This is a genomic window from Virgisporangium ochraceum, assembly GCF_016863655.1.
GTDB lineage: Bacteria > Actinomycetota > Actinomycetes > Mycobacteriales > Micromonosporaceae > Virgisporangium > Virgisporangium ochraceum.
Window position 1 is genome coordinate 1 of record NZ_BOPH01000079.1, and the last position, 56953, is coordinate 56953.

The 56953-nt window shown below is 71.0% G+C and carries 54 protein-coding genes and 1 tRNA gene (1 of these 55 cut by a window edge); 26 read left to right on the forward strand and 29 right to left on the reverse strand.

Going from position 1 to position 56953, the window contains the following annotated elements:
* Nucleotides 1-101 precede the first annotated feature (101 nt).
* The 3 genes from Voc01_RS26440 to Voc01_RS26450 form a co-directional block, all read right to left on the reverse strand.
* Nucleotides 102-1082 (reverse strand): ribose-phosphate diphosphokinase, encoded by a 981-nt coding sequence (locus tag Voc01_RS26440; protein ID WP_203930258.1) that lies wholly within the window; start codon nt 1080-1082, stop codon nt 102-104.
* A gap of 64 nt (nt 1083-1146) precedes the next feature.
* Nucleotides 1147-2595, reverse strand: a complete 1449-nt coding sequence (gene glmU, locus Voc01_RS26445; RefSeq protein ID WP_203930259.1) for a bifunctional UDP-N-acetylglucosamine diphosphorylase/glucosamine-1-phosphate N-acetyltransferase GlmU — start codon at nt 2593-2595, stop codon at nt 1147-1149.
* A gap of 163 nt (nt 2596-2758) precedes the next feature.
* Nucleotides 2759-2830: transfer RNA gene (locus Voc01_RS26450), tRNA-Gln, on the reverse strand.
* Nucleotides 2831-3292: 462 nt separating this feature from the next.
* Between Voc01_RS26450 and Voc01_RS26455 the strand changes: the two genes are divergently transcribed.
* Nucleotides 3293-4273: an acyl-CoA desaturase gene (locus Voc01_RS26455; protein WP_445009831.1), complete on the forward strand. Its 981-nt coding sequence runs from the start codon at nt 3293-3295 to the stop codon at nt 4271-4273.
* A gap of 113 nt (nt 4274-4386) precedes the next feature.
* Entirely contained in the window at nt 4387-4992 is a 606-nt protein-coding gene (locus tag Voc01_RS26460) for a TetR/AcrR family transcriptional regulator (RefSeq protein WP_203930310.1), read from the forward strand.
* Between the two features lie 3 nt (nt 4993-4995).
* Here the strand turns inward: Voc01_RS26460 and Voc01_RS26465 are convergent, their stop codons facing one another.
* From Voc01_RS26465 to metG, 7 genes are read right to left on the reverse strand one after another with little or no spacing between them, the layout of a single operon-like run.
* The gene (locus Voc01_RS26465) at nt 4996-5481 is read right to left on the reverse strand and encodes a DUF4383 domain-containing protein (RefSeq protein WP_203930260.1); all 486 of its coding nucleotides are present in this window, start codon (nt 5479-5481) and stop codon (nt 4996-4998) included.
* Between the two features lie 50 nt (nt 5482-5531).
* Entirely contained in the window at nt 5532-7280 is a 1749-nt protein-coding gene (locus tag Voc01_RS26470) for an ABC-F family ATP-binding cassette domain-containing protein (protein WP_203930261.1), read from the reverse strand.
* A complete protein-coding gene (locus Voc01_RS26475; RefSeq protein ID WP_507772764.1) occupies nt 7280-8233 on the reverse strand; it encodes a 4-(cytidine 5'-diphospho)-2-C-methyl-D-erythritol kinase in 954 nt (317 codons plus the stop codon). Before Voc01_RS26475 ends, Voc01_RS26470 begins: the two co-directional genes overlap by 1 nt.
* Entirely contained in the window at nt 8230-9096 is an 867-nt protein-coding gene (gene rsmA, locus Voc01_RS26480) for a 16S rRNA (adenine(1518)-N(6)/adenine(1519)-N(6))-dimethyltransferase RsmA (RefSeq protein ID WP_203930262.1), read from the reverse strand. Before rsmA ends, Voc01_RS26475 begins: the two co-directional genes overlap by 4 nt.
* The gene (locus Voc01_RS26485; protein ID WP_203930263.1) at nt 9093-9950 is read right to left on the reverse strand and encodes a TatD family hydrolase; all 858 of its coding nucleotides are present in this window, start codon (nt 9948-9950) and stop codon (nt 9093-9095) included. Before Voc01_RS26485 ends, rsmA begins: the two co-directional genes overlap by 4 nt.
* 16 nt (nt 9951-9966) lie before the next feature.
* The gene (locus Voc01_RS26490; RefSeq protein ID WP_203930264.1) at nt 9967-10755 is read right to left on the reverse strand and encodes a spermidine synthase; all 789 of its coding nucleotides are present in this window, start codon (nt 10753-10755) and stop codon (nt 9967-9969) included.
* A gap of 10 nt (nt 10756-10765) precedes the next feature.
* Nucleotides 10766-12544, reverse strand: coding sequence for a methionine--tRNA ligase (gene metG / locus Voc01_RS26495; protein ID WP_203930265.1), 1779 nt, complete (start codon nt 12542-12544; stop codon nt 10766-10768).
* Nucleotides 12545-12628: 84 nt separating this feature from the next.
* Between metG and Voc01_RS26500 the strand changes: the two genes are divergently transcribed.
* Complete coding sequence (locus Voc01_RS26500; protein WP_203930266.1) at nt 12629-13543, forward strand: hypothetical protein; 915 nt, start codon at nt 12629-12631, stop codon at nt 13541-13543.
* A 170-nt stretch (nt 13544-13713) separates the two neighbouring features.
* On the opposite strand, the gene rsmI is transcribed toward Voc01_RS26500, so the two are convergent.
* The gene (gene rsmI / locus Voc01_RS26505; protein ID WP_203930312.1) at nt 13714-14538 is read right to left on the reverse strand and encodes a 16S rRNA (cytidine(1402)-2'-O)-methyltransferase; all 825 of its coding nucleotides are present in this window, start codon (nt 14536-14538) and stop codon (nt 13714-13716) included.
* A gap of 62 nt (nt 14539-14600) precedes the next feature.
* Between rsmI and Voc01_RS26510 the strand changes: the two genes are divergently transcribed.
* Together Voc01_RS26510 and Voc01_RS26515 are read left to right on the forward strand one after the other, a co-directional pair.
* On the forward strand, nt 14601-16184 hold the full coding sequence (locus Voc01_RS26510; protein ID WP_373873874.1) for a dolichyl-phosphate-mannose--protein mannosyltransferase: 1584 nt from the start codon (nt 14601-14603) through the stop codon (nt 16182-16184).
* A gap of 85 nt (nt 16185-16269) precedes the next feature.
* Entirely contained in the window at nt 16270-16770 is a 501-nt protein-coding gene (locus tag Voc01_RS26515; RefSeq protein WP_203930267.1) for a hypothetical protein, read from the forward strand.
* A gap of 127 nt (nt 16771-16897) precedes the next feature.
* Here the strand turns inward: Voc01_RS26515 and Voc01_RS26520 are convergent, their stop codons facing one another.
* Nucleotides 16898-17878 carry an aldo/keto reductase gene (locus Voc01_RS26520; RefSeq protein WP_203930268.1) on the reverse strand — a complete coding sequence of 327 codons (981 nt, stop codon included), beginning with the start codon at nt 17876-17878 and terminating at the stop codon, nt 16898-16900.
* Nucleotides 17879-17903: 25 nt separating this feature from the next.
* Here Voc01_RS26520 and Voc01_RS26525 point away from each other — a divergent pair, with 25 nt between their 5' ends.
* The 4 genes from Voc01_RS26525 to Voc01_RS26540 are packed head-to-tail and all read left to right on the forward strand — an operon-like array spanning nt 17904 to nt 19808.
* Nucleotides 17904-18158, forward strand: coding sequence for a Smr/MutS family protein (locus tag Voc01_RS26525; protein WP_203930269.1), 255 nt, complete (start codon nt 17904-17906; stop codon nt 18156-18158).
* A gap of 49 nt (nt 18159-18207) precedes the next feature.
* Nucleotides 18208-18882, forward strand: coding sequence for a Crp/Fnr family transcriptional regulator (locus Voc01_RS26530; RefSeq protein WP_203930270.1), 675 nt, complete (start codon nt 18208-18210; stop codon nt 18880-18882).
* A 9-nt stretch (nt 18883-18891) separates the two neighbouring features.
* Nucleotides 18892-19242, forward strand: a complete 351-nt coding sequence (locus Voc01_RS26535; RefSeq protein ID WP_203930271.1) for a hypothetical protein — start codon at nt 18892-18894, stop codon at nt 19240-19242.
* A gap of 53 nt (nt 19243-19295) precedes the next feature.
* Entirely contained in the window at nt 19296-19808 is a 513-nt protein-coding gene (locus Voc01_RS26540; RefSeq protein ID WP_203930272.1) for a hypothetical protein, read from the forward strand.
* A gap of 10 nt (nt 19809-19818) precedes the next feature.
* Here the strand turns inward: Voc01_RS26540 and Voc01_RS26545 are convergent, their stop codons facing one another.
* From Voc01_RS26545 to Voc01_RS26555, 3 genes are all read right to left on the reverse strand, one after another.
* Nucleotides 19819-20082, reverse strand: a complete 264-nt coding sequence (locus Voc01_RS26545) for a DUF3040 domain-containing protein (RefSeq protein ID WP_203930273.1) — start codon at nt 20080-20082, stop codon at nt 19819-19821.
* A 97-nt stretch (nt 20083-20179) separates the two neighbouring features.
* Nucleotides 20180-20899 carry an ABC transporter permease gene (locus Voc01_RS26550; protein ID WP_203930274.1) on the reverse strand — a complete coding sequence of 240 codons (720 nt, stop codon included), beginning with the start codon at nt 20897-20899 and terminating at the stop codon, nt 20180-20182.
* Nucleotides 20896-21789 (reverse strand): ABC transporter ATP-binding protein, encoded by an 894-nt coding sequence (locus Voc01_RS26555; RefSeq protein WP_203930275.1) that lies wholly within the window; start codon nt 21787-21789, stop codon nt 20896-20898. Before Voc01_RS26555 ends, Voc01_RS26550 begins: the two co-directional genes overlap by 4 nt.
* Before the next feature lie 131 nt (nt 21790-21920).
* Between Voc01_RS26555 and Voc01_RS26560 the strand changes: the two genes are divergently transcribed.
* On the forward strand, nt 21921-23102 hold the full coding sequence (locus Voc01_RS26560; protein WP_203930276.1) for a sensor histidine kinase: 1182 nt from the start codon (nt 21921-21923) through the stop codon (nt 23100-23102).
* The gene (locus tag Voc01_RS26565; protein WP_203930277.1) at nt 23099-23701 is read left to right on the forward strand and encodes a response regulator transcription factor; all 603 of its coding nucleotides are present in this window, start codon (nt 23099-23101) and stop codon (nt 23699-23701) included. Before Voc01_RS26560 ends, Voc01_RS26565 begins: the two co-directional genes overlap by 4 nt.
* A gap of 4 nt (nt 23702-23705) precedes the next feature.
* On the opposite strand, the gene Voc01_RS26570 is transcribed toward Voc01_RS26565, so the two are convergent.
* The 4 genes from Voc01_RS26570 to Voc01_RS26585 form a co-directional block, all read right to left on the reverse strand.
* Nucleotides 23706-24104 (reverse strand): VOC family protein, encoded by a 399-nt coding sequence (locus Voc01_RS26570; RefSeq protein ID WP_203930278.1) that lies wholly within the window; start codon nt 24102-24104, stop codon nt 23706-23708.
* On the reverse strand, nt 24101-24322 hold the full coding sequence (locus tag Voc01_RS26575; RefSeq protein ID WP_203930279.1) for a hypothetical protein: 222 nt from the start codon (nt 24320-24322) through the stop codon (nt 24101-24103). Before Voc01_RS26575 ends, Voc01_RS26570 begins: the two co-directional genes overlap by 4 nt.
* Nucleotides 24323-24395: 73 nt before the next feature.
* Entirely contained in the window at nt 24396-25925 is a 1530-nt protein-coding gene (locus Voc01_RS26580) for a DUF4419 domain-containing protein (protein ID WP_203930280.1), read from the reverse strand.
* Nucleotides 25926-25966: 41 nt separating this feature from the next.
* The gene (locus Voc01_RS26585; protein WP_203930281.1) at nt 25967-28801 is read right to left on the reverse strand and encodes a hypothetical protein; all 2835 of its coding nucleotides are present in this window, start codon (nt 28799-28801) and stop codon (nt 25967-25969) included.
* A 125-nt stretch (nt 28802-28926) separates the two neighbouring features.
* Between Voc01_RS26585 and Voc01_RS26590 the strand changes: the two genes are divergently transcribed.
* The 3 genes from Voc01_RS26590 to Voc01_RS26600 all read left to right on the forward strand — a co-directional run bounded on the left by Voc01_RS26590 (nt 28927) and on the right by Voc01_RS26600 (nt 32552).
* Nucleotides 28927-30336, forward strand: coding sequence for an MFS transporter (locus tag Voc01_RS26590; protein ID WP_203930282.1), 1410 nt, complete (start codon nt 28927-28929; stop codon nt 30334-30336).
* A gap of 71 nt (nt 30337-30407) precedes the next feature.
* Complete coding sequence (locus tag Voc01_RS26595; RefSeq protein WP_203930283.1) at nt 30408-30815, forward strand: hypothetical protein; 408 nt, start codon at nt 30408-30410, stop codon at nt 30813-30815.
* 237 nt (nt 30816-31052) lie between these two features.
* The gene (locus Voc01_RS26600) at nt 31053-32552 is read left to right on the forward strand and encodes a glycosyltransferase family 2 protein (protein WP_203930284.1); all 1500 of its coding nucleotides are present in this window, start codon (nt 31053-31055) and stop codon (nt 32550-32552) included.
* Nucleotides 32553-32598: 46 nt separating this feature from the next.
* Here Voc01_RS26600 and rpsD read toward each other — a convergent pair whose 3' ends face one another.
* Nucleotides 32599-33207, reverse strand: a complete 609-nt coding sequence (rpsD, locus tag Voc01_RS26605) for a 30S ribosomal protein S4 (protein WP_203930285.1) — start codon at nt 33205-33207, stop codon at nt 32599-32601.
* Nucleotides 33208-33279: 72 nt separating this feature from the next.
* Between rpsD and Voc01_RS26610 the strand changes: the two genes are divergently transcribed.
* Nucleotides 33280-33759 (forward strand): hypothetical protein, encoded by a 480-nt coding sequence (locus tag Voc01_RS26610; RefSeq protein WP_203930286.1) that lies wholly within the window; start codon nt 33280-33282, stop codon nt 33757-33759.
* Here the strand turns inward: Voc01_RS26610 and Voc01_RS26615 are convergent.
* Complete coding sequence (locus Voc01_RS26615) at nt 33730-36003, reverse strand: putative bifunctional diguanylate cyclase/phosphodiesterase (RefSeq protein WP_203930287.1); 2274 nt, start codon at nt 36001-36003, stop codon at nt 33730-33732. The genes Voc01_RS26610 and Voc01_RS26615 overlap by 30 nt on opposite strands.
* Nucleotides 36004-36092: 89 nt before the next feature.
* On the opposite strand from Voc01_RS26615, the gene Voc01_RS26620 reads away from it, so the two are divergent.
* On the forward strand, nt 36093-36431 hold the full coding sequence (locus Voc01_RS26620) for a hypothetical protein (RefSeq protein ID WP_203930288.1): 339 nt from the start codon (nt 36093-36095) through the stop codon (nt 36429-36431).
* Nucleotides 36432-36437: 6 nt separating this feature from the next.
* Here Voc01_RS26620 and Voc01_RS26625 read toward each other — a convergent pair whose 3' ends face one another.
* The 3 genes from Voc01_RS26625 to Voc01_RS26635 form a co-directional block, all read right to left on the reverse strand.
* Nucleotides 36438-37433, reverse strand: coding sequence for an aldo/keto reductase (locus Voc01_RS26625; protein WP_203930289.1), 996 nt, complete (start codon nt 37431-37433; stop codon nt 36438-36440).
* Nucleotides 37434-37510: 77 nt separating this feature from the next.
* Complete coding sequence (locus Voc01_RS26630) at nt 37511-38581, reverse strand: hypothetical protein (RefSeq protein WP_203930290.1); 1071 nt, start codon at nt 38579-38581, stop codon at nt 37511-37513.
* Complete coding sequence (locus Voc01_RS26635; protein WP_239160506.1) at nt 38578-39081, reverse strand: SigE family RNA polymerase sigma factor; 504 nt, start codon at nt 39079-39081, stop codon at nt 38578-38580. The genes Voc01_RS26630 and Voc01_RS26635 overlap by 4 nt, the downstream gene beginning before the upstream one ends.
* An 85-nt stretch (nt 39082-39166) precedes the next feature.
* On the opposite strand from Voc01_RS26635, the gene Voc01_RS26640 reads away from it, so the two are divergent.
* The gene (locus Voc01_RS26640; protein ID WP_203930292.1) at nt 39167-39772 is read left to right on the forward strand and encodes a DedA family protein; all 606 of its coding nucleotides are present in this window, start codon (nt 39167-39169) and stop codon (nt 39770-39772) included.
* A gap of 201 nt (nt 39773-39973) precedes the next feature.
* Here the strand turns inward: Voc01_RS26640 and Voc01_RS26645 are convergent, their stop codons facing one another.
* Nucleotides 39974-41224: an Hsp70 family protein gene (locus Voc01_RS26645; protein WP_239160507.1), complete on the reverse strand. Its 1251-nt coding sequence runs from the start codon at nt 41222-41224 to the stop codon at nt 39974-39976.
* A gap of 99 nt (nt 41225-41323) precedes the next feature.
* Here Voc01_RS26645 and Voc01_RS26650 point away from each other — a divergent pair, with 99 nt between their 5' ends.
* The 5 genes from Voc01_RS26650 to Voc01_RS26670 are packed head-to-tail and all read left to right on the forward strand — an operon-like array spanning nt 41324 to nt 44920.
* On the forward strand, nt 41324-41626 hold the full coding sequence (locus Voc01_RS26650) for a YbaB/EbfC family nucleoid-associated protein (RefSeq protein WP_203930293.1): 303 nt from the start codon (nt 41324-41326) through the stop codon (nt 41624-41626).
* Between the two features lies 1 nt (nt 41627).
* Nucleotides 41628-41975: a hypothetical protein gene (locus tag Voc01_RS26655; protein WP_203930294.1), complete on the forward strand. Its 348-nt coding sequence runs from the start codon at nt 41628-41630 to the stop codon at nt 41973-41975.
* Complete coding sequence (locus tag Voc01_RS26660) at nt 41975-43369, forward strand: polymorphic toxin type 4 domain-containing protein (protein ID WP_203930295.1); 1395 nt, start codon at nt 41975-41977, stop codon at nt 43367-43369. The genes Voc01_RS26655 and Voc01_RS26660 overlap by 1 nt, the downstream gene beginning before the upstream one ends.
* 28 nt (nt 43370-43397) lie before the next feature.
* Nucleotides 43398-44189, forward strand: a complete 792-nt coding sequence (locus Voc01_RS26665; RefSeq protein WP_203930296.1) for an SAM-dependent methyltransferase — start codon at nt 43398-43400, stop codon at nt 44187-44189.
* Nucleotides 44186-44920, forward strand: a complete 735-nt coding sequence (locus Voc01_RS26670; RefSeq protein WP_203930297.1) for a leucine-rich repeat domain-containing protein — start codon at nt 44186-44188, stop codon at nt 44918-44920. The genes Voc01_RS26665 and Voc01_RS26670 overlap by 4 nt, the downstream gene beginning before the upstream one ends.
* On the opposite strand, the gene Voc01_RS26675 is transcribed toward Voc01_RS26670, so the two are convergent.
* A complete protein-coding gene (locus Voc01_RS26675) occupies nt 44913-46655 on the reverse strand; it encodes a transglycosylase domain-containing protein (protein WP_203930298.1) in 1743 nt (580 codons plus the stop codon). The two genes, Voc01_RS26670 and Voc01_RS26675, sit on opposite strands and share 8 nt — an antisense overlap.
* A 71-nt stretch (nt 46656-46726) precedes the next feature.
* Nucleotides 46727-47359: a TetR/AcrR family transcriptional regulator gene (locus tag Voc01_RS26680; RefSeq protein ID WP_203930299.1), complete on the reverse strand. Its 633-nt coding sequence runs from the start codon at nt 47357-47359 to the stop codon at nt 46727-46729.
* Between the two features lie 140 nt (nt 47360-47499).
* Here Voc01_RS26680 and Voc01_RS26685 point away from each other — a divergent pair, with 140 nt between their 5' ends.
* Genes Voc01_RS26685 through Voc01_RS26695 form a run of 3 tightly spaced genes read left to right on the forward strand, consistent with a single transcriptional unit; the run spans nt 47500 to nt 50928 of the window.
* A complete protein-coding gene (locus tag Voc01_RS26685; protein WP_203930300.1) occupies nt 47500-48276 on the forward strand; it encodes an SDR family NAD(P)-dependent oxidoreductase in 777 nt (258 codons plus the stop codon).
* A 4-nt stretch (nt 48277-48280) separates the two neighbouring features.
* Nucleotides 48281-49408, forward strand: a complete 1128-nt coding sequence (locus tag Voc01_RS26690; RefSeq protein ID WP_203930301.1) for a DUF5938 domain-containing protein — start codon at nt 48281-48283, stop codon at nt 49406-49408.
* 5 nt (nt 49409-49413) lie between these two features.
* Complete coding sequence (locus tag Voc01_RS26695; protein ID WP_203930302.1) at nt 49414-50928, forward strand: AMP-binding protein; 1515 nt, start codon at nt 49414-49416, stop codon at nt 50926-50928.
* Here the strand turns inward: Voc01_RS26695 and Voc01_RS26700 are convergent.
* Together Voc01_RS26700 and Voc01_RS26705 are read right to left on the reverse strand one after the other, a co-directional pair.
* Nucleotides 50918-51319: a hypothetical protein gene (locus Voc01_RS26700; RefSeq protein WP_203930303.1), complete on the reverse strand. Its 402-nt coding sequence runs from the start codon at nt 51317-51319 to the stop codon at nt 50918-50920. The genes Voc01_RS26695 and Voc01_RS26700 overlap by 11 nt on opposite strands.
* Nucleotides 51320-52749: 1430 nt before the next feature.
* A complete protein-coding gene (locus Voc01_RS26705; protein WP_203930304.1) occupies nt 52750-55263 on the reverse strand; it encodes an MFS transporter in 2514 nt (837 codons plus the stop codon).
* A gap of 653 nt (nt 55264-55916) precedes the next feature.
* On the opposite strand from Voc01_RS26705, the gene Voc01_RS26710 reads away from it, so the two are divergent.
* Nucleotides 55917-56953 carry the 5' end (the start) of a fibronectin type III domain-containing protein gene (locus Voc01_RS26710; protein ID WP_203930305.1) on the forward strand. 1996 nt of this gene lie beyond the right edge of the window, so the window shows 1037 of its 3033 coding nt (coding positions 1-1037); it begins with the start codon at nt 55917-55919; the stop codon falls past the right edge of the window.

Consider the following 56953-nt stretch of genomic DNA (forward strand, 5'->3'; position numbering starts at 1 on the left):
CGACGATCAGGGCATGGCGGGCAGTGGCGGCGGGGTCCCTCCGAGCTGAAATGCCGGCTTTGCCCAGTCCACGACTGCGCGCGAACCTGCGATTCAGGACGCTAGGAGAGCCCACCGAAGAGCGTGGTGACCGAGCCGTCGTCGAAGACCTCGCGGATGGCACGGGCGATCAGCGGCGCGATCGACAGCACGGTGATCTTGTCGAGGACCTTCTGCGCGGGCAGCGGCAGCGTGTTGGTGACCACGACCTCGCTGATCTTGCTGTTGTGCAGCCGCTCGGTGGCCGGGTCGCTGAGGATCGCGTGGGTGGCGGCGACCACGACGTCGGCCGCGCCCTCGTCGAACAGGATCTCGGCGGCCCGCACGATCGTGCCGCCGGTGTCGATCATGTCGTCGACGATGATGCAGACCCGGCCCTCGACGTCGCCGACCACCCGGTTGGCGACGATCTGGTTCGGCTTCATCGGGTCGCGCGTCTTGTGGATGAACGCCAGCGGGCAACCGCCCAGCCGGTCGGTCCAGCGCTCGGCGACCCGCACCCGCCCGGAGTCGGGCGCGACGACCGTGATCGGCCGGTCACCCCACTTCTCCTCGACGTACTCGGCCAGCAGGTTCATCGCGAACAAGTGGTCGACCGGGCCGTCGAAGAAGCCCTGCACCTGCGCGGTGTGCAGGTCGACGGTGAGGATGCGGTCGGCGCCGGCCGTCTTGTACAGGTCGGCCATCAGCCGCGCCGAGATCGGCTCGCGGCCCTTGTGCTTCTTGTCCTGCCGCGCGTACGGGTAGAACGGCAGCACGACGGTGATCCGCTTGGCCGACCCGCGCTTGAGCGCGTCGACCATGATCAGCGACTCCATCATCCACTTGTTCACCGGCGACGACATCGACTCGACGACGAACGCGTCGCAGCCGCGCACCGACTCCCGGTAACGGACGAAGATCTCACCGTTGGCGAAGTCGTACGCGTCCATCGGCGTCGGCCTGACGCCGAGCACCCCGCCGATCTCCTCGGCCAACTCGGGGAAGGCCCGCCCGCTGAACAGCATCAGCGACTTGCGGTTCTCGGCCTGGATGCTGCTCATCGATCGGCTCGCTCCCCGACTCACGCCCGTGTCCTGCCGGGGCACGTCCGTCACCGTCATGTGGTCAGCCCGTCTGTTGCTCGTCTGGTCCGATCGCGTCTGATGACGCCGCCGCCTCGGCGGCCCGCGCGGCCGCCGTTCCCGGCCGCCGGAGGGCCACCCAGCCCTCGACGTTGCGCTGGGTACCCCGCGCGATGCCGAGCGCGCCCGGCGGCACATCGTTCACGATCACGCTGCCGGCCGCGGTGTAGGCGCCGTCGCCGACCTCGACCGGTGCAACGAACATGTTGTCAGCACCGGTCCGGGCATGTGCACCGATCACGGTGTGATGTTTCCGTACCCCGTCATAGTTGACGGTAACCGTTGCGGCGCCGACGTTCGAATGCTCACCGACGGTCGCGTCACCGATGTACGACAGGTGCGGAACCTTCGCTCCCTCGCCCAGCTTCGCGTTCTTGGTCTCCACGAACGTGCCAACCTTCGCGGTGGCGGCGAGGACGGTGCCGGGGCGCAGGTACGCGTACGGACCGACGTTCGCGCCGGCGCCGATCTCGGCCTGCACGGCGTGCGCACGCACCACGCTGGCGCCCTCACCCACGGTGGTGTCGATCAGGCTCGTGTCGGGCCCGACGGTGGCGCTCCGCGCGACCACCGTGGCGCCACGCAGGTGCGTGTTCGGCTCGATGACCGCGTCGGGCTCGACCCGCGCGGTGACGTCAATCCAGGTGCTGGTCGGGTCGACGATGCCGGCACCGGCGCGCATCCACCCGGCGTTCACCCGGTCGCGCATCACCGCACGGAGCGTGGCCAGCTCCACCCGGTCGTTGGCGCCCATCGTCTCGTCGGGGTCGTCGGTGCGGTGCGCCCGCACCAGCAGACCGCCGTCGACCATGAGCCCCGCGACGTCGGTGAGATACTCCTCACCCTGGTCGTTGTCGGTGGAGATCTTGCCGAGCATCTCGCGCAGGGCCACGCCGTCGAACGCGTACGCGCCCGCGTTGATCTCGTCGATCGCCCGTTCTTCGGGGGACGCGTCGCGCTGCTCGACGATGCGGGTCACCGACCCGTCGGCACCACGGACGATCCGGCCCGCGCCGCCCGGGTCGGCCACCCTCGCGGTGAGCAGCGTGACACCGGCCTTCGCCGCCTCGTGCCCCTCGACCAGCCCCCGGAGCGTCTCCGGCGTGATCATCGGCAGGTCGCCGTTGAGAACCACGATGGGACCGGCGTCGTCGGGCACGTCCTCGAGCGCGACCCGCACCGCGTGACCGGTGCCCTTCTGCTCGGTCTGGAGCACCGTGCCGGCGTGCGGGGCGACCTCGGCCACGTGTTCGGCGACGCGCTCCGCGCCCCGACCGATCACCACCAGCACCCGGGACCCGGGTAACGCGCTGTCGACCGCGGTGAGCACGTGCCCGACGAGGGTACGGCCGAGAACGGGGTGCAGGACCTTGGGGAGATCGGACTTCATCCGCTTCCCCACGCCCGCGGCAAGGACGATCACGGTGCGCATTTGCGCTCCCTCGACATGAGCCAGCAGGAACCTCGGCCATGGTAGCCAGCGGGCGTCGGCCGGCCGGGGCGCGGGTGAGGGTGGACGACCGGATCGGCGGACCGGCCGAACCCGATCGGGTGGCCCGATCGGGTGGACGGCCCGCGCGGCACAGGACGTAAAGCTCGGCGGCCAGGACTCGAACCCGGAACATTTGGACCAAAACCAAAGGTGTTGCCGATTACACCACCGCCGAAAGCCTGCCCAGCGTATCGAATCGAACCCCACCAGGCGACGCCGTTACCGCCGCGTCGGCACGGTTGGCGCGCCGCAGCCGTTTCGCTCCACCGGGTGCGGGTACGCCGGTGTCCATCGCGCTACACCGCGCGACATTCGAACACCCGTACGTCAAAACGTGGCATGCGGACCGCTTGGAAGCTACGGTTCCGTAGGTTACGGTGACGTAGGCGTAGCCGAAGTGACAGAGGGCGCGGCAGAGGGCGTGGAGCCCCTGTCCGGCACCCGGTCACGCGGGGACGGCCGCCGCGACATGCAGGCCCACAGACCCACGAACACAGCAGCACATCGGGCCCACAAGCACGGCAGGCAGACCGCCGCCACACATCCGGCCAATCTCCGATCTCAGGTCAGCCTCGGAACCACAATCAGGCTGACCGGCCCACACGTACCCAGCCCCCAGTCATCCAGCGAGGTGCCAGTGACCGCCGTACTCGAACCGACCCCGACGCCCGCCGATCAGGAGGCGGGTCCCAAGCCGCTGACCACCGGCAAGCAGTCGATGGGGATCCTCATCGGGCTGTGGGTGATCGTGGTCCTCCCCTTCGTGGCGCTGATCGCCGCCGTCCCGGTCGCCTGGGGCTGGGGGATGAGCTGGATCGACGTCGTGATGTTCGTGTTCTTCTACTGCGTCGCGGGCATCGGGATCGGCACCGGTTTCCACCGGTACCTGACGCACGGCTCGTTCAAGGCGAAGCGTCCGCTGCGGATCGCGCTGGCGCTGGCCGGATCGTTCGCCATCGAGGGCCAGCCCACCCAGTGGGTCGCCGACCACCGCCGTCACCACGCGTTCTCCGACCGCGAGGGCGACCCGCACTCCCCGTGGCGGTTCGGCGAGAGCTTCTGGGGCCTCACCAAGGGCCTGTTCTACGCGCACATGGGCTGGCTCTTCCATCGCGACCTGTCGAACCCGGGGCGGTTCGCGCCGGACCTCGTGGCCGACAAGGACATCCAGCGCGTCGACAAGGCGTTCCTGTGGATCGTGGCGGCGTCGGTCGGGTTGCCGGGCGTCATCGGTGGCCTGGTGACGTGGTCGTGGCAGGGCGCGCTGGCCGGGCTCTTCTGGGCCGGGCTGGTGCGGATCGCGCTGCTGCACCACGTCACGTGGTCGATCAACTCGGTGTGCCACGTCTACGGCGAGCGTCCGTTCGAGACCCGCGAGGGCGACAAGGCGTCGAACTTCTGGCCGCTGGCGATCCTGTCGTTCGGTGAGAGCTGGCACAACCTGCACCACGCCGACCCCACCTGTGCCCGGCACGGCGTCGACAAGGGACAGATCGACATCAACGCCCGGGTGATCTGGCTGTTCGAGAAGCTGGGCTGGGTTTCCAACGTGCGCTGGCCCAAGGCCGACCGGTTGGATGCGAAACGGCTCGCGGGCACTGGCACGATGGGTAAGTGACCGACGGGTATCTCAGCGAGTCCAGCGAACCCGCACCACCGCCTCCGAACAGCATCCCGCCCCCGAAGGCGGTGCCGCCCACGGTGGCACCGCCGAAGAACAGCCGGGTCCGGATGTCTTCGGCGCAGCGCCGCGAGCAGCTCATCCTGATCGGCCGGCAGCTGTTCGCGGAGAAGGGATTCGACGCCACCTCCGTCGAGGAGGTGGCGGCTCGCGCGAAAGTGTCCAAACCGGTGGTGTACGAGCACTTCGGTGGCAAGGAGGGCCTGTACGCGGTCGTCGTCGACCGGGAGGTGCGGGCCCTGCTGCACCAGATCGCCACGGCACTCACCGCGGGCCACCCGCACGAGCTGCTCGAGCAGGCGGCGCTGGCGCTGCTGGACTACATCGAGGGCGAGACCGACGGGTTCCGCGTGCTGGTCCGCGAGTCTCCGGTGATGTCGGCGACGGGCAACTTCTCCAGCGTCCTCAACGACATCGCCCACCAGGTGGAGCACATTCTCGGCGCCGAGTTCAAGACGCGCGGCTACGACCCGAAGCTGGCCGAGCTGTACGCGCAGGCGCTGGTGGGGATGGTCGCCCTGACCGGCCGCTGGTGGCTGGAGGTGCGCAAGCCCCGCAAGGAGACGGTCGCCGCGCACCTGGTGAACCTGGCCTGGAACGGCCTGTCGCACCTGGAGGCGAAGCCGCGCCTGGTCACCAGGCGCGGCAGCCGCTGACTCTCAGGCGTTCACGCGCGGGTTCGGGTGCTGCACGTCGCTGACGTCGTGGCGCTCCGAGTGGTCGGAGCGGCCGATCTTGGCGTACAGGCTGCTCGCGAGGATCAGCGTGCCCACGCTCATGACCACGACGACCGAGGTCATGTTGAAGCCGAGGATGTTGGCGTCGGTGCGCAGCACGGCCATCGCCAGCAGGGTGACGATCACCAGGATCTGCCCGATCCAGAAGTTGCCGAAGTGGTCGAGGTTGCGCCCGACGATGGTCACGAGGACCACGATGCCGCCCAGCACCAGCAGCATGCCTGAGCTCGCCGGGTTGAGCTGCTGGCCGAACACCTCGGGCAGGTCGTCCTGGGCGAACAGCTCCAGGCCGCTGGTCTCGACGATGCCGTAGACCCCCAGCGCCACCAGGTACAGCCCGCTCAGCGCGGCGACCGCCCGCCACAGGCCCCGCAGGTGGTGGTTGATCGGGATGTGTGCCAGGTACATGGTTCAGATTCTCGCCTACCCGGCGAAGCCGCGCGGCGCGGGGGCCGAAACTACTCAGCGGCGAGGAGCCAGGCCTCCTCGGCCGCCTCGCGCTCGGCCCGCACGTCGCGCAGTTCCTGGTCGAGTGCCGCCACCTTCTCGTAGTCGGTGGCGTGCTCGGCCAGCTGCGCGTGCAGCTTCTCCTCGCGCCTGGTGAGGCGGTCGACCACTTTCTCCAGCCGGGCCATCTCCTTCTGGGCCGCGCGGGAGTCGCTCTTCGTCGGGCGCGCGGCCGCGTTCGAAGTCGAGGTGACCGGCGTGAGCAGCGACAGGTACTCGTCGACCCCGCCGGGCAGGTCGCGCAGGTGGCCGTCGCCGAACATGCCGATCATCCGGTCGCAGACCCGTTCCAGCAGGTACCGGTCGTGCGAGGCGACCACGAGGGTGCCCGGCCAGGAGTCGAGCAGGTCCTCCAGCGCGGCCAGCGTGTCGATGTCCAGGTCGTTGGTGGGCTCGTCGAGCAGGAGCACGTTCGGCTCGGCGGCCAGCAGCCGCAGCAGCTGCAGCCGGCGCCGCTCGCCACCGGAGAGGTCACCGACGACCGTCCACAGGCGACGGTCGGTGAACCCGAACTCCTCGGCCAGCTGCGCGGCGGAGATCTCGCGCTTGCCGAGCACCACCCGTCGGGCGATCTCCTCGACCGCCTCCAGCACCCGGGCACCGAGCGGCAGCTCGCCGAGCTCCTGCGACAGGAACGCCGGCCGCACCGTCGAGCCGACCCGCACCGTCCCACGATCGGGCTTGACCGTGCCCGCGAGCACGCGCAGGAGCGTCGACTTCCCGCTGCCGTTCGCACCGAGCAGCCCGATCCGGTCGCCCGGCCCGACCAGCCAGTCCACAGTGGACAGGATCGGCTTGCCGTAGGAGAGCGACACGTCCGACAGCTCGTACACCTGCTTGCCCAGGCGGGCCGTCGCCAGCTTGTGCAGCGTCACGGTGTCGCGGGCCGGCGGAACGTCGGCGATCAGCGCGTTGGCCGCGTCGATGCGGAACTTCGGCTTCGACGTGCGCGCCGGCGGCCCGCGCCGCAACCACGCGATCTCCTTGCGCAGCAGGTTCTGCCGGCGGGCCTCGGTGGCGGCGGCGACCCGCTCGCGTTCGGCCCGGGCCAGCACCCACGCCGCGTAGCCGCCCTCGTACGCGCGCACCGTGCCGCCGCCGACCTCCCACGTCGAGGTGCAGACCGCGTCGAGGAACCAGCGGTCGTGGGTCACGACGACCAGCGCACCGCGGTGGCGCACCAGGTGGTCGGCGAGCCAGCGCACGCCGGCGAGGTCGAGGTGGTTGGTCGGCTCGTCCAGAACCAGGACATCGGACGCGCGGACCAGCAGTGCCGCGAGCGCGACCCGCCGCCGCTCCCCGCCCGACATCGGTCCGACGGTCGAGTCGAGGCCGAGCCGGTCGAGGCCGAGGCCGTCGAGCACGGTGCGGACGGCGGCGTCGCCGGCCCACTCGTGCTCGGCGTCGAACCCGGCCGGCAGCCACGCGGCGCCGATCACGACGTCGCGAACGGTGGCGTTGGGCGGCAGGTCCAACTGCTGCGGCAGGGTGGCCACGCGCAGGTCGCGGCGGTGCGTCACGCGTCCCGAATCGGGTTCGTCGGCAGCGGCGAGCAGGCGCAGGAGCGTGGTCTTGCCCGCCCCGTTGAGCCCGACCACGCCGACCCGGTCTGCCTCGTCGAGCCCCAGCGACACCGACTCGAGGAGGGCCGAGTCGGGGTAGGCCTTGGACACGCGGTCCAGGTTGATCACGTTGGCCATCAGACGACCCGGGCTCCCGGAACCGGTCCGGTCACCGCGCACGCGGTGCGACACAGGCCCGACCGCTCCAGCACGGCCACGATCTCGGCCGCGTGCCGGGCGTCGGCGGCGAGGAACACGCAGGTCGGGCCCGACCCGGACACGATGCCGCCGAGCGCCTCGACCTCGTCGGGTGCCATCAGCGTCCGCATCAGCTCCGGCCGCAGCGCGATCGCCGGACCCTGCAGGTCGTTGACGAGCGTGGCCGCGAGGATCTCCGGGTCGCGCTGCCGCAGCGCGGCGAGCAGCGTGTCGGGCTCACCGGCCACGGTGTCGGCGATGCCGTTCGCGCGGCGATGGTCGAGCTCGGCGTAGACCGCCGGGGTGCTCAGGCCCTCTTCGGCGAACGCCAGCACCCAGTGCCAGGTGTGGTGCGGGGCCAGCACGGGCGAGACCCGCTCGCCCCGGCCGGTGCCCAACGCGGTGCCGCCGAGCACCAGGAACGGCACGTCGGAGCCGATGTCGGCGGCGAGGTCGGCGAGCCGGTCGCGGCTCAGCCCGGTGTTCCACAACGCGTCGCAGGCCACCAGCGCGGCCGCGGCGTCGGCGCTGCCGCCGGCCAGCCCGCCGGCGATCGGGATGTTCTTGCGCAGGTGCAGCCGGGCGTGTGGCGGGCGGCCGGTGTGCTCGGCCAGCAGGCGCGCCGCCCGGACGACGAGGTTCGACTCGTCGAGCGGCAGGTGCCCGGCACCCTCGCCCTCCATGGTCAGCGCCAGCGTGTCGCCGGGCCGCGCGGTGAGCTCGTCGTAGAGGCTCACCGCGTGGTAGACGGTGTTCAGCTCGTGGTAGCCGTCGGCCCGCAGGTCACCGACCCGCAGGTGCAGGTTGATCTTCGCCGGCACACGCACCCGGACCGGCCCGAGCCGCCCCAGCCGCGGGCGCTCGACCTCGGCCTCGTCCAGGGGCTCAGTCACGAGTGCCGACCATACCCGCTCGCCGTCGACGCGGCGGAAGCGATGGCGGCGAACTGGGTGATCGTGAGCGCCTCGCCGCGCAGGCCGGGGTCGATCCCGGCCGCCACGAGTGCCTTCTCGGCCCGCACGGCGCCGCCGGCCCAGCCCGACAGCGCCGAGCGCAGGGTCTTGCGGCGCTGCGCGAACGCGGCGTCGACCACGGCGAACGTGCGCTCGCGGTCGCCCGGCGGCGGGTCGTGCCGGACGAACCGGACCAGCCCGCTGTCGACGTTGGGCACCGGCCAGAAGACGGCCGGCGGCACCCGGCCCGCGGGGCGGGCGGCCGCGTACCAGGCCAGCTTGGCCGTCGGTATCCCGTAAACGCGCGACCCGGGCTCGGCGGTGAGCCGGTCGGCCACCTCCTTCTGCACCATCACCAGGCCCGAGGCCAGCGTGGGCAGCTCGGCCAGCAGGTGCAGCACCACCGGCACGGCGACGTTGTACGGCAGGTTCGCCACCAGCGCGGTCGGTGCCGGCGCGAGGTCGGCGGCGACGACCCGCTTGGCGTCTCCACTGTGGACGGTCAGCCGGCCGGCGAGGTCGGGCGCCCGCTCGGCGACCGTCGACGGGAGGGCCGTCGCGAGCACCGGGTCGAGCTCGACCGCGTGCACGTGTGCCGCGTCGGGCAGCAGGGCCAGCGTCAGGGAACCCAGGCCCGGACCCACCTCCAGCACCACGTCGTCGGGCGACAGCTCCGCGGCGCGCACGATCCGCCGCACCGTGTTGGGGTCGTGGACGAAGTTCTGGCCGAGCGTCTTCGTGGGCCGCACGCCCAGCCGGGCGGCCAGGGTCCGGATGTCCGCCGGTCCCAGCAACGGGCTCACCACGGCCCGAAGACCCGCTCGCCGTTCGCGGAGATGGCCTCGCACAACGGCTCCACCGCGGTGCCGGTCGCGGCGGCCAGCGCCCGCACGGTGAGCGGGATGAGGTACGGCGCGTTCGGCCGCCCGCGGTGCGGCATCGGCGTCAGGTACGGCGCGTCGGTCTCCACCAGGATGTGGTCGAGCGGCGTCGCGGCCGCCGCGACCCGCAGCGCCGACGCACTGCCGAACGAGACCACCCCCGCGTAGCTGAGGACGAACCCGCGGCGCACGCACTCGCGGGCGAAGTCGACGTCGCCGGAGAAGCAGTGCATCACCACGGTGTCGGGCGCACCGGTCTCGTCGAGCACCCGCAGGATGTCGGCGTGCGCGTCGCGGTCGTGGATCACCAGCGGCTTGCCGTGCCTTTTGGCGATCTCGATGTGACCGCGGAAGCTCTCCTCCTGCGCCTTGCGCCCGTCGTCGCCGGTGCGGAACGTGTCGAGCCCGGTCTCGCCGATGCCCCGCACCCGCGGGTCGGCGGCCAGGGCGTCGATCCCGCGCAGTGCTTCGTCCACATCGGACAGTCGCGGCGCGGCGTTCGGGTGCACGGCCACCGTCGCCACGATCGACGGGTGCTCATGCGCGGCCGCCACGCCCCAGCGCGACGTCTCCACGTCCACACCGACCTGAACGAGGCGATCGACACCGACCGACCGCGCGGCCTCGACCGAGGCGGCGACCGTGCCCTCGACGCCCGTGACGTCGGGGTCGGTCACCATGTCGAGGTGGGTGTGGCTGTCGACCACGGGCACCGGAAGCGGGTCCGGCACCGGTGGGAAGCCGCCCTCACGACGGCCGCTGCGTCTGTTGCTCATCGTCGTCCAGGATCCCTTACCGGATCGCGCCGTCCACCAGCGGCTTGGCGCCCTGCGCGAACTCGTCGAGAAGCGCGCCGTGCGAGATGGCGCCGCCGGAGGTGCGCATCAGCTGGGTCAGCCGGGCCACCGGCAGCTTCCCGGGTGGCTTCCGACCGACGATCACCGTGTTGCCGTGGCGCTTGCCGTTCACCAGCGAGAGTTCGGTGAGCAGGCACACGTCGGCGAACGCCGTGCGCACGGTGGCGACCTGGCGACGCGAGAACGCCAGCGGCGGCAGGTCGGTGACGTTGACGAGGTACGTGCCGCCCGGTGCGAGCACCTCGTACGCCGCCGCCACGAACTCGGTGGTCGCCGTGCTGCTCTCGATGACACCCGCCTGGTAGGCGTCGGCCATCACGAGGTCGAACGTGCCCGGCGGGGTCTCCTCGACCACGGCGCGGGCGTCGTCGATGCGGATCTCGATGCCGGAGTCGTCGGGCAGCGGCAGCAGCTCGTCGATGAGCGCCACGAGCTTGGCGTCGCGCTCCACCACCGTCTGCTCCGAGCCCGGCCGGGTCGCCGCAAGGTAGCGCGGCAGCGTGTAGGCGCCGCCGCCGAGGTGGAGAACCCTCAGGGGACGCCCGGCCGGCGCGACGGTGTCGAACACCGCCGCGACCCGCCGCATGTACGGGAACTCCAGATGGGTCGGGTCGACCAGGTCCACGTAGGACTGGGCGACCCCGTCGATCCACAGCACCCACCCGCCGGGCCGTCCCAGCGGGCACGCCGCCACATTGGCGACGCCGAACTCGATCTCGCGCACGTCTCAGCCTTCAGCCGGCCAGGCGGGCCAGCTCCTCCTCGACAATCGACTCGTCGAGCTTCCTGAACACCGGCTTCGGCGCCGCCAGCTCGCGGCCGACCTCCACCGGCACCGACCGCCACTTCGCGCCGCCGGCGTAGTCGCCGCTGAGGATCGGGTAGCCCGGGCCGCCGTCGAGGTCGTCCACCTCCCGGATCTCCGGCATCGGCGTGTGCAGGTCCTTGTTGCCGAGCAGCTCGTGCACCTTCTGCGCGGAGTGCGGCAGGAACGGGGAGAGCAGCGTGTTGCAGTCGCTCACCGCCTGCAGCGTGACGTGCAGCACCGTGCCCTGGCGGTCGCGGTCGTCCTTCAGCTTCCACGGCGCCTGGTCGGACACGTACTTGTTCACCTCGCCGACGATCCGCATCGCCTCGGTGATCGCCGCCTTCTGCCGGTGCCGCTCGATGAGCTTCCCGACGCTCTCGAACCCCGCCCGCACCGCCGCGAGCAGGTTCTGATCATCTTCGGTGAGCTCGCCCGCGGGCGGCACCGCGCCGAAGTTCTTGTGCGCCATCGAGACCGACCGGTTGACCAGGTTGCCCCAGCCGGCCACGAGCTCGTCGTTGTTGCGGCGGCGGAACTCGGCCCAGGTGAAGTCGGTGTCGTTGGACTCCGGGCCGGCCACCGCGATGAAGTACCGCAGCGCGTCGGCGTCGTACCGCGCCAGGAAGTCGCGGACGTAGATCACCACGGACCGGCTGCTGGAGAACTTCTTCCCCTCCATGGTGAGGAACTCGCTCGACACCACCTCGGTGGGCAGCGCCAGCTTCCCCATCTTCCCGGGCTCGCCGCCCTTGGCACCCTCGCCGTTGTAGGCGAGCAGCTCGGCCGGCCAGATCTGGGAGTGGAACGTGATGTTGTCCTTGCCCATGAAGTAGAAGGCCCGGCTGACCTCGGGCGTCCACCACTTCCGCCAGGCGTCCGGGTCGCCGGTGCGGCGGGCCCACTCGACCGACGCCGACAGGTACCCGATGACCGCGTCGAACCAGACGTAGAGGCGCTTGCCGGGGTTGTCCTCCCAGCCCTCGAGCGGCACCGGGATGCCCCAGTCGATGTCGCGGGTCATCGCGCGCGGCTTGAGGTCCTCGAGCAGGTTCAGCGAGAACCGCAGCACGTTGGGCCGCCAGTCGGTGCGGGTGCGCAGCCACTCCCCCAGCGCGTCGGCCAGCGCCGGCAGGTCGAGGAAGAAGTGCTCGGTCTCGATGAACATCGGGGTCTCGCCGTTGATGCGGCTGCGCGGGTTGATCAGGTCGATCGGGTCGAGCTGGTTGCCGCAGTTGTCGCACTGGTCGCCGCGGGCGCTGTCGTAGCCGCAGATCGGGCAGGTGCCCTCGATGTAGCGGTCGGGCAGCGTGCGGCCGGTGGACGGCGAGATCGCGCCCTGCGTGACCTTCGCGATCATGTACCCGTTGCGGTGGCAGACCTTGAACAGCTCCTGCGCCACGGCGTAGTGGTTCCGGGTGGTGGTGCGGGTGAACAGGTCGTACGACAGGCCCAGCGCGTGCAGGTCCTCGACGATCATGCGGTTGTACCGGTCGGCCAGCTCGCGCGGGGTGACGCCCTCCTTCTCGGCCTGGACGAGGATCGGCGTGCCGTGCTCGTCGGTGCCCGAGACCATGAGCACGTCGTGACCGGCCATGCGCATGTACCGGCTGAACACGTCGGAGGGCACCCCGAAGCCGGACACATGACCGATGTGGCGCGGGCCGTTGGCGTAGGGCCAGGCGACCGCGGCGAGAACGTGACTCATGGACACCAAGCCTAAGAGGCCGCTTTGCCGACACGCAGCCGGGATCTAACTGCGCATAAGGGATATTTGTAGTGCAATGGGTTCATGAACAGGGATCACTCCACCACGGCCTGGACCCCCGACTGGTTGGGTGAGACCCCCGGGCCCCCCGCAGCCGGACCCGCGCACGCGGCACCCGACGAGTCCGACTCCTCCGACGAGACCCGTGAACTGATCGACCTCGAGGCGGTGGAGTTCGGTCCGCTCCCCTTCGCCGACGAACCGATTCCGGCGCTCGCCGCCGAGCCGGCCCCGGTCTTCGTCGACGAGCCCATCCCCGCCCTCGCCGACGACCGCCCCCTGCTGTTCGGCGACGATCCGATCCCCGACCAGCCGCGCGCGAAGCGGGCGCGTCCCGTCGTCAGCGAGGGCTGGGCGGAGGAGCGGGCCCGCCCGCTGGCCGACCCGTCCGTGGGGTCGCTGCGCTCCCTCGGTGCGGTGGCGGTCACCGGACGCCGGCCGACGCGTCCGCCGTCGTCACCGCGGAAGGGCCGCACCGCCGCGGCCGGATCGGCGCGCGGCCTCGTGGCCCTGGTACTGCTGGCGCTGCTGTCGGCGTTCTTCGCCTGGGTGACCGCCGAGCCGCTGTGGCTGGCCGTCGGTCACGCCGAGCGCGGCACGGTGACGGTCACGACCTGCTCCGGCGACCGCTGCCTCGGCACGTTCACCAGCGCCGGCTTCGCCCGCGACGCCCTGCCCGTCATGGGCGACGCGCCCGACCCGGGCGTGCCCACGCCGGCCCGGATGACCTCGGAGCGGGGCGCCCGCGTGTACGTGGAGGCCGACACGGTGAGCCGGGCGGCCCTCGGCGTGGCCCTGATCCTGCTGTGCGGGCTGGGCGTCGTCTGGGGGACGGGCGTCCGGCGCCTCCCGGAGCGACCCGCCCGCCGGACGGCCACCCTCCTGGGCCTCGCCGGCCCACTGACCCTGCTGGCGGCGATGCTCGCGGTCACGTACTAGCGCGTCCCGAGTCGCGGGTTCGCCCGCAGCCGCCACTGTCCGTCGTCGTGATCTGCTCGATAGGTCGGTGTCTGCCGCCGTGATCGCCGTTTGAGGAACGAACGCGAAGTCACGCTGCAGGTTCGTTCCTCGAACGCCGATCAAGAAACCCGCGGGGATTGACCAGCGTCTCAGCGCGTCGCGACCACCGCGGCGTAGACCTGGCGTTTCGGGAGTCCGTGTGCCTTCGCCACCGCCAGGATCGCCGCTTTGCGCGTGGTCCCGGTGGCTTCGAGCGCGGCGACCGCGGCCGCGAGGTCGGCCGCGGCCGCGACCACGACGGCGCCCACCCCCACCGCGCCGCCGACGACCAGGGTGATCTCGCCGCGCGGCGGGTCGGCGCCGACCGAGGCCACGAGCTCACCGAGCGGCGCCCGCCGGACCTCCTCGTGGGTCTTGGTCAGCTCGCGGGCCAGCGCGGCCGGCCGGTCGGGGCCGAACGCGGCGGCGAGGTCGGCGAGCGTGCCGGCGATGCGGTGCGGCGCCTCGAAGAACACCAGCGTCCGCGGCTCGTCGGCCAGGTCGTCGAAGTAGGCGCGGCGCTCGCCGGGCCGGCGCGGCGGGAAGCCCTCGAAGCAGAACCGGTCGCACGGTAGTCCCGACAGTGCCAGCGCCGTCGTCACGGCGCTCGGCCCGGGGACCGACGTGAGCGCGATTCCCGCCGCCAGCGCGGCCCGCACCAGGCGGAACCCGGGGTCGGACACGGAGGGCATGCCGCCGTCGGTGATCACCGCGACGGTCTCGCCCCGCTGGAGGGCCTCGACCAGGTCCGGCGTGCGGCGCTCCTCGTTGCCCTCGAAATACGAGACCGTCTTCGCCGTGATGGAGATGCCGAGGTCGGCGGCCAGCCGCGCCAGCCGGCGGGTGTCCTCGGCGGCGATGACGTCGGCGGTCTCCAGCGCCTCGCGCAGCCGGGCCGACGCGTCGCCGGGGTTGCCGAGCGGCGCGCCGAGCATGATCAGCGGCACCCGGTCACTCCTTTACCCGCGCTTTGATGTGAGCAGCCTACGATCGGCGGGTGACCACCGACACCACGGCCACCGCGATCGAACCTCTTGACGAGGAGCCGGTGACCCTCGACGACGCGCCCGAGCCGCCACCGGCCGACGTCGTCGAGCTGCCGTCGACGGTGCGTGACAGGCTGACGACGATCGGCCGCGACCCCATGTCGTGGCTGGCCACGGCGTTCGTGGTGCTGGTCGGTGGCGTGCTGCGGCTCGCCAACCTCGGCCACCCCGACACCAAGATCTTCGACGAGATCTACTACGCCACCGAGGCACACGAGCTGCTCAACTACGGCGTCGAGTGGAAGCCGGAGAACAACGCCGGCGACTACGTGGTCCATCCGCCGCTGGGCAAATGGTGCATCGCGCTCGGCGAGTGGATCTTCGGCTACAACTCCTTCGGGTGGCGGATCTCCGCCGCCGTGGCCGGCATCGTGTCGATCCTGCTCCTCGTGCGCATCGCCCGCCGGCTGTTCCGCTCGACGATCCTCGGCTGCGCCGCCGGCCTGCTGCTGGCCCTCGACGGGCTGCACTTCGTGCTGTCCCGGGCCGCGCTGCTCGACATCTTCCTCATGCTCTTCGTGCTCGCTGCGTTCGGCTGCGTGGTGCTCGACCGCGACCAACGCCGCCGCCGCATGCTGGTCGCCCTGGAGAGCGGCGCCCTGGCCCTCGGCGACAGCCCGCGGCTGGGCGTGCCGTGGTGGCGGCTCGGGGTCGCGTTCTTCCTCGGCTGCGCGTGCTCGGTCAAGCTCAGCGGCGGCTTCTTCATCCCCGCGATCATGCTGATCATGCTGATCTGGGAGATCGGCCTGCGCCGCGCGGTCGGCGCCCGCACACCGTGGCTGCGCGGGACCGCGAACGTGGTCGGCTGGGGCTTCGGCATGGGCGCCCTGGTCATCGGCGTCTACCTGGCCTCGTGGACCGGGTGGTTCGCCACCGACCACGGCTGGAACCGGCACGGGCTGGAAGCGGTCGGCAAGGACGAGCCGTTCATCGTCGGCGCGCTGCGGAACCTGTGGGACTACCACGTCAGCGCGTACCAGTTCCACACGACGCTGGTGAGCAAGCACGACTACCAGTCCTGGCCGTGGCAGTGGCTGCTGATGGGCCGGCCGGTGGCGTTCTACTGGAGCACCGACGCGCCCTGCGGTGCCGACCGCTGCGCGGCCGAGGTGCTGCTGCTCGGCAACCCGATCCTGTGGTGGTCGTTCATCCCGGCGCTGGTCGGGCTCGCGTGGTTCGGCATCGCCCAGCGCGACAAGCGGGCCGGGGTCATCGGCCTCATGGTGGCCGGCGGGCTCCTGCCCTGGTTCTGGTACCACTACGACGGCGGCCGCACGATGTTCGTGTTCTACGCGCTGCCGGCGCTGCCGTTCCTGGTGCTCGCCGTGGTGTACGTGCTCGGCTCGATCATGGGCCCGCCGGGCCTGCGCGGCGCCGGCGCGCCCGACCGTCGCATGGTCGGCGCGGTCGCGCTGGGCATCTACATCCTCGTGGTCGCCGCGTTCTTCGCGTACTTCCATCCCATCTACGTCGGTGAATCCATACCGTACGAGTCGTGGTGGGACCGCATGCTGCTGGGCCGGCGCTGGGTCTGACCCGGCGCGACCTTGCGGATGATTGGCAGCTTGACACGCCGTGACAATCCGCCCAGCTGGTGGGTAACGCCGCTAAATTCCCTGGATGCCGCGCGCTGCAGCCATCCAGCACGCCGAAGAGGCGACCGCACTCGAAGCCGAGGCTGCCGGGGCCACCCCCGGTAGCTCCGCCAGCGGGCTGCTGATCGAGGCGGCCAACCAATGGTGGCTGGCCGGCGAACACCAGAAATGCCACACGATCCTGGCGTCCGTCATCGACCTGGGTGGCGAGACAGCCTGTTTCGCCCGGGCCGAACTGCTGGGCGTACTGCTCGCCGAGGGCGACCGCGACGAGGCCGAGGCCGAGCTCGCCCGGCTGGCCGGTGATCCCGAGCTGACCGAGGGCCCCTGCCAGCTGGTCGGTGAACTGCTGGTCGACCACGGAGCGCTGACCGCCGCCCTGGAGTGGTACGACCGCGTCCTGGGCTTCTGGACCGACGAGCGCCGCGCGGCCGCCACGGCCACCGACGGCCGGCGAAGCTCCGACCGCATTTTCTGCCAGCAACGTCAGCGGGTCCGCAAACGCCTGGGCCTCCCCGCCGACTGACCCGCCCAGCCTGGCCCGCCCAGCCTGGCCCGCCCAGCCTGGCCCGCACCCGACCGACCCGTCCCGCCGACCGCCGGCCGCGCTCCGCGCGGGACGCGATCGACGGGGCGGTCGACCCACGCGGGGGTCAGGAGTGGCCGGAGATCGCGTGGGGGCGGTACGGGGCCTCGAGGGCCTTGCGCTCGTCCTCGTCCAGCGTCAGGGTCACCGCGGCGACGGCGTCGTCGACGTGGGTCAGCTTGGTCGCGCCGAAGATCGGTGCGGTCACGCCCGGCTGGTGGAGGAGCCACGCCATCGCCACCTGGGCGGCCGGCACCGATCGCTTGGCGGCGATCTCCTCGACGGCGTCCACCACGGCGAAGTCGTCGTCGGAGTACAGGGTGTCGCCGAACTGGTCGGTCTGCGCGCGCAGCGTGTGCTTGCCGCCGCCCCGCGAGCGGGTGCCGGTCAGCATTCCCCGGGCCAGCGGGCTCCACGGGATCAGGCCGACGCCCAGGTCGAGGCAGAGCGGGTTCATCTCCCGTTCCTCCTCGCGGTAGATCAGGTTGTAGTGGTTCTGCATGGACACGTAGCGGGTCCAGCCGTTGGCCGACGCGGTGTACTGGGCCTTCGCGAACTGCCAGGCGTACATGCTCGACGCGCCGATGTAGCGGGCCTTTCCGGCCTTGACCACGTCGTGCAGGGCTTCCAGGGTCTCCTCGACGGGCGTGTCCGGGTCCCACCGGTGCACCTGGTACAGGTCCACGTGGTCGGTGCCCAGCCGGCGCAGCGAGTTGTCGATCGAGGCCATGATGTGTTTGCGGCTCAGTCCGCGGTCGTTGGGGCCCTTGCCCATCTCGCCGTGAACCTTGGTGGCCAGCACGTAGGCGTCACGGTCCGGGAAGAGCTTCGCCAGCAGCCTGCCGGTGATCTCCTCGCTGGCGCCGGTGCTGTAGACGTCGGCCGTGTCGAAGAACGTCACCCCGGCCTCGACCGCGCGGCGGACGATCGGCTCGGAGTCGTCGATCCGCAGGCTCCACGGCCGCAGGTCGGGGTCGCCGTAGCTCATCATCCCCAGCGCGACGCGGGAGACCTTCAGTCCGCTGATGCCCAGGCGTACATATTCCATGTGTTCCGACGTTAGTCTCGGGCCGGTGAAGCTCAAGCTGGATCTGCACGACATCTTCAACCGCGGCCAGGACATCGACCGTGCTCTCAACGCGATCATGGCCGAGGCGGTGCAGAAGAAGGCGACCCTCGTCGAGATCATTCCGGGCAAGGGGTCGGGCCAGCTGAAGAAGCGGGTGCTGCGGTTCCTCGACCAGAAGGAGGTCAAGGCGCTGTATCACCGGGTCGAGAAGGACTCCAAGAACTTCGGGCGGCTCTTTGTCCACTTCCGGTGGAAGTAGCGGATGCGGGGCTTTACGAGTTCCATTGTGTAATTTTACACTTTGACGCATGGAGGACAGCGGATCGGTCAACATCGTCGACGTCCTGTCGACCGACCAGCGCACGGCGCTCGAGTCGATGGGCACCCCGCTGCTGGTTCCGGCCGGGCAGACGATCTTCTGGGAAGGACAACCGTCCCGATCCGTCCTGGTCATCCGATCGGGAAACGTCAAGATCACGAAGAAGGCGCCCGACGGCGCGGAGGTCGTCCTCGCGATCCGGGGATCGACCGAGATCATGGGCGACGAGGGCGTGCTCATGGCCGAGAACCGCTTCGCGACGGTCACGGCGATCACCGACGTCGAGGGGCTCGACGTGGAGGCCGACGACCTCCTGCGGTTCGTCGACGACCACCGGTTGTGGCCCCTGATGTACCGGGCGGTGGTCCACCGCCGCCGCCAGGCCGACGAGCAGGCGCTGATCGCCCGCGCCGACGTCAGGAGCCGGCTGGCCCGATGGCTGCTCGAACTCGCGAACGAGGTCGACGGTCACCGGAACGGGCCGGGTCTGGTCATCGAAACGACACTGTCCCAGCACGACATCGCCAGCGGAATCGGCGCCTCCCGCGACGCCGTCGCGCTGGAACTGCGGAAGCTCCGCGAGCAGGGCACCATATCCACCGGCCGGCATCGGATCACGATTTACGATCTGGATGAGTTGCGGAGGATTTCCGGTGACAACTGAGGAGACGCGGTGAGCGGAACCGGCGAAGCGCTTCGGGACGACGATGTCCTGGGACCGTTCCAGATGATGTGGGACGCCTGGAACGAGGCCGACGAGCTGATCAAGGAAAAGCCCCTGGAGCATTTCCGGAAAGCAGCGGAAATCCAGTTCCAGGAATTGACGGAACACTGGGACCGGCACGACAGGGAACGGGCATCGCGCGAGGCGGCAGACCTGGTCAGCGTCGCTTTCAACGTTCTGCGCTGGATGAACTACTCCTGCGAGGACATCGCCCGTATCGCACAGGATCGGGCCGAGCACCGGATGAAGGGCCAGGCCCTGGGAATTCTGCAGAAGTACGAGGACACATACGGAATCTGAACGACGCCCCCGCCGCTCGGATTCACCGTGGACAATCGGGAAAGGGCGGCGTGATGGGCACAACTCAGGTCATCATCACCACGGCGGCCGGAGTCGCCGTCGCGCTCGGCGCCTGGGCGGCGATCGCCCGGGACGGGTACCGCCGCCGCCGTGAACGCAACGACCTGCTCGAGTCGTTCCGCGACATCCGGCAGATCCTCCTCATGGAGCAAACCGACTTCGCGGCCGACATGTTGATGCTCGCGCCCGACGCGCCGGTGGTGACCGGCATTCTCAGCACCGCCTTCGAAAGGGTCGAGGCGAAGATCTCCGCGGGCGTCGTCACCACCATCGACGACGCCCGCCAGCGGATCCGGGCGGGCGTCCAGGCCGGCGTCCACGCGAAGATGGCCGACGACCACGAGCGGGCGAAGAAGCACGGAACCGCCCGGAACGACAGCCCTCCGGTCGGCCCCGACGGCCGCGTCCCGCTGACCGCGCGGTCGCACCTCGAATGCATGCCGCCGGACGACCGGTTCAAGGTCATGCTCGAGCATCGGAACCGGCGGGCGTTGACCGGCGAATAGGCGTCCCGGATCAGTCGAGACGGCGCCGCACGAACCGGACGAGGCCGAGCACGGCGACCGCCACCAGCGCGAGGACGGCGCCCCAGTGGCCGGTGACGACGACCGCGACGACGCCGAGCAGGCCGAGCACCACGAGCACGGCTGTCCAGGTGCGCCGGTACTCGCGGGGCGGCTTCGGACGGCCGGCGCGCATCGCGGCCGCGAACCGTCTGTCGCCGGCGGACAGGTCTGCTTCGATCAGTTCGAGCAGGTGCCGCTCACGTTCACTGAGCATGGTCCGGTCCTCCCGGAGGGCGGCAGGCGTGCCCCCGCGAGATACCCCGCGGGGACCAACATCACTCCGCTTCGACGCGTGTTCCACCGAGAGGGTCTCAGGACCGGGGCTGCCACCGGAAGACACGTCCCGCGAGGTAGGCCGCCGCGGCGCCGGTGACCACCATCGCCACCAGCGGCGGCAGCACGGTCGACACGGACAGGCCGGCGCCGTCCCAGCCCAGCTGCACCAGCTGGGCGACCGCGCCGCCGGGCACCAGGACCATCAGCCAGGTCACCTCGTCGGGCGGGGTGGAGCCGGCCCAGAGGCCGCCGGCGAACAGGGCCAGGAACACCGGCAGCGTGGTCACCTGCGCCAGCTCCGGCGTTCCGGTGAACGCGGCCGTGATGAACGCCAGACCCATCACCAGAACCGTGCCGCCGGCCACGGCGAGGACGAGCGGCCACCACGTGTGCGGCCAGGTGTCCGTCACCACGATCGTGGTCGCGATCAGGATCGCCGCCTGGATCACCACGAGCAGCGCGAGCGGAAGCATCAGGCCCGCGACGATCGTGCGGTCCGACGCCGGCGACGTGCGCAGCCGCTTCAGCACCAGCTGCTGCCGGCGGGCGGCGAGGGTCGTGGTCCCGCCCGCGTACAGGGTGAAGCCGAGCAGTGCCAGCAGCTGCATCGAGACGATGCCGGCGCCGCCGAGCTCGCGGTTGCCGAGCAGGAACAGGCCCATCGCCAGCGGGGCGAGGACGGCGGTGGCGGCGACGAGCGGGCTGCGGAGCGTCAGCTTCAGCTCGGCGACGGCGAGGAGCGCCCACGGTTTCATGTGCTGTACCCCCGGAACACTTCGGCGAGCGACGGCGGGGTCGCCCGCAGCCGCTCGGGACGGACGTCGAGCCGGTCGGCCCACGTCGACAGCCGTTGCATGTCACCGACCAGGTCGGTCGTGCGGATCTCGAGGTCGCCGGCGCCGGTCCACACCTGCTCGCCGACCAGGCCGGGGATGGCGGCGCCCTGCAGCCGGGCCGGCAACGAGCACCGGATGCGGGCCGGCTGGCCGGCGGCGACCTCGTCGAGCGTCCCCTGTGTCACGATCCGGCCCTGGTGCAGGATCGCGAGCCGGTCGGCCAGCTCCTCCGCCTCCTCCAGGTAGTGGGTGGTCAGCACGACCGCCACGCCGTCGCGCACCCGCCGGCGGATCACCTCCCAGGCCCGTTCGCGCGACTGCGGGTCCAGGCCGGTGGTCGGCTCGTCGAGGAACAGCAGTTGCGGGTCACCGATGAGCGCGACCGCGAGGTCGAGCCGCCGCTTCTCGCCGCCGGACAGCTTGCCGACCTTCACCCGGGCGCGGTGCGTGAGGTCGACCTCCTCCAGAAGCCGGTTCGGGGCCGCACCGGTGAGGCCCTGCCACAGGGTCAGCGTTTCGGCGACCGTCAGCCCGGGCGCGAACCCCGACTCCTGCATGACGACGCCGGTGCGGGCGGCCACCTCGCGGCGGTTGCGGTGCACGTCGAGGCCGAGGACCCGCACCTCGCCGGAGGTCGGCCGCAGGTGCCCCTGCAGCGTGTCGAGAATCGTGGTCTTGCCCGCGCCGTTCGTGCCGAGCAGCGCGAACAGCTCGCCCCGGCCGACCGTCAGGTCGACCCCGCGCACCGCCTCGAAGTCGCCGTAGCGGCAGCGGAGGCCCGCGCATCGCAGAACCGAGTCCGTCTTCATGGGCAGAAAGCTTCTTCGGGACCGCGTGAGCGCGGTAGTGCGCACCGACATCGACCGGTGTGCACGCCCGCACGCAAGCTCATGACAGATGTCATGGACTGTTCGCTCCGTCGAGGCCGCATGATTGCGGCGTGACCGTTGCCGCCGCTCCCTACCGCACCCGCCTGCGGTACCTGCGGCACATCACGCTGTGGTCGCTGCTGCTGTTCGTCGGTGCGATCACGGTCATGGTGACGGTCGACCTCGCCAACCGCTGGCCGACGCCGCTGCCGACGATGGTCCTGATGGCCGTCGCGGTGGTGGGCGCGGGCGGGATGTCCCTCCACTTCATGCGCGTCTCGGTACGGGCCGGCGGGCCGCCGCCGATGACCCGCCGGGTCGGTCTCGCGTTCGCCGGGACGGCCGCCGCCACGCTCGCCGCTTCGGTGGCGGCGGCACCGCTGTACCGGTCGCCACCCGATGTGCCCTTGCCGTGGTTGCTGCTCACGGCCCTGCTCGTCTCCGCGGCGGTGGCCGGGAGCGGGCTCCCCCGGTTCCGGACGACGGCCGCCGGCACGGTGCTGATCGTGGCCGCCGCCGCTGCGGGAGCGGCGATCGCCGGGCAGGAGCTGCTCCCGGCGATGGGGGTCGCGGCGGTCGTGACCGTGATGGCCAGCTCGTCCGTCGCCGCGCAGCTGTGGTTCTGGGACGTGGCCGAGCAGGTCGACCGGGCCCGCCAGGTCGAAGGGGAGGCGGCCGTGGCCAACGAGCGGCTCCGGTTCGCCGCCGAACTGCACGACATCCAGGGTCACAGCCTGCAGGTGATCGCGTTGAAGAGCGAGCTCGCCGCGCGCCTGGTGGAGACCGATCCCGAGCGGGCGGTCGCCGAGATGCGCGAGGTGGAGTCGCTGGCACGGCAGGCGTTGCGCGACACCCGCGAGGTCGCGCACGGGTACCGGACCGTCAGCCTCGCCACCGAGATCGCGAACGCGACCCGGGTGCTGGCGGCCGCCGGGGTGCGCTGCACCACCCGTCAGGACGAAGGGCTGCCGACCCTCGTCCCGGCGACCGAACGGCTGCTCGGGCTGGTGGTGCGGGAGGCCACGACCAACGTGATCCGGCACAGCCGGGCGGGGTCCGCCGAGATCGCCCTGACCCGGCACGACGGCGGGGTGCGGCTGCTGGTCCGCAACGACGCGCCGCTGACCGCGTCGTCGGCGACCGCCGGCGGGCTGGCCGGGCTCGCCGACCGGTTCGCGGCGGCCGGCGGCACGCTCGCCTGGCGGCGGGAGGACGACAGCTTCACCGTCACCGCGGAGGTCGCGTCCCGGTGATCACCCTGCTGCTGGCCGACGACGAGGGCCTGATCCGCGGCGCCCTCGCCGCGCTGCTGGAGCTCGAGCCCGACCTGCGCGTCGTGGCGCAGGCCGCGACCAGCGCCGCCGCCGTCGACCTCGCCCTGGCGCACCGTCCGCAGGTGGCGGTGCTCGACCTGGAGATGCCACCGGGCGACGGCCTGCAGGCGGCCACCGGAATCCGGGCGGCACTGGGCATCCCGGTGATCCTGGTGACGCGCCACGCCCGCCCGGCCGTGCTGCGCCGGGCCCTGGCGGCCGGGGTGGCCGGCTTCGTGCCGAAGACCACGCCGGCGGGCCGGCTGGCCGAGATCATCCGCGACGTGCACGCCGGCCGGCGGTACGTCGACTCCGACATCGCGGCGAGCGCCCTCGTCGAGGACGCGTGTCCGCTGACCGCCCGGGAACTGGACGTCCTCCGTGCCGCCCGCACCGGTGCGGCGGTGACCGAGATCGCGGCCGGGGTGCACCTGGCGCCGGGAACGGTACGCAACTACCTGTCGTCGGCGATGACCAAGCTGGGCGTCAGCACCCGCCACGCGGCCGCCCACCTGGCCTGGGAGCAGGGCTGGATCTAGCCGGTCAGGCGACGAACACGCAGAACGGGTGGCCGCTCGGATCGGCGAAGACGTAGAGCGGCTCGTCCGGGTCGTCGGTGCGGTCGAGCAGGAGCCGGGCGCCGAGGGCCTCCGCCCGGCCGCGCTGCCGTCGCAGCTCGGCCTCCGAGGAGACCGTGAAGTCGCAGTGCAGCTGCATGGGGACCTCGTGCCGCGGCCACGTCGTGGGGGTCAGCTCGTCGACCCGCTGGAACGCCAGCTTCCGCGTTCCCGCGTGGTCGACCAGCACCAGCCAGTCGGGGTTGTCGACCGTCTCGTCGCCGTCGCGGTAGCGCAGGCCGAGCAGCTCCCGGTAGAACTCGGCCAGTGCACGCGGGTCGGTGGTGTCGAGCACGGTGTGCAGCAGCCGCGGAAACTCCGTCATGACGGCAGTCTGCGCCAGCCACCGGTCTTCAGCAGGTGGGTGAGGATGCGACGGGCGTGCTCCTCCGAGCCGTACTCGGTGAGCGAGACCTGCCCGGCGTGCCGGGCCTCGATCTCCCACAGCGGACCGGCGGGGTTGACCCGCAGGTAGATGTCACGGCGTCCCGTCTGGCTCGGGATGCCGTTGAACCAGTGCTCCAGCGTCGTCGGTGCTTCCACCCGGACGACTATCGAACATCAGTTCGAGCAGGTCAAGGCGCCACTCGGGTCAACGTCGCGCAGATGTGCCTGGTTACTCGCGCGGCCCGAACCGGTCGAGGGTGCCGACCCGCAACCGCTCGAAGTCGCCGCCATGGTCGAGGGCCGTCTCGAGCAGCAGCGCCAGCGACGTGCCGTAGACCGGGACGTCCTCCGGCCGCCGGTCGATGAGCCGGTCCGGCGGCGGCAACCGGTACTCGTCCGGCCCGGGTGGCGGACCGCCCGCTTCGATGCGGCAGACCACCCAGTACGACGTGCCGGTGGAGTACTCGGACACCTCGGCGATGCTGCGCCCGTCGGGCAGGTCGATGTAGGCGGTCATCGACGGCCCGCGCGGGAACCCCGCGTGGCGGGTCTCGCGGTCGGGCAGCAGCCGCCAGGCGCCGTCGAACAGCGTCGCCGAGCCCATCCGCCGGTAGATCGCCAGCATCTCGGCCGGCCCGTTCGGGAACCGGGACGGCACCGGCGGATCCGCGTGGTGCTCGGCGACGATCCGCTCGATCACGTCGTCGATCTCCACGGCGGCCGTGGCGACGTGCCAACCGGTCACCGGCCGCAGCGCACCGTCGGGGTCCTGCGCGACAGCGGCCACCCCGCCGTGCAGCGTCACGGTGGAGTTCTCCCCCCGGGCCAGGTCGACCAGGTTCACCCGGACCCGCGACAGCGTCGCCGGCACGGTGGCACTGGTGATGCCCGGCCCGGTGTAGCCCATGTGGTCGTCCGGGCCGACGGTGAGGTCACGCGGCTCGTCGAGGGGCAGGTCGAGCATCGGGTTCGGCCGATCCTGGCCGCCGTCGCCCTCCAGGTACGGGTAGAAGCGGGTGGCCCAGCCGGTGATCAACTGGCCGCCGTATGCGTCGGCCGGGTTGTAGATGCGCTTCCAGAACGCGACGTCCGGCTCGCCGGCCGCGGCCCGCACGAACTGGTCGGCGATCGGCGCCAGAGACCGGCACCACGTCTCCAGGCCGAACCGCTCGGCGAGCACGCCGACGCGTTCGCGGATCCGCCGCCAGTCGTCGACGGTTCCGGTGAGCGTCACCGACGGGATGCCGCAGACCCCCATCAGCCACACCGAGAAGTACGGCGAGTAGGCGTCGAGCAGCACCACCCGGGCCGCGGTCCGGTCGACCGGCGTGCTGGTGGAGAAGTCGCACTCGAACAGGTCGGCGTCGTCGACCTCGGCGGCGAGCAGCTTGCCGACCGACTCGACCGCACCGGCCCACTCGGCGGCCGTCGTCGGCAGCGTCGTGAGGTCCAGGACCAGCTTCTTCCGCCCGGTGTGCCGCACGAGCCGGTGCCGCAGCGCCTCGGCGTTCAACCGGACGTGCTGCGCCACGCCCTGCGCGATCGTCAGCCAGACGGCGTCGGGCGTGAGCACCAGCGGCCGGTGGTCGTTGAAGGCGAGCCCGACCGCCGACAGGAGCGGATGGACCCCGTGGTGCGGCACGACCGGGAGGGCCGGGTCGCCACCGACGACGATCGCGTCGTCGTACAGGTCACCGAGCGGCCGGGTCGTCAGGGGTCCGGCCGCGGGAACAACGTCGTCGACCTCGAACGTCACCACGGCCGCCACTGTATGCCCCTGCGCTCACCATGCCCGTGCGCTCACCGCCGGCCCGCCCGGCGGGACCCCGGCCGCTTGACCGCCGGCCGTTTCGTCTCCGGTCGTTTCGTCGTCGGCGGGGTCGTCGAAGGCCGTACCGCGCTGTGCGCCGGCGGTGTCGGCGGCGGCTCGGCCGGTGGGGCCATCTGGCGGCCGATGTGCCAGCCGAGCGCCCGGTACGCGTCGAACTGGTCGACGTCGAACCACTGGTCGGCGGTGGAGTCGCTCGGGAACCGGTCGGACCGGACGGCGTACGCGCGCACCTCGTACGGCGTCTCCCTGGTGAGCACGGCCTTGCCGACGATCAGCCGGCCGGTGGTGCCGTCGGGGTACCGGATGCGCCCGCGCACCGTGCTCTGCGTCGCGTACCGCGCCTCCAGCGAGCGGAGCTGCGCGTTCGGGCTGACGCCCGCGCCGGCCGATCGCCGGGCCAGCCGTTCGCCGTCGATGGTGAGGTCGACACCCAGCTCCTCGTAGGCCAGCGTGGCCGCCTCGGCGAGGGTCTGCGCGATCGAACTGTCGCCCGTCGCGTCGACGCAGTAGATCGTGGTGCACCGGCGTCGCAGCAGCTCGACCAGCCCGAGGTTCTCGTAGTGGCCGCCGTCGGAGACGTACACGAACCGTTCGTCGGGCGGGTAGCTGCCGAGCAGCTCGCGGACGTAGTAGGTCACGCGGCGCACCCTCGGCAGCGCCGAGCGCATCCGTTCCAGCAGCGGCAGCGAACCGTGCCGATGGAAGTACCTCGGGTTCGGCAGCCACACGCCGAGCCGGGCGTTCGCGAGCGCCAGCAGGGCGTTGAACGGCCCGCTCATGCGTCCCATCGCCGACGCGAACGCGGCGCCGGAGATCGCCATGGCCGCGAGCAACGTGATGTCGGACCGGTAGGTCCGATCCTCCAGGGCCTCCTCCAGGCGCGGGGTGCTGAGGTACCCGAGCTGAGGTCCGCCGATGTACCGGTCGGTGAACACGAACGGGACCGCGCGGCGGCCGGGCGGCGCGAGGCTCTGCCCCGACACGTTGGCGGCCGCGCAGACCACGAGCTCGGGGCCCTCACCGGCGGGTGGTGGCGTGCCGTACATGGTCATCGGGTCGAGCCGGCCCCACGGGGCCGCCTCCACCGTGGTCCCGTTGCGCCGCAACCGGAACGCGGTCGCGAGGCGCCGCTTGTAGAACGGGTGCAGGCTCATCCGGGTCTGGTCGAAGACCGCGACCACCAGGGCCAGCCCGCCGAGCGTCGACAGGAACCACCACGTGGTGATCGGCGGGTCGCCTTCGGGCCCGGGCAGGTACGCGGCGACCGAGCGGGCCATGCTCGCGCCGAGAACCGTCAGCGCCAACGCGCCCAGAGCCAGCACCACCACCGCGCCGAGCAGCGCCCGCGTCGCGAACCCGGCCAGCGAGCCGATCCGGGTGAGCAGCCGCCGTCCCTTCGCCGGGGCGTCCTTGTCCGCCGGCGCCTCACCGGACGGCGCGAACCTGCGTCCGATCATGTTCCACAGCGTGGTGACGGCGGTGACCAGCCCGACCACCGACGCGACCTCGAACCCGCCCGGGGCCACCGGCGCCCGCGGACCCGCGACCTCCGCGGCCACGACGGCGACCGTCGGCAGGCCGATGGTGGCGAGCACGACCGCCACCGCGAGCCCGGTGAGGATCTCGGCGCACCGTTCGAGGCGCCGCCGCCAGGCGAGCGTCCTGCCCGTGACGCGGATGCCCGCGACCATCCAGACCACGAACGCGGCCCCGCCCACCACGGCGACCGCCCACCGCGTGGGAACCGGGTAGGCCGGGATCCAGCCGCACCCCTTCTCCTCGGCCAGGCATCCGAGCACCGGCTCCGACCACGGCCACACCATCGCGTACGCCCACCCGAGGAACGTGCCCGTGACCATCAGGGTCGCGAACAGCAGGCCGAGGCCGAGCACGATGTTGCGCACCGCGGACCCGAGCGCGGCGACCCACTCGGCGGCGCCGTCGGCGATGTACCGGCCGTGCCGCCGCACGTGGTCCTCCTCGGCGGAACCGGGCGCGAACGGCGGCACGGCGGGGGTCTCGGCCCGGAGCCGCTGGAACGCGCCGCCGAGGTAGCCGCCGCCCGAGACGGTGGCGAGGTACCGCGCGCTCTTCAGCACGCCGTTGGCCGCGAACGCCTGCATCGCGCCCATCGCGAACGACGCCGACCGGATGCCGCCGCCGGACAGGCAGATCCCGACCGCGTCGCGCTCGCCGGCCGGCCCGGGAACCACGTAGTTCCTGGCCCACCGGTCGACCACGGGAGCCGCGAACGTCGGCTGCGCCGGCCGCACCGCCGGCTCGACCGTGGGCTTTCCGGCCGGGACGAGCGCCCGCATGACAACGGTCACCGTCACCAGCGCGGCGAGGACCGCGGCCGGCACCAGCGCAGTCCACGCGACGAGCACGCCGACCTGCGCGGTCTCCAGTGCCCGGTCGCCGGTGCCGGCCACGGCGGTGACGGCGAGCGCCCACCCGGCGCCGCCGACGCCGACGACGCAGGTCCAGCCGAGCCAGTTCGCGAACGCGCCACCGACCCGCGGATACACGAACTCGGCGCCCAGCCACGACACGACCGCCAGCGCCGCGCACACCACGGCGACCGCGGCGAGGCCGGCGATCCGCGTGGTCGCCAGGTCGAAGCCGCCGCACGACCCGGCGGCGAGCCGGTCGAGGGCCGTCGCCGGGCCGCCGAGGAACTGCGCCCGGACCGCGCAGCCGAACCCGCCGGTCAGCAGACCGACCACGGGACCCACCAGCACCAGCGCATCGGCGACGATCAGCAGCGTCACCACGTGCCGGAGGCGGAGGTTGTATCGCCTCATGCGGTCCATGAGACCGTGGCGGGCCCACGTAATACGCTAAATCGGAGTATTGGCAAATAGCGGACAGCACTATGACCTTCGCCGCACGCCGCGCAGGCCGGCGGACCGATCGTCACACTCGGGGGATGGAGCTCCGCCGCCGTCTCCTGGTGCTGGTCATCTGCTGCCTGAGCCTGGTGATCGTGGCGATGGACATCTCGATCGTCAACCTCGCGCTGCCCGAGATCCGCCGGGACCTCGACGCGTCGGTGTCCGCACTGCAGTGGACCGTGGACGCCTACACGCTCGTGCTGGCCAGCTTCCTCGTGCTCGCCGGGTCGACCGCCGACCGGGTGGGTCGCCGGCGCGTCTTCCTCACCGGGCTCGCCGTGTTCGGGGTCGGCTCGCTGCTGTGCGGTCTCGCGCCGGGCACCGGGTGGCTTGTCGCGGCTCGGGTGCTGCAGGCGGTCGGCGGCACGATGCTCAACCCGGTGGCGCTGGCGATCGTCGTGAACACGTTCCCCGACCGGGCCGAGCGGGCCCGCGCCATCGGGGTGTGGGCGGCGATGTCGGGGCTGGCGCTGGCGCTGGGACCGATCCTCGGCGGTGCCCTCGTCGACGGGTTCGGGTGGCGCTCGATCTTCTGGGTCAACGTGCCGATCGTGGTGCTGGCGGCCGTGGGCACGCTGCTGTTCGTCCCCGAGTCGCGGGCGGCCCGGGCGCGCCGGGTCGACCCGGTCGGCCAGGTGCTGGTCATCCTGGTCCTGGGCAGCCTCGTCTACGCGATCATCGAGTCGACCCACCTCGGCTGGACGTCTCCGGTGATCGTGGCTCTGATCGTGGTCTGTGTCCTCGGGTTCTGTGGCCTGCTGTGGTACGAGCCGCGCCGCGCCGACCCGCTGCTGGAGCTGCGCCTGTTCCGCAGCGTGCCGTTCGCCGCGGCGATCGTCATGGCGGTGCTGGCGTTCTGCGCGTTCGGCGCGTTCCTGTTCGTCACGACGCTGTACCTGCAGGAGGTCCGCGGCCTCGACGCGTTGACGGCCGGGTTGTGCATGATCCCGCTGGGGCTGCTGATCGTGGTGCTCGCGCCGATCTCCGGCCGGGTCATCGCCGCCCGCGGGCCCCGGCTGCCGCTGGCGGTCTCCGGGGCGGCCCTGGCCCTGGGCGGTGTCGCGTCGCTGTGGCTCGGGCCGGCGTCTCCGCTGGTCGCGGTGCTCGGCACGTTTCTGCTGTTCGGCGTCTTCCAGGGGACCATCAACGCGCCGATCACCAACACGGCGGTGTCCGGGATGCCCGCGTCGATGGCGGGCCTGGCCACCTCGGTGGCGTCGTCGGGCCGCCAGACCGGTATCACCCTCGGCGTGGCGATCTCCGGGACGATCGCCTCCGCCGGCGTCTGGTGGATGGTGGTCGTCTCCGGGCTCGGCGTCCTCGCGTTGGGCCTGCTCAGCACCGGACGGTGGGCCAGGGCCTCCGCCGAACGAGCGGCCGCCCTGTTCGAACAGGTCGAAACCGGTCCGTCGACTACTCAAGTTGTGCCACGAGCCCGCGCCTGACGCTGCGCCGGCCGCGCGCGTCGTGCACTCTTCTCGGGTCTCACACCCTGAACGTTGGTAAAGGAACTTCCGTGCGCTCCCGTTTCGCCCTGATCGCCCTGTCCGCCGCTGCCGCCATCGCCCTGTCCGCGTGCTCGTCGAAGTCCGACGCGTTCGCCGACAAGCTGGAGAAGGCCGGTTTCGACCACGTCGAGGTCACGCAGGACAAGGAGACCAAGTCGGTCTACAACAAGAAAAAGAAGAAGAACGAGTCCAAGAGCGAACTCGTGGCGTACGACTTCGACTGGAAGGTCAACGCCGACGCAGACCCGGCCACGTGCGAGGTCGAGCTCGAGCACGCGGCGAGCAGGAACGGCAACCTGACCGGCAACGGCTGGTACATCGACGAGGTCGACGGCAAGGACGTGACCGACAGCCCGGTGAGCCCCAACCCGGACGCCGTCCGCGAGTACGTGAAGTCCCACGACATCGACTGCTGACCCGGTACCGCGGCACTCTTTCCGGCGGGGGTCACGGCCGACGAAGTCGAACATCGCGCGACATTGATCGAGCGTCGTGAGCCGGTCGGAAACGACCGCCGTCATTCGACGGGTCTCCGCAACATCCGGACGACCCCCGCCGGCTGAACCTCTCCGCAGCCCTTGCCGGAGCCGGATCGCACTCCCATTGTTTGTTTCGTCGCCCCCGTCCCGCGACATCGCGGTCCGGGGCGGGGCATGTTTCCGATCTTGTGCGCATCCGTCAGGCGCACGCTGATAGGAGATTCACACAATGGGAAGTGCCAATGGGGGCGCGATCGGGGTCGGCATGATGGCAGCGATTCTGCCATTGAGCTGGTCGATACCCATCTGGATCGCGGTCGGAACCGCTGTGGTCGTCACATTGCTCGCGACGGCGCGTTTCGTGTGGGCCAGGATTCGCGGGTGACGGGCGTGACCGACCTTCAGCTGCAACTGCTGACCCTGTTGGTGGTCGCGTTCTTCATCGACTTCTCGCCGGTGATCCGCGCGCGCCAGCGCCGCAAGCACTGGACGGGTACCGCGAACCGGAACGACGACTTCACGATCGTCATCCCGATCTACGGCAAGGTCTCCTATCTGACGAATGCGCCACACCTGCGGCGCTACGGAAGCCGTGTCCTGCTGTCGACAACCACCCGCGAGAAGCCGGAGTTCTACGCCGACCTCGACCGGATCGCCGACGAGTACGGCTTCCAGATCCTGCGCAGCGACATCCCGCGCAAGCGTGCGCATCTGTGCCCGGCGCTGACGAAGGCGGGGGTGGACGCGACGCACACCGCGTACGTGATGCGCCTCGACGCCGACACGGTTCCCGAAGGCGACCTCGACGAGCTCGTCGCCGTGTTCGCGGGTTCGGAGTTGGCCGTCACCTCGTTACGGACGCTGCCCTCGCGCGCGCAGACGGTGGTCGAGAAACTCCAGTCCATCGAGTACGAGATCTCCATGGACATGCGGTTCGACTTCTCCTGGCTCACGTCCGGCGCCGGGTTTCTCGGCCGGACGTCGGTGCTCAAGACGGTGTTCCATTCGCACACGCTGTTCGACAGCGGTGAGGACGTCGAGTTCGGAAAGCTCGCCAAGCTCATGCGGTTCACGGTTGGCCACATTCCGTTCGTGCTCAGGACCGATGTGCCCGACACGTTCGCGAAGTGGTTCCGCCAGCGGATCGTCTGGGAGGCCGGCAACTTCCGCCACCAGATCGTCAACTTCTACCGCTACAACTGGCGACGGCCGACGTACTTCCTCTACTACACCGTCATCCTGTATCTGATGACCCCGCTCCGGTGGTACGCCGCGGTCAAGTCCCCGGAATATCTTCTGGTCATCATTGGCGCGTACTGGTTGTTCACCTACGTCATGTTCTGGCGCCAACGGTCGTGGGCCCTGCTTCTCTTTCCGATCTACTCATTGGTGTCGGTGATGGTCATCACGCCACTCGGAATCTGGAAGTACCTTCGCATCGCGGCCACCGCGCGGATGGTGGGACGGATCAGCATCCGGCGCCGCCGCCACCGGCAGGCTCCCGTGCACGCCAGGGTGATCGCTCCCGCTCGCCGGATCAGGACGGAGTCGGCGGAGCCGTCGGATGCCCTTCGCGACGCGATGGCCAACGGCGCGAACGTGCCGCCGGTCGACCGGGGACGGCACCGGGTTCGTAACGATGAGACCGTTCTGATCTCGGCTGTCGTCCGGTAGGCCGACGGCGCCCGGTCCGTGGACCGGGCGCCGTTCCGGTGCCGGCTCAGCGGGAGTAGAACTCCACCACGAGCTGGGTGTCGCAGATGATCGGTACCTCGGTGCGGGCCGCCGGCCGGAGCACCGTGACCTTCAGGTTCGGCAGGTCGGTGGACAGGTACGGGGCCGACGTCGCCGGGGCGTGGGCGCCGGCCGCGGCCACCTGGAACGGGGTCTTCTCCTTGCTCTTCTCCGCCACCTCGACCACGTCGCCGGAGCGGGTGCGGAACGACGGCTTGTCGACGCGCCGGCCGTTCACGAGCAGGTGCTGGTGCGAGACCATCTGGCGCGCCTGGTAGATGGTGCGGGCCATCCCCGAGCGGAGCACCACCGCGTCGAGCCGCTGCTCGAGCAGGGCCACCAGGTTCTCGCCGGTGGCACCCTGCCGCCTCGCGGCCTCCTTGAAGGCGCGGCTGAGCTGGCCCTCACTCAGGTTGTACTGGTGCCGCAGGCGCTGCTTCTCCAGCAGACGCACGGCGTAGTCGCTCGGGTTGCGGCGGCGCCGGCCGTGCACGCCCGGAGGGAACGGGCGCCGTTCGAAGTACTTGACGCACTTGGGCGTCAGCGCGATGCCGAGGGCTCGCGACAGTCGAACTTTCGGCCGGGACTGGTTCACCGATGACTCCTCTAAGGTTAGGCTTGCCTAACACCTTAGCCCCTAGAATCACCAGAGGAATGGAGGGTGCCCGTGTCGACCAGCCTCGTGGAGATCGCCCGGACCCTGGCCGCCGGCCGGGTCCTGGGCGTGGTGCACGTCAACGGGCACCGCGGCCCGCTCCGGGTCCGGCACGCCACCCCGGCCGACGGCACCCCGTTGCTGCTCACGCGGTCCACCGGAACGCTGGCGGCGGCGCTGGTGCCGCCGCCGGGAGAGTGCGACACGGCGGTGGTCCTGTCGGTCGACGGCCACCGCCCCGACCTGCCCGGCCGGCTGTGGCTCAGCGGCTGGGCCGAGCCGTTGGGTGGCGCGCGGGCCCGGGCCGCGGCGCTGGAGTACGCCGAGGTCAACCCCACCGAGGACCTGCTCGGGGTCGGTCGCGGCCACGCGCTCTACCGGGTCGAGGTGGGCGAGGTGCGGCTGGCGTTCGGGTCGTCGCTGGTCGAGCTCGACGTCGACGAGTTCCGGGCCGCGTCCCCGCTAGCTCTTGACCATCTGATGACGGGATAGGCCGTCGATCGCGGCCGCGTCGACTGCCTCCGCCAGCGTCGGCGTGCCCGGTTGGGGACGCCCGAAGTAGTAGCCCTGCGCCACGTCGCAGCCCATCGCCCGCAGCAGCTCGGCCGATCCGAGGTCCTCCACGCCCTCGGCGACCAGCACGAGGCCGAGCGAGTGGGCCAGCTCGATGGTCGAGCGCACGATCGCGGCGTCACGCTGCTTGGTCACGATGTGCTGCACGAACGAGCGGTCCAGCTTGAGTTCCTGGACGGGCAGGTCGCGGAGGTAGGCGAGCGAGCACTGGCCGGTGCCGTAGTCGTCGATCGAGAGCTTGATCCCCAGCGCCGACAACGCGTGCAGCGTCCGGTTCGACCGCTCCGGGTCGACCATGATCATGGTCTCGGTGATCTCCAGGATCAACGCGTCGGCCGCGACGCCGGCGTCCGTCAACGCCGACGTCATGTGGTCTACCAGGCCCTCGTCGAGCAGCGACGTCACCGACAGGTTCACCGAGACGGTCGCCAGCGGGTCCGACAGCCGCCACTGCCGCACCTGGACCAGCGCGGTGCGCAGCACGTGCCCGGTCAACGCGGGCATCAGGGAGTTGTTCTCCGCGGTCTGCACGAACCGGTCGGGACCGATCAGCCCGCGGGTCGGGTGCTGCCAGCGCACCAGCGCCTCCGCGCCCACGACCCGGCCGGACAGGCTGCACTTCGGCTGGTAGTACACGACGAGCTGGTCGGGGTCGTGCCGCAGCACGTCGCGCAGCTCCGCGATCAGCTGCAGCCGCTCGCGGCTGTTGTCGTCGCGGTCGGGGTCGTAGCGGGCGTGACCGGTGTGGTTGACCTTGGCGTCGTACATCGCCACGTCGGCGTGCCGCATGAGGTCGGTGCGGTCCAGCGAGTCCACCGGGGCGCAGGCGATCCCGATGCTCGGCTCGACCTGCAGCGCGAGCCCGGCCACCGAGATCGGCGCGCAGATCGCGGCGGCGATGCGCCCCGCGCACGCGAGCACGTCGAAGTCGGCGTCGCGGCCGGGCATCAGCAGCGCGAACTCGTCGCCGCCGAGCCGCACGAGCACGTCGCCGGCGGTGATCGTGGTGCGCAGGCGGGAGCCGACGGTCAGCAGCACGTCGTCGCCGGTCGCGTGGCCGAGGGAGTCGTTGACCTCCTTGAACCGGTCGAGGTCGATGAGCAGCAGGTACATGAACTCGCCGGGACGCATCCCGGGCAGCCCGGCCTCGATCGTCTCGTAGAGCAGCCGGCGGTTCCCGAGGCCGGTCAGCTCGTCGGTGCGGGCCTCCAGCCGCACACGGGCGATGTCGGCGACCGCGAGGAACCCGTCGATGATCCGGCCGGTCGCCGCGACCAGCGTGGCCGCGGCGACCAGCACCACGGCCAGCGGCAGCGGACGCACCGAGGCGTACACGAGCACACCGATCGCCACCAGCACCGACGTGATCGGCGCGGTGAGCATCCAGGGACGGTCGACCCGCACGTCCGACCGGCGCTGCGGCCGCCACGCGCCGAAGGCGACGATCGCCAGGCCGACCGCCCACAGCGCGTCGAGCGGGGTGCCGACCTCGTACACGCCGATCGCCACGCGGTACGTGTAGACGGTGTCGGCGACGGCGAACGTCACCAGCCCGGCGCCGATCCAGCCGTAGAAGCCGGGCGACCCGCCGCGCAGCACCAGCACCCCGATCACCATCGCGACCAGCGTCGCGTCGCCGACCGGGTAGGCGGCGGCGATCAGAACGTGCACCAGGCTGTCGCCGCCGCTGGTGGTGTTGGCCACGACGGGGGCGATGACCGCGCCGATCAGCGCGGCCGCGCCGAGGAACGTGACGAGGCCGTCGAGCAGGAGACCCCGGCCGACCTTCCGGTTGCCGGCCCGCACCCCGGCCAGCAGTCCGACCGCCGCGATGGGGTACATCGCCAGGTAGCAGAGGTCGGACAGCGCCGGTGACGGCATCGGGTCGAGATGGGACACCCAGCTGTCGTAGAGGATGTCGCCCACGGCGTACGCGAGGAGACCGGCGGCGATCGGCCAGCTCCAGGCCCGGTCGCCGGGCCGCTTCACCCCGCGCAGGGCCACGATGACCGCCGAGACCACCTGCGCGCCGTTGCCGATCACCCCGTCGCGGACGGCGGTGGGGACCACCTCCACGGGCAGCACGAGCAGCACGATGTAGACGAGCACGGCGACCGCCTGGACGCACAGCAGCGCCGTGACAGCACGTGTCCAGGTGATCACGCTGCCTAAATCGGTCGGCTGGCGCCGATCCTGGACGGTTTTGTCATTGTGGTGGCGAGAAAAGGCGAGACACTGTCAACGTGACCCGAGTGACGCACACCGCAGTGACGCACACAGCCCGCGTCGCATGGGACGGCGCGCTGGCGATCGTGGGCGCCGCCCACTTCGACGACCTGTACGGATGGCTCGCCCCGACGCTGGGTGACCTGCTCGGCGCCGAGGCGCTGCGGGCCTTCGCCGAGACCCGCTACCTGCTGCGCTACTCCGCCCGGCCCGACGCCCCGCACGTCGAGGCCGGCCGGTGGAGAGCCCGCCTGGAGGACCTGGTCGACCGCGACCCGGCGCTGGCCGCGCCGGTGCGTGAGCTCGCCTACGAGACGCGCCTGCGCCTGCGCGAACTGGTTCCACCGCTCACGCTGGCCAGCTGACCGGCGTCAGGCGCTGTCGTTCAGGTGCCGCACCTGTTCGTCGCTGAGCCGCAGGTCGATCGCGGGCACGATGGTCTCGAACTGCTCCCAGGTGCGCGGGCCCATCAGCGCGAACGCCCGCGGGTCCCGCCGCTGCAGCAGCCAGGCCAGGGCGACCTGGTTGCCGGTGGCGCCGACCTCCTTCGCCACGGTGTGCACGGCCTCCAGCGCCTTCGCGTTGCCGTACAGCGGCCAGAACCGGTGCTTCTCGGGGTCGGCGCTGTCGTAGAGGTTCGCCAGGATCGGCGAGTACGCCACCAGTGAGGTGTCGCGGTGGTCGCGCAGGTAGCTGAGCATCTCCTCGCCGGCCGACGACGTGTGGTCGGTGCCCGGGTGCTGGTGCAGGTAGCTGTACCGCTGCTGCACCGCCACGGGTGCCGCCCAGCCGTTCTGCGCGGCGAGCGCGCGCACGCGGTCCAACCGCCAGGTGCGGACGTTGCTCCAGCCGATGAAGCGGGCCTTGCCCGCGACGACGATCTCGTCGAGGGCCGCCAGGGTCTCCTCCAACGGCGTCGCGCGGTCGTCGACGTGCACGTAGAACAGGTCGACGTGGTCGACTCCGAGCCGCTTCAGGCTGCCGTCGATGCCGCGCCGGACGGTGTCGGCGCCGGCGCCCTCGAACCGGACGTGCGGCCACGGGTCGTCACCGGCCTCCTGAGCCGCGTGCAGCTCGGGGACGTTGACCGGCAGGCCGGCGACCTTCGTGGCGACGAACGCCCGGTTGCGGTTGCCGTTCCTCGACAGCCACTTGGCGAGCAGCTGTTCGCTCTCGCCGCCCTGGTACTGCGGGCCTCCCCACCACATGTAGCAGTTGGCGGTGTCGAGGAAGTCGCCGCCGGCGTCGGCGAAGGCGTCGAGCATGCGGAACGACGTGGCCTCGTCGGTGGCGGTGCCCATCTGCATGCAGCCCAGGCCGAGCTGGCTCACCTGGACGCCGGTGGTGCCGAGTTCGATCTTCTCCATGACCTCGACGCTATGGGTTCGAGTGCACTCGAACGCAAGGCCGCCGGCCGACCTCGGGTCGGCCGGCGGCCCGGTGCTCAGCCGCGGCCGCCCTTGGCACCGCTGTTGACGGTGACCCCTTCGGCCATGCGCTTGATGTCGTCGTCGCTGATCGTGAGGTTCGCCGGTACCTGGATCTGCAGCACGTACCCGTTCGGCTGCGACACCAGGAGGACGCGGCCGCCGTCGTCCTGCGCCGAGAACTGCGCCCTGCGCCCGCCGACCAGCAGCGGCCACGACGCGGCGTCCTGCCCGCCGTCGGCGTTGAGGAGGAAGCCGAGCTTGCCGCCGAAGTCGGCGCTCGACGGCTGTCCCGGAACCTTGAACACCATGTCGCTCGGGCCGACGTTGTCGAGCTCCATTCCCTGCGGCAGCAGCGTGAACGAGAACGGCGCCAGGACCGGCAGGTCGGCCTTCCGCAGCCCGTTGGCGTAGGCGACCACCTGGTCGTCGGTGATGTTCCCGGCGGTGATCAGCATCGCGGTGCCGTCGGGCTCGGTCCAGGTCAGCTGGACGCCCGGATGCGGCCGGCTGGTGGGCTTGAGGAGCGTGCCGTCGACGCCGCGGATCTTCACCGGCACCGTCGTGCCTTCGAGGCCGGCCTCGGAGGTCGCACCGACGTACAGCATCAGCATCGGCTTGCCGTCGGAGCCGCCCTCGGGCGAGTGCATGATCATCGGACGGCCGTCGAACATGGCCACGGCCGGCGCGAGCCCGTCGACCACGCCCGTCGGCGGGGTGAACGGCACCGTGGGCAGGGTGATCCGCGGCGGACCGAGCACCACGGTGAACGCCGGCGGCGGGCTCGTCGGCGCGTCGGAGGCCCGGTCGGTGCCGAAGGACTTCGACCCGGACGGAGGGCTCGCGGCCGGCCCGCCGACGGACTCGGGGACGCCGCCGCCGTCACCCGGCAGCAGACCCGACACCACCGGCACCCCGGCGACGCCCAGCAGCACCGCCGCGACACCGGCACCGGCCGCGCCGACACGCCGACGGCGCCGGAACAGCCGCGAGCGGGTGTGCACCCGGGCGAGCAGGCCGGCCCCGTTCGGCGCCGCGTCGGCGCGGTCGGTCAGCGTGTCCCGCACCAACATGTCGACCTCAGTCATTGTTCTCTCCTGGTGGTGATGTTCCGGTCACTCAGGGTGGCGCGCAGGCGGGCCAGTGCCCGCGACGCCTGGACCCGCACGGTCACCGACGAGCACCCCAGCAGGGCGGCGATCCGGTCGTCGGGCAGGTCCTCGTAGAACCGCAGCACCAGCACGGCCCGCTGCTTGCGGGGCAGGGTGGCGAGCAGCGCCCACATCTCGTCGCGGGCGGCCAGCATGTGCTCGCTCCCGTCGGCGGCGGTCTCCGGCACCTCGGCGACGGGCTGTTCACTGCGCGAGGAGCGCCGCCGCCACCACGAGATGTTCTGCCGTGCCAGCGCCGTCCGCACGTAGAACTCGGCGTTCTCGGCCCGCTCGATGCGGTTCCACCGTTGATGGACCCGCGCCAGCACCTCCTGCACGAGATCCTCGGCCCGGTGCCGGTCACCCGTGAGCAGGTACGCGAAGCGGAGCAGTGCCGGTCCCCGGTTGACGACGAAGTCGTCGAAAGAGTCGTCCACACGCTTCCTCTCGTTTCGGGTCTCGACTGGTACACGCCGAAAGCTCCTCGGTTTGTTACCTCCTCGCTCCGGGGAAGATCTGGGGATGGCGGACTGGATCAGAAGCGTGATGGATGCCCTCGGCCCCTTCGGGGTGGGTGTCCTCATAGCGCTGGAGACGATCATTCCGCCGATCCCGTCGGAGCTCGTCCTTCCCCTGGCCGGTTTCCGCGCCAAGGAAGGCGCGATGAACGTGATCCTGGTGTGGGTGGCGGCCACGGCCGGCGGCGTCGCCGGTGCGCTGGTGCTCTACTGGCTGGGCTGGTGGCTCGGGTACGAGCGGCTGCACCGGCTGGCCGGGAAGCCCTGGTTCTTCGTCGCCAGCCAGAAGGACGTCGACCGCGGCTGCAAGCTGTTCGAGAAGAACGGCAGCTGGATCGTCGCCGCGTCCCGCTGCGTCCCGGTGCTGCGCAGCGTCGTCTCGCTGCCGGCCGGCATGACCCGGATGCCCCTGGTCAAGTTCACCGTCCTCACCGCTCTCGGCACCGGGGTGTGGAACCTCGCGTTCATCTCGGCCGGCTGGTTCCTGGCCGAGAAGTGGCAGAAGGTCGACGAGTACATGGGACCGGTGAGCATCGTGGTGATCGGCCTGATCGTCGTCGGCCTGGCGATCCTCGCCTGGCGCCGCCACCGCGAAAAGGTCGCCGCCTAGGGCTGGCAGCGGGCGGGTGGAGCGATCCGACGAGGCGACGACCACCGGAACGGAGCGCGATCGTGCCGGCCGACCGCTGGTCGGCTGGTGATCGACAGTGGTGGCGACTTTTCGCGGTCCGACGGGACTGCGGACAGCAGAAAATCGCCAACACTTTCGATCTTGGCTGGCTCGTTGTCGGGTCCTGCTCCCGAAAGCTCTTCAGCTGGCGTCACCGATGTTGAAGAACTGGTAGAGGGCCGTGCAGATGAACGCGATCACGGCCATCGAGCCGAGCAGCCAGGGCCAGACCCGCACGTACTGCGGCGTCGGGGGCGGCGTCGGCTGCGGCGTCGGCTGGGGTGCGGTCCACACCGCGGGTGGTGGCGGCGGACCCGGCACCGGCGCGACCGCCTGAGCCGGCGCGACCGCCGGCGCGACCGCGCCCTCGGCCACCGGCAGTTCGGGCTGTTCCAGCACCGTCGGGGCGATGCCGGTGCCGGCGTGCAGGAGCTGGGCCAGCAGCGGCACCCGGCTCGTGCCGCCGACCAGGAAGATGCCGCCGAGCCGGGCGGGCTCGAGGTTCGCCTGGCGCAGCGCGCGCGTCAGCTCGCCGGTGGCCCGGCGCAGCAGCGGCGTCGCCACCCGCTCGAGCTCGCCACGCGTCAGGTGCAGCGACGCGCTCACGCCGGGAACCGCGACCGGAGCCGTCGCCGTGCGTGACAGGGTCTCCTTGGCGGCGCGCACGTCGTCCCAGAAGAGGCGGCGGTGCCGGCGGGCCAGCTCGTCGGTCGGCCGGCTGATCTCGGCCCACGCCCGCGGATGCCGCTCGGCGAGGAGGTGGCCCAGGTGGGTCACCACCGCCGCGTCGAGGTCGAGGCCGCCGAGGTCCTCGGCGCCCGCGGTGCTCACAACCGTGAACGTGGGACCGTCGTTGCGGACCAGGGCGACGTCGAGCGTGCCGCCGCCGAAGTCGAAGATCGCCAGGACCCCGCCGGGCGGCACCGGCCGGCGCAGCGTCCCGGTGAAGTACCGGGCGGCCGCGACCGGCTCCGGAACCAGCCGCACCGGCGGCCACCCCGCCGCGACGGCCGCCTGCTGCAACCGCTGCCGCCGCACCGGTCCCCACGCCACCGGACACGTGAGCACCACCGGCGGCAGGTGACCCACCACGCCGGTGACCGCGCGGGCGGCCTCCCGCAACGGCGCCGCGAGCACCTCGACGACGGGCAGTTCCCGGTCGCCCAGGAGCAGCGTGTGCTCGTCGATCCGCCGCTTCGGGTTCGGCTCGAAGCGGGCGGGATCCAGCGGTGCCAACCGCTGCGCGTCGCGGCCCACGCGCAGCACGCCGTCGGCGTCGAGGAAGACCGCGCTCGGCAGCACCGGCTCCCCGTCGAACAGCACCGGACGCGTCTGCCCGTCCGGCGACCGGAGCACCGCCACCGTGTTCGACGTCCCCAGGTCGATCCCCACCGCCCACATGACCACCGGTACGGATTCCGCGCGCGGTCCGTTCTCGGCCCCACGCGCCAGGCCCGACGCGGGACCGAGACGCGGGATAGACTCGGCCCGATGTCAGCGGTATTCGAGTCCGGGTCCGACGACCGGGTGCGTGCCGTGGTCGACAGCGCGGGCCGGCTGGTCGACATCACCATCTCTCCGGAGCTTCTGCGCAGCCCGGCGCGCAACGTCGCGCAGGCCGTCTTCGAAGCCGTCACCGGGGCGCAGCGTGCCGCGAGCCGGCCGTCGGACGGCACAGTCGCCCTCGAACGGCAGCTGGCCGACGCGCTCGCCGAGGTGACCGTCGACGCCGACCGGCGGCTGGCCGAACTGGCCACGCTGGTCGGCGACCTGCGCCGCCACGAAGGGCGCTGACGTGGCCGACCCGTACCGGCTGAGCGTCGACGGCACCGCGCTGAACCGCGACGGGGGCGCGCTGGCCGACGAGTCCGACGACCTCGTCGGCGACCTCGCGAACCTGGCCAGGACCCTCACCGACCTCGGCGAGGCCTGGGGCGACGACGAGCTCGGCGCGTCGTTCGGCCCGGCGTACCTCGGGTTCGTGGAGCACGTCGTCTCGGCGGTGGTGACCTACGGGGACCAGATCGCCGGCACCGGGGTGGCCCTGCCCGCCGGCGGCGCGACGATCGTCGACGAGGACCGGAGCCAGGGCGACCGGGCCGCCTCGATCGTCCGTCCCACCGGTGAACCCGCCCAGTTCTGATGTCCGCGGCCCCGGTACCGGTGACGCTGCCGCCCGGCCTGGCGCAGCCGCTCAGCTGGGTGGGGCTGCCCTGGCCCGCGGCCGACCAGACCCGGCTGTCGCGGTCGGCGCAGGCGTGGCTCGGGTTCGCACGGTCGGTCAGGCTCCGGCGTGACGGCGCCGACGCCGCGGCCGGGCACGTCGTCAAGGTCAACGACGGGCGGATGATCGAGGCGCACGACGCCTCGTGGACCGCCGCGCGCGGGCCCACCGCGAACCTGGCCCGCACGGTCGCCGCCGCCGAGCACGCGGCCGTCGCGCTCCAGGGCCTCTCCTCCGCGGTCACCGAACTGAAGCGCGCCTACGTCCGCAGCCTGCAGCAGCTCGTCTCCACCGCGAACGCCGCCGGGCTGCTGGTACCCGACGGACGCGGCGGGGTCGCTGTCGCGGCCGGCGGCGCGGGCCTGGTCACCGCGACCCGCGCCGCGATGGTCGAGGCCCGTGACCGGACGATCGCGACGACCACCACGACCCTCAACCCGCTCCTGGAGCGGTCCCGCGAGGCGCTCATCCTGGCGCGCGGTCCGGGCGGCACGCTGGCCCGGCCCGGCCTGTCGCGGCCCACGCCCCTGTACCCGTACCGGCCCGACCAGGGCGCCGGCCCCCGGCCGGTCCCGCGGTCGTTGCGGGAGCTGAAAGAGATCCTCGACCAACGGGTCGAGCAGAACGTGCGGGACCGGAACCGGCAGTGCCCGGCCCGCGGCGACCTCGGCCTGCCCGACTACCCGTTCGTCAGCGGACGCGGCACCGACCCGAGGACCATGCCGTGGCGGTCGACGGTCTGGGACATCCACCGCGGCCAGAGCATCGACGGCTCGTCCACCACGACGGTGAACGGGATCGTCAGCCCCTGGCCGAGCGGGCTGAAGCGGGTCAACTACCAGGACTGGATGCTCGACCTGCGCGACGGGATCGACCTCCCGCTGCCGGGCTCGTCGGAGGCGTACCACGCCAGCCACCTGTGGGGGCCGATGCTCGGCACCGAGGTGGCCGCCGGCATCGGCTGGGCGCCCTCCGACATCAACCTCGGTGTCCAGAAGGAGATCGAGACGAACCTGCGGACCATGGGCCGCGGCCTCTGGGACGAGGGCGGCTACCTGATGGTGCGCGCCCGGGCCACGATGTTCGGCGCCGGCGACTGGCCCGACGGTCCCCTCGGCGAGGGACGCCACTTCGTCCGGTCCGTCGACTACTACGCGATCCCGTGCCGGCCCGACGGCACGATGGGACCCACCCGCCACTTCGGGTACGAGCTGACCCCACCCACCGGCACGGTCGCCGCCGACACCTTCCGGGCCGGCCGGTTCGTGCGGCTCGACGGCGTCCAGCCACCGATGCTCAACCGCCTGCCGTGAGCAGGGCGAGAACGGAACCGGAGGCCTGATGAACCGTCCGACCTGGGCGCCCGACGACGTCGACATCGACGCGCCGAACGCGGCCCGCATGTACGACTACGCCCTCGGCGGCTCCCACAACTTCGAGGTGGACCGGGCGCTCGTCGAACAGGCCGAGGCGAGCATGCCCGGCGCGAAACGGATCGCGCACGACAACAGGGCGTTCCTGCGCCGGGTGGTGCGGTGGCTCGCCGACGCCGGGATCCGGCAGTACCTCGACATCGGCTCGGGCATACCGACGCTCGGGAACGTCCACGAGATCGCGCGGGCGGCCGCGCCCGGGTCGCGCGTGCTCTACGTCGACATCGACCCGGTGGCCGTGGCGCACAGCCGCAGCCTGCTGGCGGACGACCCCGCGGCGCACGCGATCGAGGGCGACCTGCGCGACCCCGACGGGATCCTGTCGCATCCGGAAGCCGACCTCGACCTGTCGCGGCCGGTCGCGGTGCTGCTCTTCGCGGTGCTGCACTTCGTCGGTGACGACGACGACCCGGCCGGCCTCGTCCGGCGTCTCCACGACGCCGTGCCGGCCGGCAGCTACCTCGCGATCTCGCACGGCTCGCCGCCACCCGGGCGGGTCGAGGACGCCGAGAACGTCAGCCGCATCTACCGGCGCACCCCGTCTCCGCTGCACCTGCGCACCCGCGAACGGATCCTTCCCCTGCTGGGCCCGTTCGACCTCGTCGAACCGGGGCTGGTTCCGGTGACCGACTGGCACCCCGACGACCCGGTCGACGAGAGGCAGGAGGCGCTGCTCGGCGCCGTGGCGGTCAGGCGATGACCGACCTGGCGACGGCCGAGGCACGGATCGACGCCGCACGGGTCGCGCGGTCGCCGCACCTGGACCTGTCCAGGTTGGGGCTCCACGAACTGCCCGACGCCGTGCGCCGGCTCTCCCACCTCGAGTCGCTCGACCTGGCGTTCAACAACCTCGAGGACCTGCCCGACTGGCTGACCGGGCTCGACGGCCTCGTCGAACTGAGCGTTCAGCGCAACATCCTCGAAGAGGTGCCCGAGGTGGTCGGCTCGCTGACCGGGCTGCGCGCGCTCGACCTGAGCGAGAACAACCTGGAGGGCATGCCGCTCGACGCCCTCGGCCGGCTGACCAACCTGGAACGGCTGGCCCTCATCGACACGCGGTCGGACCGGCTACCGGAGAGCATCGGCGACCTGTCCCGGCTCACCGACCTCGACCTGTACCTCGGCTGGTTCACCGACTCACCGGACAGCCTGCCGGACACCCTGGGGCAGCTCACCTCCCTGACCCGGCTGGAGCTGTCCCGCAACGGCCTGGCGACCGTGCCGGAGTGGATCCGGCGCCTGTCCAACCTGCGGCAGCTCAGCCTGTGGCTGAACGAGATCGACGAGCTGCCGGAGTGGCTCGCCGAGCTCACCGAACTGAGGGAGCTGTGGGTACCCGGTGAACCGGACGACGAGATCGTCACCGTCCTACGCACGCTGCCCCACCTGGAGAAACTGACCATGGGCGACGAGGACGTGGACCTCAGCTGACGCCGACGAACCCGGTCCAGGCGTCCCGGGACGGCTGCGCCGGATCCGGCCCGTCGGGCGTCTCCCGACCGGTCCACACGACCACGGCCAGGTCCGGGGTGTAGCCGGCCGTCCAGCCGTCGCGGACGGGCGCCCCGTCACCCCACCGGACGGTTCCGGAGAGCGCCACGGCCGGTCGGTCGTCCGGCAGCCGGGGCCGGGGTGCGGCAGCCAGGACCTCGGTCACGTCGGCGGCCACGCGCTCGCCGAGGACCCGGTGCTCCGCGGTCCGCGTGACCGGCACCGCGCCGCCGTCGGGCGACGAGGCCGAGGTGACGACGTGACGGTCCCGCCGGATGCCCTTCGCGGCGAACGTCGCGTACACCGACGCGAGGTCCGCAGGGCTCACCGGGTACCGGCCCAGCGCGATGTCGGCCCGGGTCTCGCCCGGGGTCGGCTCGCCGGGCAGGTCGACCAGCGCGGAGGTGACGCCCAGGCGGTGCGCCAGGTCGGCGACCTTCGCGGGTCCGACCCGTTCCGCCACGTCGTACAGGGGCGTGCTGAGGGACCGCGCCGTCGCGTCGAGGAGCGTGCAGTCCGGGCACTGGGCGTTTCCGGGGTTGTACAGGGGCGGGCGCCCCCGGAACGTCCGCGGGGACGAGCCGTTCCAGCGCGAGCGCGCCGAGATCCCCTGCCGGAGGGCCTCGGCCAGGACCACCGGGTGGAACGTCGCCGCGGGCGGGCGCAGACCGCGGGCGTAGTCGAACGAGCCGCCGCCGTGGTACGCGCGCACCGCGCCGGTGTGCGGATCGACGGCGACGAGCGCCGCCCGGAGGTCGGCGTCCAGGGCCGGGGCGAGGTGGTCGGCCGCGGCCCGTTGCGCCTCCCGGTCGATCGTCGTGACGACGCGCAGTCCGGCCGTGCGCAGCGTCTGCGGCGTGACGCCGTAGCGGCCGAGCTCGCGCTCGACCAGGTCGACGACGTGACCGGCGGGGCCGCGCGGGGGCGCCACCACCGGGTAGGGCGTGGCCCGCACGGCGTTCCCGGTGACCCAGCCCTCTTCGGTCATCTTCGACAGGATCCAGTGCCAGCGCGCCCGCGCGGGGCCGGGGTTCTCCGCGGGGTCGAAGCCCCACGGGTCCTTGATGGCCGCCGCGAGAACAGCGCCCTGTGCCAGCGTGACCTCGCCGACCGGGACCCCGAAGTAGGTCTGCGCCGCGGCGGCGATCCCGTACGCGCCGCGCCCGAAGTAGATGGTGTTCAGGTAGCGCTCCAGGATCTGGTCCTTGCTGTGGCGCTCCTCGAGCCGCATCGCCAGCTCGGCCTCGCGGACCTTCCGGTGGATCGACCGCTCCCCGGTCAGGTACGCGTTCTTGACGTACTGCTGCGTGATGGTCGAGGCGCCCTGCAGCCCGTCGCCGAAGACGTTCGCCGTGACGGCCCGGACCATTCCCCGTGCGGAGACCCCGCGGTGGTCGTAGAAGCCGCGGTCCTCGGCGGCCAGGACCGCGTGCCGCACCTGCAGCGGGACGTCCGCGAGCGCGACCTCGCCGCGGTTGGTGACCCCGACGTACGCGAGCACGGTCCGGCCGTCCGAGTACAGCAGCTGTGACGCCTCGGGTGCCTGTGGCGCGTCCGGCAGGTCGACGCTGGCCAGAAAGGCACCCGCTCCGACGGTCACCAGGCCGGTGAGCTGAACCGAGACGGCGAGCGCGATCCGCACGACGCGCGACCGCCGGAGACTGTGGAAGGGCATGGCACGTGCACCATGCCCGGACCCGCCGGCCTACCGTCGCACAAGCGGTCCCCGCGCTCCGCGCAGGACGCTCAGTGCCCGGCCGGAAGCGGCGCGAGCAGAAGCGGCATGACGGCCCGGACCTGGCCGACGAGCAGCGTCAGCACCTCGGTGTCTCCGCCGACGTAGGCCAGCAGCGCCTGCTGGAACAGCCCGTCGAGCATGGCGTACGCGAGCGGCGGTTCGAGGGCCGGCGGACGGTCGGAGAGTTCGGCGTAGCGGCTGACCACCCGCCAGATCATCTCCTCGAGTGTCTTGTCGATCACCGTGACCGCGTCGCGGAGCTGCTCCTCGAACATGCTCTGGGTGCGCAGGTCGTACCAGAGGCGGTGCATCGGCGCCTCCTCGCGGATGGTCTCCGCGAGCTTGGCCGCGAACGCGTCGACCAGCCCGTCGGCGGTGAGGGACGCGGCCAGGACCCCGTCGTAGCGGGTGACGCAGCGGGCCTTGTAGTAGCGGACGCTGTGGATGACCAGCTCGAGCTTGTCCTGGAAGTAGTAGTGGACGACGCCGTGGCTGAACGTCGAGTTGTTCGCGATCTCCCGCAGCGTGGTGCGCGCGTACCCGAGCTCGCCCAGCGTCTTCAGCGCCGACTCGGCGAGCTGGTCGCGACGAGCGTCGAACTTGTCGACGGTGCCGCGTCGCGTACTCGGAGAGGGAGCCACGCTCGCATCCTAAATGTCCGGGGCCGGTTCTTGACAAGTGTCCAAATTTTCTTGGACGCCTGTCAAGATTTTTCTTGACAGACGTCAAGACCAGGGATGTGATGGGGGTCTCATCCGCCGCCGCACCTTGGAGCTTCCCCATGGCCGATCTCAACGGACGTAAGGCACTAGTCACGGGCGCCGCCCAGGGGCTGGGTGAGGGCATGGCCCGCGCCCTGGCCGCCGCCGGTGCGAAGGTCGTCGTCGCCGACCTGCAGGACGACCTTGGCGCCAAGGTCGCCGAGTCGCTCGGCGACGGGCACGGCTCGGTGCACCTCGACGTCACCGACGACACCGCCTGGGAGACCGCCGTCGGCCAGGCGACCGACCTGCTCGGCGGGCTCGACATCCTGGTCAACAACGCCGGCATCGAGATCACGAGCCTGCTGATCGACCTCGACGCCGACAAGGCCCGCAAGCAGTTGGAGGTGAACCTCCTCGGCACGGCGCTCGGCATCAAGCACGCGTTCCGCGCCATGCGCGGGAGCGGCGGCGGAGTGGTCATCAACGTCGCTTCCGTGGCCGCGACGATCGCGTTCCCCGGCATCGGCGTGTACTCGGCCACCAAGTCCGGCGTCGACCGGCTCACCCGCGTCGCCGCGATGGAGTCGGGCAAGCTCGGTTACGGCGTGCGGGTCAACTGCATCTACCCCGGCCTCGTCCCGACCGCGATGGGTGCGGGCCTGGCCAACGACGTCGCCCGGATCGGGCTGTTCGGGTCGCCGGAGGAGGCGGTCGGCGCGGTCGTCGGGCTCACGCCGTCGGGACGGCTGGGCGAGGTCGCCGACATGGCGTCCGCCGTGGTCTTCCTCGCGTCGGACGAGGCCAGCTTCATCAACGGCGTGGGACTGCCCGTCGACGGCGGAATGGGGATGTGACGTCATGGCAGACAAGCCCGTCGTCGTCTACGGCGCCTCCGGCTACACCGGCCGACTGATCTGCGAGTACCTGCGCGAGTACCACGTGCCGTTCATCGCCGCCGGCCGCAGCGCGGCCAAGCTCAAGGCCTCGATGGAGTCGAACGTCGCCGGCATCGAGACCGCCGACTACGAGATCGTCGAGGTCGGCCACGACCCCGAGGCGCTGCAGAACCTGTTCGCCGGCGCCGAGGTCGTGTGCAACACCGTCGGACCGTTCTCGAAGCACGGCCCCGCCGTCGTGGAGGCGTGCCTGGCCAGCGGCGCGCACTACCTCGACACCACCGGCGAGCAGGACTGGCTCATCACCTGCGACGAGAACTACGGCAGCGACTTCGCGAAGGCCGGCCTGCTGCTCGCGCCCGGCATCGCGCACATGTACACCACCGGCGAGATCGCCGCCGAACTCTGCCTGGAGACACCCGGCCTGGACACCCTCGACATCGCGGTGTTCTGGGGAGGCAGCCCCACGATCGCGTCGACGCTCACGATTCTCGTCAACGCGGCGCTTGCCGGCGCGTTCCACCTCGAACAGAACAAATACGCGCCATGGGACCCGGACGCCGGCCTCTACCAGCTGGTGATCCCCGGCCAGCACGAGCTGGCGCTGGCCCTGCCGTGGGGCGGCACGTCCCACCCGGTCTGGTACCGGCGCGACCCGCGGGTCGCGAACGTCAAGGTGCTCGGCGGCGTGTTCAACCGGCCGCTGATGCTCGGCGTTCCGCAGATCGTGGCGCAGGCCGTCGAGGCGACGAAGCACCTGCCGCCCGACGAGCAGTACGCCGCGCTCACGGCCACCGCCGCGCAGGTGATGAACCAGATGCCGCCGCGGGAGAACCCGCGGGTCAACAAGTCCCTCGACTCGGTGCACGCGTCCGGACCGCTCGGCCGGGCGCACTGCGTGATTCACGGCAACAGCAACTACAAGCAGACCGGGCTGCTGCAGGCGTACGCGGCGTACTCGCTGCTGCAGAAGCCGCCCCGGAGAGCCGGCTTCGCGTCGGGCTGCCAGGCGTTCGGGCACCGCGAGCTGCTCGGCGTGCTCAGCAGCTTCGGACTGGTGCGCGAACCGGTCGTCACCGTCGGGGGCTGATCTCCGTGCGGCTTGTCGACTACCTGGACAAGGGCGCGTCGCTCGATCCCGACGCGCCCTGCCTGACCACCGACGGGCAGAGCGTCTCCTACGCCGAGGTGCAGAACCTCAGCGGGCGCATCGCGTCGGCCCTGAAGGCCCGCGGCGTGCGGCCCGGCGACCGGGTCGCGATCCTGTCGGCCAACGACCCGACGGCGTTCACCTGCGTGTTCGGGATCAGCCGGGCCGGCGCGGTGTGGTGCCCGATCAACCCGCGCAACGAGGCGGCCGAGAACCGCGAACTGCTCGACCTGTTCGGCTGCGTCGCGCTCATCTACCAGGAACCGTTCGCTCCGCTGGTCCGACAGATCCGTGACGACCTGCGCGACCTCACGACGGTGATCTGTTTCGACGACGACGAGGACTGGAACGACTTCCTCGACGGCGGCGAGGAGCCGGCCGACGAGCCCGCCCACGACGACCTCGCGATGATCGTCGGGACCGGCGGAACCACCGGCCGGCCCAAGGGTGTGGAGCTGACCGGCACCAACCTCGAGACGATGACGGCCCTCACGCTGATGAGCTACCCGTTCGAGGGCCGCCCGGTCTACCTCGCGCTCGCACCGCTGACCCACGCCGCGGGCGTGCTGTGCTTTCCCGTGCTGGCGCTCGGTGGCGAGGTCGTCGTGATGCGCACTCCCGCGGTCGGCGTTTTCCTGGACCACGTGCAGGCGCACCGGGTCACGCACACGTTCCTGCCACCGACGCTGATCTACATGGTGCTCGCACACGTTTGCCTCGACGACACCGACCTGTCGTCGCTGCAGTGCTTCTGGTACGGCGCCGCCCCGATGTCACCGGCCCGCCTGGAGGAGGCGCTGCGCCGGATCGGTCCCGTGATGGCGCAACTGTTCGGCCAGACCGAGGCGCCGATGATGATCTCCACGATGGCGCCGCGCGACCACTTCCGCCCCGACGGCATGATCGCGTCGGAGCGCCTGGCATCGGCCGGCCGCCCGTCGCCGCTGTGCACGGTGGCGATCATGGGCCACGACGGCGAGCTGAAACGCCGACGCGAAACCGGGGAGATCGTCGTGCGCGGCTCGCTGGTGATGCGCGGCTACCACCGCGACCCGGCCGCCACCGCGGCGGCGTCGGCGCACGGCTGGCACCACACCGGCGACATCGGCTACCTCGACGAGGACAACTACCTGTTCATCGTCGACCGGGCCAAGGACATGGTCATCACCGGCGGCTTCAACGTGTACTCGACCGAGGTCGAGCAGGCGATCATGCAGCATCCGGCGGTGCAGGACTGCGCCGTCATCGGGCTGCCCGACGACAAGTGGGGTGAGCGGGTCACCGCCGTGGTGCAGCTTCGGATGGGACGCACGGTGGCGCCGGCCGAGATCGGCGCGTTCGTCCGCGAGCGCATCGGTGCGGTGAAGACGCCGAAGCAGATCGAGATCTGGCCGGACCTGCCGCGGTCGAAGGTCGGAAAGGTTCTGAAGCGCGACATCCGGGCCACGCTCATGCCCTGACTGCCTTCTCGATGACGCAGGTGGCCCGGATGTCGAAACTGTGCGGACCGGAGTGGTCCTGCGCCAGCAGGCACTCGTCACGGTGCGGTCCGTTGATGCTCGCACGGGCGCAGGTGTCGACCTGGATCAGCCGGTGGCGGTCGCTCGCCCAGTACAGCCACCACCAACGCTCGCCGTCGTCGGCGGCGCCGGTGAAGGCGATGTGGTCGCCGTCGTGGCCGAGCGCCAACTCGCAGGTGACCGTCCGGAGCACCGGTCCGATGACCGACGGTAGTGCCGCCAGCGTCGCGGACTGCGGGGCGGTCAGGTCGGAGGTGGCCGGACAGCGGCTCTCCTGGTCGTCACCTGGGTACATGGCGGGCGTCTCCGTGAGGGACCAACGATCGGTCATGACAGTTCACCTCGTCGTCGGGCGTCTTCGCGACCCCTCCATTTCCCTCGTTCGGCAATCCCAACCGTGCCCGCCTCGATCGACTCCGGTCAGAGCAGGCCCCGTCGGATGGCCTCGGCGACCGCGGTCCCACCTCGGGTTCACCACCTAGATCAGGTCACGCGCGGCTCGGCCGCGCGCAACCTGCGCGACGGGATGCAAGGTCCAAGAAGCAACTGGCCTTGCCTACTGGGCGTCAGTGTTGTGGCTCCCCGGTCGGCTCAATGCCCCGAACCAATATCCGACTACGGTGCCTGCAATGCCTGTGACCGGAGCAATGTAGCTTCCGAAAGCCTGCGGATCCAAGCTCGTGACCATTGCGATGACTGGCATTGCTACGACGCCGAGCACAACTAGATAAAGTGTGATGCTTCGGGCATTCCAGGCGTTGCGATCCGCGCGATCGACTGCAGTGTCAGCGCCCTCTTGGTATGCCTCGCGAAGTCGAGCGTTTAGGGCCAGTACGAACTCCTCCGCTGCCTTTTGCTGTCGTTCCTGCCGCTCTATGCGCTCTTGACGATCTCGTTCTTCAGCTTCGCGCTTCTCCTCGTCAGATGCGTCCACGGGAGTCCTGGGGAGGCAGCCCAGGGTCCCCCAGTTCTTGCCTCAAGTGCTCGATCAAGCAATGCTGTGATTTCAAACCGCGACAATTCCGGCACCCTGGAATCCGTCGCCATCGGTCATCCACCTCCCGCATGGTTTGCTTGAAAGCATGGCATCCACCGGTCCGGCAGCGAACCCTCCGATCGAACGGCGAGACGCCGAATCGTTGATCAATCAAGCGATCCATCGGCGCTTCAACCTGCCACAGCGCAACCGTGAGGGAGCGCGCGACAGGAAACCGCCAACCCTCCGATGTTGCTAGCAATTGCTCACGAAGGGGCAGCTACCGGTCGAGCGCCAACAGCGACCGATCGGTGGCCTCGCCGAGTTCGCTGCTTGACCTGCGACTACGGCTAACGGCTGATGGCAGCCGATGATCTGGCTCGCCTCTGAAATCGGAAGGCCAGCGGTGCGAACCGCCAGCGGCGCGCAGTCGCGCTGCCGCAGACCGACAGTGACCAAGCCCCTGGCCAGCGTATAGAGCCAAACACCCCGTGTCAGCGATCCACCTTGACCCAGTTTACAAGCTCCCGGATTTGCTCCGACGGATTCAAGTAAGCCGTCATCAGGTCCACCCAAATATACGCAGGTCAAGGGCGGCTTTCCCGGTGCCGCGGGAGCCGCCCTTGATCTTTTGACCGTGGTTTGACCGTGAGGTTGGGCGAGTCACAACTTGGTGACGGGTGGCTCTCACTGGCAGAGAACGATGACGGGGTCGTGCGGCCCAGGCGCCGTGATCGATGCGGCCCGGACCGGATGGGCAACTACCTGCACACCGCTCCTTCCGGCTAGGGCAATGGCACCCGCGCTCGGTGGGAGAAGCTGACGGCAACGAGGGCGGTCATGAGTGCCGCTCCGGCCACGCCGAGTGCCGCCGTGCCGAAGAACGTGACCACGACTCCGGAGCAGATGGCAGCGAGGCCACCGGCGACGCCCATGGCGATGTCACAGAACCCCTGAACCGCGGGTCGGTCGGCCGGACCCGCCGATTCACTCAGCAACGTAGATCCGGCCACCATGCACGCGGACCACCCGAAGCCGATCGACACGAGTCCGAGCGTGGTGACCGGCAGCGACGGAGATGCGATCGCGATCCCGAGACAACCGCCTGCGATGAGCGCGATGCCACCGGCGATCGTCGGTCGACGGCCGACATGATCGACGAGGACGCCCATGACCGGCGACAACGCGTACATGGCGGCGACATGCAGCCCCACCATGACTCCGACGCCGGTCAGCGCTGGAGGCGCGTGATGTCCCTCGAGCACATGAATGGCGCCGAAAATCATGACCGCGATCATGGCGGCGTGGGCCAGCATGACCGTTGCTGTTCCTGCGCGGGCGTCGATGTCGGTCAGGACGATACGGGCGGCAGCCCGCAGGTCGGCACCCGCGACCGCGGCGGGTTGCGGGTAGATCGGAACGGACTGGGCGGTGCTTTGACGGGCGTTCTCTGCCCGGGCGATGAGGAGCGGATCCGGCCTCATCAACCACCACACGGCGGCAGCCGAGGCGGTGAACATCGTCGCGGAGCCGACGAACCCGCTCGCGTACGCGGGAGCGCCCGCGAGCCGGCCGATGCGGTCGATGAAGGGGAACAGCGAGGGCCCGACGATGGCGCCGATGGTGGTGCTCCACACCACGATCGACAGCGTGCGTCCCCGGACGTGGGGCCGGGCCAGGTCGACAGCCGCATATCTGCTCTGGAGGTTCGCCGCCGTCCCCGCTCCGAAGAGCGTTCCTCCGACCAGCAGCAGAGTGACCGACGTCAGATGGGCGGCGGCGAACATGAGGCAGCCGCCCAGGGCGCCGGCGAGGTGGTTCGCGACGAGCGCGGGGCGCCGGCCGTAGCGGCGCATCAACCATGTGGCGGGCAGCGCGGACAGTGCACCACCAGCGAGGCTGCACGAGATCGTCAGCCCGGCCACGACCGGACCTCCCACTGCCCATCCGAGCAGAGGGCCGCCGAGAGTTCCCAACGCGACCCCGACGCCGTTGGGAATCTGGACAGCGGTGAGCAGGATCAACGTTCGGCGTTGCACCCAGTCGGGGTCGACGTAGTCCACAGCTTGCCGATACGCGTCGATGCCGCCGTTGACGTGGACACGGTCACGGATGACCCGCTGGACGAGCCGGTGCATCTGGACTAGGCGGCCGCCGCGGGGCAAGGTGATTAGGCTTATCGCCGTAGCGCGGGCGAGGGCCCTCGCGACCTGGTCCGGCGCCACTGCTGTCCCGCCGTCGGTCACCACCGACAATGCGGCGCAGGCGCGCTCCAACCGATCGCGCGGGCATCCGGCCGGGAGCATGCTCAACAGGGTCAGGACCCGATCGACGGCTTCCCGATCTGGTCCCCCGTCGGTAATCGTCGCGATCGACAGCAGGATCGCCTCCGCGGCCCCGCGCTCGTAGCTGTCGCCATCCACCCGCCGCAGCAACCGGTCCAGCGAAACACTTCGCAGACGGTCCAGATAGGTCGCGTAGCTCCACCCCTCAACCCGGATCACCGCAGCCGCCTGCGACATCGCCAACGGCAACGCACCGAGCTCCGCCGCCACCGCGGCAGCTCCCGAGCGGTCGTCGAGCCCGGTCCGTTCGGCCAGGAAGCCGACGGCGGTAGACACCGGGAACGGACCTACCTCGACCAGCGAACCAAGGTCACGAGCCGCCCGCCGGACGCCTGTGATGACAGCGGTCGCCCCGCCAACGGCCGGAAGCCATCGCCGGACCACGTCGACGTCGACGACGTTGTCGAAGACCAGGGCCACCGATCGTCCGGTGCTCTCGATCCACCGCCGAGCCGCGGCGGCCCGGACGGTCACCGCTGTCTCGCCCGGCGCCGCACCGACGCGCTCCGCGACAGCAGCGAGACCGTCGAGGAGGGTCGCTTCGGTCTCGGCGACGATCCAAGCCACAACTGACACCCGGGTCCGCACTTGTGACCTGAGCCAGGCCGCGGCCAATTGGGTCTTGCCCGCGCCGGGAGGACCGACCAGAGACACGACCCGCGGCCCGGTGGCGCTCACGATCGCCTTGTCGACCTCGTCGAGAATGTCGGCGCGACTGACGAAGCCAGGGGCCTGGGCCGGAACCTCGCCGACAACCACGACGTCGGCATCGGCGCCAGTGTCGGGACTGGGTGCGCGAGAGTTGATGTCCTCGTCGGCCCGGGACGCCCATGCGGACATCGGCGCTCCGATCACCGCCATTACGACGGCCGCCAGCGACAACGCCACGTCGGGCGACAGGCCGGCGAGGCTAAGCACCCACCACGAGAGGAAGAAGCCACCGACCGACCCCACGGTGGTCAGCGTCCACCTGACCGTCGCCGGACGTCGGACACGGAGATCAACCACCGGTCGACTCCGATCCCGATCATCGCCCGATTGCGCCCTCCACCGCGAGTGTAGGAAGACGATCCAAGCGAAGCGTTGCCGATTCACCCAATCGGGAATGCCTCTCAAACTCGATTCGGTCGCTCGAATATGCGTCCGGCAACCTCGCTACTGCACTGTGCGGCACCGCAGGGCGTTCACCATCGAAGGCACTTCCCGATGTGTCCGCGTCGTCCTCGTGCGCGAATATCGGATCGTCTGCTGTCCCGTCAGTTTTTGAGCAATGTCCCGGTCGTGGTCTTTTCGAGGTATTGCGTCACATCCTCGGCCGGATTCGACATCCGCCACGTGCTTAATAACGCAAGGCGCTTTGTCGGAAAGCCGGCGACATTCGCCGCCAGTGCGTAGGACAGCGGTCTTGGACCAACAACTACCAGGCCGGCAGTCGGCGGGAGAACGGTGTGCGTCGCCGAAGATCGGCGGAGTTCGTTCGGCAGTCGGCGTCCGAGCCTGCCTGACCGGAGGCACAGAAGCCCGCAACGGGCCACAACGGCCGTCACCAGCTCACCGTTGAACACGGTGTTTCGATCCATGGTCGTTAGCGCCCCTCGGAGGTCCACGTGCGATCCTGGTCATCCAGAAGCTTTCTGGTCTTAAGTTCGATGGCAGCCGTTGTAGTCCTGACGTTGGGACTACTCGTGCCGACGGCAAACGCAGAGACGAAGCGGCGTCCGTCCGTGCCGAGCGGTGTGACGGCAACGCCCGGAGACGCTTCAGCGCTTGTCAAGTGGAAGCCACCGTCGAACGCCGGCGAAGCGGTGGTCACGGGTTACGTGATTACGGCGTATCCCGGCGGTGCCACCGTCACTACGACGAATGTGACCAGCTATCAGGTCGGTCAGCTGACCAACGGCAAGGTGTACACCTTCACGGTCGCAGCCATCACCGCTGCGGGTACCGGCCCCGCGAGTTGGCCGACGAAACCGATCCGGCCCAAAGCGGCAACCCCACCGGGCACACCCCGTGCGGTGGCCGCGACCGCGGGAAACCTCCAGGCAGTCGTCACCTGGAACGCACCGGACAACGACGGGGGCAGCGCGATCACGGGCTACCGGGTGGTCGCGCAGCCGGGCGATCTTGTCGTCACCGTCGAGGGCGACGCTCGCCAGGCCGTCGTAACCGGACTGACCAACGGCAAGACCTACCGGTTCGTGGTCAGCGCCGTCAACGCGGCCGGTCGCGGCAGGGAATCCGATCGCACCCGCCCGGTCACACCGGCGATCGGACCGCCGGCGGCACCGGCCGCCGTCCAGGCCGCGCCCGCGGGAAAGGGCGGCGTGACGGTGAGCTGGGAACCCGGCGACGACGGAGGATCTCCGATCACCGGGTACGAGGTGGTGACGAACCCCGGCGGCGCTGTGGTGCGGACGAAGGCGGACACCACGTCCACGACGATCACCGGCCTGCGTAACGGCACCGCCTACAAGTTCAGCGTGCGCGCAAGGAACGCCAAGGGACCCGGTCCGGCTCTCGCCACCGCTGCCACCCGGCCCGACGTCACCATCGCGGTTGAGACGGTGGTCCTGTCGCCCGAGTCCCTGTCGACGCTCACCGAGGTGACCGGCGACCAGACCCTGGTGTTCGAGAAGCCGACTGA

Excerpts from the sequence above, each read along its gene's own strand:
- Voc01_RS26440 (WP_203930258.1), bottom strand. The coding sequence starts at position 1,082 with ATGAGCAGCATCCAGGCCGAGAACCGCAAGTCGCTGATGCTGTTCAGC.
- glmU (WP_203930259.1), bottom strand. The coding sequence starts at position 2,595 with ATGCGCACCGTGATCGTCCTTGCCGCGGGCGTGGGGAAGCGGATGAAG.
- Voc01_RS26460 (WP_203930310.1), top strand. The coding sequence starts at position 4,387 with ATGTCTTCGGCGCAGCGCCGCGAGCAGCTCATCCTGATCGGCCGGCAG.
- Voc01_RS26465 (WP_203930260.1), bottom strand. The coding sequence starts at position 5,481 with ATGTACCTGGCACACATCCCGATCAACCACCACCTGCGGGGCCTGTGG.
- Voc01_RS26470 (WP_203930261.1), bottom strand. The coding sequence starts at position 7,280 with ATGGCCAACGTGATCAACCTGGACCGCGTGTCCAAGGCCTACCCCGAC.
- Voc01_RS26485 (WP_203930263.1), bottom strand. The coding sequence starts at position 9,950 with ATGAGCAACAGACGCAGCGGCCGTCGTGAGGGCGGCTTCCCACCGGTG.
- metG (WP_203930265.1), bottom strand. The coding sequence starts at position 12,544 with ATGAGTCACGTTCTCGCCGCGGTCGCCTGGCCCTACGCCAACGGCCCG.
- Voc01_RS26500 (WP_203930266.1), top strand. The coding sequence starts at position 12,629 with ATGAACAGGGATCACTCCACCACGGCCTGGACCCCCGACTGGTTGGGT.
- rsmI (WP_203930312.1), bottom strand. The coding sequence starts at position 14,538 with ATGCTCGGCGCGCCGCTCGGCAACCCCGGCGACGCGTCGGCCCGGCTG.
- Voc01_RS26515 (WP_203930267.1), top strand. The coding sequence starts at position 16,270 with ATGCCGCGCGCTGCAGCCATCCAGCACGCCGAAGAGGCGACCGCACTC.
- Voc01_RS26520 (WP_203930268.1), bottom strand. The coding sequence starts at position 17,878 with ATGGAATATGTACGCCTGGGCATCAGCGGACTGAAGGTCTCCCGCGTC.
- Voc01_RS26530 (WP_203930270.1), top strand. The coding sequence starts at position 18,208 with ATGGAGGACAGCGGATCGGTCAACATCGTCGACGTCCTGTCGACCGAC.
- Voc01_RS26540 (WP_203930272.1), top strand. The coding sequence starts at position 19,296 with ATGGGCACAACTCAGGTCATCATCACCACGGCGGCCGGAGTCGCCGTC.
- Voc01_RS26545 (WP_203930273.1), bottom strand. The coding sequence starts at position 20,082 with ATGCTCAGTGAACGTGAGCGGCACCTGCTCGAACTGATCGAAGCAGAC.
- Voc01_RS26550 (WP_203930274.1), bottom strand. The coding sequence starts at position 20,899 with ATGAAACCGTGGGCGCTCCTCGCCGTCGCCGAGCTGAAGCTGACGCTC.
- Voc01_RS26555 (WP_203930275.1), bottom strand. The coding sequence starts at position 21,789 with ATGAAGACGGACTCGGTTCTGCGATGCGCGGGCCTCCGCTGCCGCTAC.
- Voc01_RS26570 (WP_203930278.1), bottom strand. The coding sequence starts at position 24,104 with ATGACGGAGTTTCCGCGGCTGCTGCACACCGTGCTCGACACCACCGAC.
- Voc01_RS26585 (WP_203930281.1), bottom strand. The coding sequence starts at position 28,801 with ATGAGGCGATACAACCTCCGCCTCCGGCACGTGGTGACGCTGCTGATC.
- Voc01_RS26590 (WP_203930282.1), top strand. The coding sequence starts at position 28,927 with ATGGAGCTCCGCCGCCGTCTCCTGGTGCTGGTCATCTGCTGCCTGAGC.
- Voc01_RS26600 (WP_203930284.1), top strand. The coding sequence starts at position 31,053 with ATGTTTCCGATCTTGTGCGCATCCGTCAGGCGCACGCTGATAGGAGAT.
- Voc01_RS26625 (WP_203930289.1), bottom strand. The coding sequence starts at position 37,433 with ATGGAGAAGATCGAACTCGGCACCACCGGCGTCCAGGTGAGCCAGCTC.
- Voc01_RS26630 (WP_203930290.1), bottom strand. The coding sequence starts at position 38,581 with ATGACTGAGGTCGACATGTTGGTGCGGGACACGCTGACCGACCGCGCC.
- Voc01_RS26640 (WP_203930292.1), top strand. The coding sequence starts at position 39,167 with ATGGCGGACTGGATCAGAAGCGTGATGGATGCCCTCGGCCCCTTCGGG.
- Voc01_RS26650 (WP_203930293.1), top strand. The coding sequence starts at position 41,324 with ATGTCAGCGGTATTCGAGTCCGGGTCCGACGACCGGGTGCGTGCCGTG.
- Voc01_RS26660 (WP_203930295.1), top strand. The coding sequence starts at position 41,975 with ATGTCCGCGGCCCCGGTACCGGTGACGCTGCCGCCCGGCCTGGCGCAG.
- Voc01_RS26665 (WP_203930296.1), top strand. The coding sequence starts at position 43,398 with ATGAACCGTCCGACCTGGGCGCCCGACGACGTCGACATCGACGCGCCG.
- Voc01_RS26670 (WP_203930297.1), top strand. The coding sequence starts at position 44,186 with ATGACCGACCTGGCGACGGCCGAGGCACGGATCGACGCCGCACGGGTC.
- Voc01_RS26675 (WP_203930298.1), bottom strand. The coding sequence starts at position 46,655 with ATGCCCTTCCACAGTCTCCGGCGGTCGCGCGTCGTGCGGATCGCGCTC.
- Voc01_RS26685 (WP_203930300.1), top strand. The coding sequence starts at position 47,500 with ATGGCCGATCTCAACGGACGTAAGGCACTAGTCACGGGCGCCGCCCAG.
- Voc01_RS26690 (WP_203930301.1), top strand. The coding sequence starts at position 48,281 with ATGGCAGACAAGCCCGTCGTCGTCTACGGCGCCTCCGGCTACACCGGC.
- Voc01_RS26700 (WP_203930303.1), bottom strand. The coding sequence starts at position 51,319 with ATGACCGATCGTTGGTCCCTCACGGAGACGCCCGCCATGTACCCAGGT.